This window comes from Virgibacillus natechei (genome assembly GCF_026013645.1).
Lineage (GTDB): Bacteria > Bacillota > Bacilli > Bacillales > Amphibacillaceae > Virgibacillus_L > Virgibacillus_L natechei.
In genome coordinates, this window is record NZ_CP110224.1 from 2,018,501 (window position 1) to 2,076,171 (window position 57,671).

Below are 57,671 nucleotides of genomic sequence, written 5' to 3' on the forward strand. Positions count from 1 at the left end.
ATCTTCGGGAACAATGTATTATGAGCTCCCGATAAAGAAGACAAACCAATTACGTCAACATCCTCCTGTACCGCTGCTTGTGCTATTTGGACAGGTGTCTGTCTTAAACCGGTATAAATAACTTCCATCCCATGATCACGAAGTGCCTGGGATATGATCAAAGCTCCTCGATCATGTCCGTCAAGCCCTGGCTTTGCAACCAATACTCGAATTTTATCCATAGAAACTCCCCCTTATATGCCTGTATATTCTCCGAATTCATCACGCATTACATTGCAAATTTCTCCGATTGTCGCATATGCTCTAACTGCATCTAAAATGTAAGGTATCAAGTTAGTATCTGACGTTTTAACGGCTTCTCTAAATGCCTCGAGTGCTAAAGTAACATCCGTTTTATTACGGTTACTTCTTATTTTTTGAATCGATGTTATTTGTGCCTGTTCCAGTGACGGATCAACTTTCAATAAATCAGGGTTTATTTCTTCATCAAGTTTAAATTCATTTAAACCAACAATAATCTCTTCGTTCTTTTCAATCCTTTTCTGGATTTCATATGCGTTTTGATGAATTTCTCGCTGCATAAAACCTTCTTCAACAGCTTGAACAGCTCCACCAATTTCGTTTATACGATCTAAATATTTATTAACCTCCACTTCAATTCGGTCCGTTAACTCTTCCACATAATAGGAGCCACCCAATGGATCAATGGTATCAGCAACTCCACTCTCATTGGCAATAATTTGTTGTGTTCGAAGCGCAATGCGTGCCGAATCCTCCGTAGGTAAGGACAGGGCTTCATCACGAGAATTTGTGTGGAGGCTCTGGGTGCCTCCCATAACGGAAGCAAGTGCTTGTAAGGTCACTCGAGTAATGTTATTATCCGGTTGTTGTGCAGTTAGTGTAGATCCACCTGTCTGAGTGTGGAAACGTAATTTCCAACTTTTCGGATCTTTTGCTTCGTACTTCTCCTTCATAATTTTTGCCCATATCCTCCTGGCAGCACGAAACTTCGCTACTTCTTCAAAAAAGTTATTGTGTGCGTTAAAAAAGAATGCTAGGCGAGGTGCAAATGAATCGATATCGAGTCCTGAATCTATTGCTGCATCTACATATGCCATACCGTTTGCTATGGTGAAAGCTGCTTCTTGAACAGCGTTGGATCCTGCTTCACGAATGTGATAACCTGATATGCTAATGGTATTAAATTTCGGTACGTTTTTTTGACAATACTCAAATATATCTGTAATTAATCGCATAGACGGTTTTGGCGGATATATGTATGTACCTCTTGAGATATATTCCTTTAATATATCATTTTGTATCGTTCCTGTGAGTTCATCCAGCGGAACCCCTTGCTTTTCCCCAACAGCAATATACATACAAAGTAAAACAGAAGCCGAGGCATTAATCGTCATTGATGTACTTACTTTATTGAGTGGTATTTGGTTTAGTAATATTTCCATATCCTTCAACGAATCAATCGCAACGCCTACTTTCCCGACTTCTCCTTCAGCCATTATATCATCGGAATCGTACCCAATCTGTGTTGGTAAATCAAATGCCACTGAAAGTCCAGTTTGACCTTGTTCTAATAAGTAGCGAAACCGTTCATTTGTACCTGTAGCAGACCCAAAGCCAGCGTATTGTCGCATCGTCCAAAACCGGCTACGATACATGGTCGGTTGTATACCTCTTGTATAAGGATATTGACCTGGGTATCCCAAGTCGGCTTCATTTTTAGAAGTGTATAAACGGTCAACTTCAATATCAGAAGAGGTTGTAAAAAGATCCTTTCTTTCAGGAAAGCGCTTTATTGTTGAGTCAACAGATTGTTTCCAATCATTCTCTTGTTTATTGACCTTATTATTTGTCATTAATAAACTCCTCCCCATTCCTCCGTAAATTAATCCTTTTCTCTAAATTCTGTTCTAAATCTTTTTTTACTTGTCCATTATTCCATTTCACGATAAAATACAAGTAGTATATGGGATTAAAGGAGGATTTAACATGGCTTCTCAAAATAACAAACAAGCAACCAGGAAACCATCAAAACGTGAACGCAGAACAAAAATCATTATATATATCATGATTCTTGCAATGGTTTTGTCTTCACTAACTGCTGGTTTAGCAATGTTCATATAAAAAAAGGAAGACTGGGATTTAATGAACGAGCGAATTCCAGTCTTATTAATTTTTTATATTTTTATTGCCTGTCCTGCCTTTAATATCACTTTTTTTGTATTTCTTTTTTATGAGTAAATAATCTTCAATTTCAGTTAACAACCGATACAAATTTGCTCTTGTTTCGAATTCTTCACGCGTGTCAGGAAGTTCTTCTTGATTAAAATCCTTCCGTAATTGTTCCAACTCATCCAAAAAAAGCTCAGCTGTATTTTCTGGTTGTACCGATTCTGATAAATCATCAAAAAAGACAGCTATTTTTTCAGATATGGAGTCCTTATTTGGTAATTTCGAAACCAGTGGGAGCATTCGTTGTAATAGTTCAAACTGTCTTGTACGCATTTTAAAATAGTCACGGTATGGATGCTTATTGCGCAATAGATGATTCTCCCTATCACGTTCTACTAAGTCTTCTGCTACCTCTAAAACTTCTTCTGTTTCCGTTATCTCTTTACCATCCCATGAAACATTCTTATTTCTTATATAAATCGCAATTTCATTTAGAATAATTTTAAAATTGATTTCAAGTTTATCTTGTTTCTCTTTTAAATCTTTATCTAGACTCGGCATATACAAATTTAATAACAATGCTGTTCCTATCCCTACAATAATTAATAAAAACTGATCCAGAATAAATCCTACAGACATAGAGGCAGCACTATATAAGTTTAACGTAATAACAGAACTGGTTGCTATTCCTGGAGTTATTTTAAAGAACACCGCTGTCGGTATAAATGCAAGTAACATTAAACCTACAGCAAGCGTGTTATATCCAAGTGTTTCAAAGAAAATAAAGGAAAATAATATAGCCAAGACACATGCAAAAAAACGATGCCATGCACTGAGAAAAGATTTTTTTCTTGAAGGTTGAATACATAGAATTGTTAATATACCTGCAGTAACAAAATTTGTCACACCAAATAATTGAGCAATCGAAATGGCAACAGGAGTTCCTATTGCAGTTTTAATTGTTCGATAGCCAATTTTCACGATAAAATCTCCCTTTTCGTACTATTCTTTTAATAAGGCCCTTTTCGTAAGTATTATTGCATTTAAATCTTCGCAGTTGATATAAAAGACGACGTAATGACAATTCTTTTGAAAAGTCTCTCGTTCTAATGATGGATGGGTGCTTCGATTCGCTACGGAAACACATTTCGCTTTCCGCGGGCGGCTGGTGAGCCTCCTTGCCCCGGCAAGGGGTATGCCGACGTTGCCCGCAAAGGGCGGTTTTAGTTGGCCTTCATCAATTAACGCACTGTGGGGTCTCACCGAGGCCTTTCCTCCCGCTGGAGTTTTCATGTGTTTCCTCCGCTAGTATTCCAGTTACCGACGCTAAATTGCATTAGTAATCAGTATTCAAAACATCGAACCACCTCACCAGTTCGGGTGGGCGAAGGGCGGTGACTCCTGCGGAAATAGCATGTGTCTGAAGACCCCGCAGAGTGGTTTTCTCGAGGAGACTGAAGCCGTGCCCGCGGAAAGCATCCGCCAGGAGCGATCCCGAACGGCGTTTATAGCAAATACTTTTAGCAAACAGTAGTTACGTCGTCTTTTATATATTTTGTGTCAAAAACACAATCTTTTAGAAAACAGCCTTTATGAAATATATATCATTATTAATAAAATGAGGCTGCCCCACTTATAATAGGACAGCCTCATTATCACTAGATATTATAGTGTAATACATAAGTCATCCATGTACTATCTAAAAACTACTTGTATCTTTAGACTTCTTCACAATGTTCATCAAAGATAGTTTGTAATTTACCTACAACATCAACAGGACTAAATCCCTCTATGTCATGACGCTCTACCATTGAGACAATTTTACCATCTTTTAAAAACGCAAATGAAGGTGAGGATGGTGGATAGCCTTCGAAATATTCCCTTGCTTTTTCAGTAGCTTCACGATCTTGCCCTGCAAATACAGTGAACAAATTATCTGGACGCTTGTCATAGTGAATGGAATTCGCAGCAGCTGGGCGTGCCACACCGCCAGCACAACCACACGTTGAATTAACCATTACTAAAGTTGTACCCTCTTGGGCTAAACCTTTATCCACATCTTCCGTACTTGTAAGCTCTTGGTATCCAGCTTCTGTTATATCTTTACGAGCAGCATCTACTACATCATTCATAAATAAATTAAAATCCATTGAACTTTCATCCCCTTTTACAGTTATAGTCACTCATAATGTAAGCTTATCAACTTTATCTGACGTTTTCAATTCTAAATGATTATAACCGCAATACTTTTTTTAAGAAGTGGAGAATCTTGTTTACAATATTCTAGTATACGTTTGTATTGTCTTCATTTATATTTTCTAAAATTTCTTTAACACGAGCTAAGAACTTCCCACAAACAAGTCCGTCCAAAATACGATGGTCCAGTGATAATGATAAGTTAACCATATCTCTGGCAGCAAACATATCATTTATAATAACAGGGCGCTTTACAATTGACTCAATTTGCAAAATAGCAGCTTGAGGATGGTTAATTACTCCCATTGAATGAATAGAACCGAATGACCCTGTATTGTTTACTGTAAATGTTCCTCCTTGCATGTCAGCCGATGTTAAGGACCCAGAACGAGCTTTCATTGCGAGATCATTAATATCTTTCGCAATTCCTTTAATGCTTTTCTCGTCAGCACCTTTAATCACTGGTACAAAAAGTTCCTGATCCTTTGCTACAGCTATGGATAGGTTAATATCTTTTCGCTGGATAATTTTGTCTTCTGCCCACATGCTATTAAGTTGTGGAAATTCTTTTAGCGCTTGTGCTACTGCTTTTACAAAGAAAGCAAAAAACGTTAAACTAAATCCTTCTTGCTCTTTAAATTTATTTTTTATTTTATTTCTATAATTTACAAGGTTTGTTACATCTGATTCAACAGTCATCCATGCATGCGGGATCTCCTGAGTAGAGCGCACCATGTTTTGTGCGATTGCTTTACGTACGCCTGTAACCGGAATTTCAATGTCACCAGATTGTGTCGTTGGCTGTGCTTTAGGTGTTTCCTTCCTTGTTGTTGATTGCTCCTCACCGGAAGCACCCTTACTTTCTTCAGGTTGAGCTTTAACTTGAGTTGTCTGGCCGGTTTCAATGACTTTTTCAACATCTTTTCTAGTTATTCGACCGCCACTACCTGTTCCATTTACTTGTGTTAAATCAAGATCGTTTTCCTGTGCCATTCTTAGCACCGCGGGAGAGTATCGCTTTTTCATCGATTGATCTTTAGGTGTTGATTCTTCTTCCACTGTATTTTCCTTTTCCGAGTCATCAGATGATGGCTTAGCTTCACTGGATTCGCCTTCTACATCTATATGACACATTAATTCTCCAACCGCAATGGTTTCCCCTTCTTGTGCTACCAACTCTTTAATAACACCAGTAAATGATGACGGAACCTCAGCATTTACTTTGTCTGTCATTACTTCTGCAATGGGATCATATTTAGTTACTTTATCACCAGCACTCACCAACCATGAGTTAATCGTCCCTTCCGTAACACTTTCGCCTAATTGGGGCATATTAATTTTTTCAGTAGCCATTACATATCCCTCCTTTGATTAAAATTCTGCTAATTCCCGCATCGCTTTTTCTACCTTTTCAGGATTAATCATAAAATACTTCTCCATTGTTGGAGCAAAAGGCATGGAAGGTACATCAGGACCAGCCAAACGTTGAACAGGTGCATCTAGATCAAATAGACAGTTCTCAGCGATAATGGCTGCTACTTCTCCAATAATACTACCTTCCTTATTATCTTCCGTTATTAATAAAACTTTACCTGTCTTTTTCGTTGCCGTAATTATTGCTTCTTTGTCCAATGGGTAAACCGTTCTCAAATCAAGAATATGTGCATCAATACCATCTTCAGCAAGTTTTTCGGCTGCCTGCAATGCAAAATGAACACAAAGGCCATACGTAATAATGGTGATATCTGATCCTTCACGTTTCACATCTGCTTCCCCTATCGGGATTACATAATCATCTTCTGGAACATCTCCTTTTAACAGCCGATAAGCACGCTTATGTTCAAAGAAAAGCACGGGATCATTATCACGAATCGAAGCTTTCAATAATCCCTTAGCATCGTAGGGTGTTGATGGCATAACAATCTTTAAGCCTGGCTGATTAGCAAAAACGGCTTCCACCGATTGCGAATGGTAAAGCGCTCCATGTACACCACCACCGTACGGGGCGCGAATTGTTATCGGCGCACTCCAATCATTATTTGACCGATAGCGTATCTTTGCAGCTTCCGATATAATTTGGTTAACAGCTGGCATAATGAAATCAGCAAATTGCATTTCTGCTACAGGACGCATTCCATACATGGCTGCTCCAATACCTACGCCTGCGATGGCAGATTCAGCAAGTGGTGTATCTAATACACGATCTTCACCAAATTCATCATATAAACCATCTGTAGCTCGGAAAACGCCACCTTTCTTTCCGACGTCCTCCCCTAAGATAAATACTTTTTCATCCCGTTGCATCTCTTCTTTTAAAGCAGTAGTAACTGCCTCAATATATGACATTACTGGCATAGTTGCTTTCCCTCCCTACTGTTCGTATACATAGTTTAGTGCGCTTTCTGGTTGTGCGTATGGCGCATTTTCGGCGTAATCGGTAGCCTCGTTAACAATAGATGCTATATCTTCGTTCATTTTTTTCTCAATATCATCCGTTAAAATATCATGTTCTTTTAAGTAAGCAGCAAATGTAATGATTGAATCCTTCTTCTTCGCTTCTTCTACTTCCCCGCTCTTTCGATATAAACTGTCATTATCATCGCTTGAATGAGCTGTAAAACGATCCGTAATTGCTTCGATTAGTGTAGGCCCCTCTCCATTCGCTGCTCGCTCTCTTGCTGCTTTTACGGCTTCATATACATCCAGCGGGTTGTTTCCATCCACTGTATATCCAGGCATTCCATAAGCAACACCGCGATCTGATACTTTTTCCGTTGCAAGTTGTTTCTCAATTGGTACAGAAATTGCGTATTTATTATTTTCAACCATTGTTATAACTGGTAATTTATGCACCCCTGCAAAATTTAATCCCTCATGAAAATCTCCTTGATTAGAGGATCCTTCACCTAGCGTTGTAAGTGCAACGATATCCTTCCTCTCCATTTTCGCAGCTAATGCTACACCGACAGCATGCGGAAGCTGGGTTGTTACTGGAGATGATCCGGTCAAAATTCTATTTTTCTTTTGTCCAAAGTGCCCTGGCATCTGCCTGCCACCCGAGTTAGGATCTTCCGCTTTAGCAAAGCCAGACAACATAAGATCTTTTGTAGTCATACCAAAAGCTAGTACGATCCCCAAGTCGCGATAATAAGGAGCCACATAATCAAGGTCTCGATTCATTGCAAAGGATGCCCCCACTTGTGCAGCTTCTTGTCCTTGGCAGGATATTACAAATGGTATTTTACCTGCACGATTTAATAACCACATTCTTTCATCAACTCTTCTTGCCAAAAGCATTGTCTTAAACATATCCAATGCTTGTTCGTCTGTTAATCCTAGTGCTTCATGACGATTCGTTGTCATTACAATTCCCTCCTTATCGGTTACCCATGAATTTGTATTCCCTCAACAGCCAACGCAGCTTCTGCCATGACCTCAGAAAGTGTTGGGTGCGGATGAATGCTATGCGATATTTCCCAAGGTGTTGCATCAAGCACTTTTGCTAACCCAGCTTCAGAGATCATATCCGTGACGTGTGGCCCGATCATATGGATACCTAATATATCTTCTGTGGATTTATCAGCTATTATTTTTACAAAGCCATCTGAATCTCCTTGTACTAACGCTTTGCCAATTGCTTTAAATGGAAATCTCCCTATCTTGGTTTCAAACCCTTTGTCATTTGCCTGCTTTTCAGTCAAGCCTACACTAGCAACCTCCGGATTTGAATAAATACATGATGGAACATTATCATAGTCAATAGATAATGGATTTTGATTATTCATATGTTCAACAGCAACTTTCCCCTCATGTGAAGCAACATGCGCTAACTGCTTTCCGCCAATCACATCACCTATTGCATAGATGTGAGATTCTTTTGTCTGGAAATTCTGGTTTGTTTGAATAAATCCATTGTCCACGATAATATCGGTATTCTCTATACCAATATTTGTCGTATTCGCTTCTCGCCCAACCGATACCAGTATTTTATCTGCTGTGAAAGTTTCTTGCTTTCCTTCTAACTCAGCATCAATCGATACACCATCTTCTTTAACTAATGTATCTGCTAAAACTTTGGCTCCTTTTACAAACGTAATTCCTTTCTTTTTCAAAAGTTTTTCGGCTTCTTTAGCAATTGCTTCATCTTCTGTTGGGAGTATCGTATCCAAATATTCGATTACAGTAACTTCTACACCGAAGTCTGCTAACATGGATGCCCATTCTATTCCAATCACTCCACCACCGACAATCATTATAGATTCAGGTAATTGCTCCATGTTTAATGCTTCATCTGAACTCATAACATACGTTTCGTCGATAACTAGTCCGGGAAGTGATTTAGGTTTTGAGCCAGTTGCAATTAATACATTTTTAGGAACAATCATTGTATTTTCGTCGCCGTTTGCATATTCGATTGATATAGTACCTGGCATAGGTGAAAATATACTGGGCCCTAAAATCCGACCAAATCCTTCGAAGACATCAATTTTTCCTTTTTTCATCAATCCTTGAACACCTTTATGGAGCGTTTCTACTATGTTATTTTTTCTTTCTTGGACTTTCGTAAAGTTTAACGTGGCATCCGTTGTTTCTACACCAAAATCACTTGCTTCCTTTGTCTGTTTATAAACTTCTGCACTACGTAATAATGCCTTAGATGGAATACATCCTCGATGCAAGCAAGTTCCACCGAGGTCACGATCTTCTACTATTGCTACTTGCATGCCAAGTTGGGAAGCTCGTATAGCTGCAACATATCCACCAGTTCCTCCACCAAGCACGACTAAATCATAATCTTTCGCCATATGCTTTAAACTCCTTTACGATTTTCATTAATAGGATAAACGCTAGGACTTTCTTCTTTATTCAGCACCCTTAAGACACCACTATTTAATGCTTCCAATTCATTTTCGCCCGGATAAATCATTGTATCAGCTATCCAATTGACACGTTCCGTTATTAAATCATTAAATTTATCTCCATAGGCGAGACCGCCAGTTAAAATGATTGCATCAACTTTCCCATACAAAACGGCACTCATAGATCCAATTTCTTTTGCAATTTGATAAGCCATTGCATCGTAGGTTTTTTGTGCAGTCTCGTCCCCATTTTTTATTCTTTTTTCTATTTCTATGGCATTATTTGTTTTAAGATAAGCCATCATGCCCCCCTGGCCAACAATTTTTTTCATGATTTCATCTCTGTAGTACTGCCCAGAGAAACATAAAGAAACTAAATCGCCGGCTGGAACAGTTCCTGCTCGTTCTGGAGAGAAAGGTCCATCGCCATGAAGCCCGTTATTAACATCAATCACTTTCCCCTTGTGGTGGGCACCTACCGTTATCCCTCCACCCATATGTGTCACGATTAGATTTATATTATCATAGCTTTTATTTAAGTCATTTGCAGCCCTTCTTGCAACTGCCTTTTGATTTAAAGCATGAAAAATACTCTTTCTTGGAATATCTGGCACCCCTGAATACCTAGCGATGTCTTCGAGTTCATCTACTACAACTGGATCAACGATATATGCAGGTATATTTAAACCTGAGGCTATTTCATGTGCCAGAATACCACCTAAATTAGAAGCATGCTCCCCATTTATGCTATGTCGTAAATCTTGTAACATAGCTTCATTTACTTCATAAGTGCCGCCTTCAATCGGCTTTAATAATCCACCTCTGCCACAAACTGCACTCAATTTTGATATGTTAATTCCCTCATAATCCAATGTTTGAAGGATTATTTTTTTTCGAAAGTCATATTGGTCAATAATTCGATTAAAGTACGTTATTTCTTCCTGACTATGTCGGATAGTTTGTTCAAATATACAATTTCCATCAGAAAAAACACCTATTTTCGTTGATGTTGATCCGGGATTTATAACTAGAATACGATATAGTGGTTGCAAAATGCTGACCTCCGTTATGAACTATGTTGGCTATTATCGTCTACTTAATATATGATGCTCTTTGATAAGGAATTGGTTTCGAGAATTTCTTACGGATTCAATTCTTTCTTCTGCCATTCGATCTGCTGCGATATTTGTAGGAATATTGTCACGTCTAGAAATTTCAAAAACTTTATTTAAGCTGTCATAGATTGTTTCAACTTTCTTCATTGCTCGTTCTGGATTGTATCCATTCAACTCATCCGCTACATTGATCACCCCACCAGAATTAATTACGTAATCCGGTACATAAAGTATTCCTTTTTCATGAATGATTTCACCATGTTCTGATGTTTTTAATTGATTATTTGCAGAACCCGCGATAATTCTTGCTTTTATTCGTGGTATGGTTTCATCGTTAATCGTTGCCCCCATTGCACAAGGTGCATATATATCACAATCAACATCATAAATTGCGTCCGGGTCTACAGCCGTTGCTCCAAAAGCTTCAACAGCTTGATCGATAGCTTCTTGATTAATGTCGGTTACGATTAAGTTTGCGCCTTCTTTATGGAGAAACTCACATAATGTATAAGCGACATTTCCTACACCTTGAACAGCGATGGTCTTCCCGTTCAATGAATCATCACCATATGCTTCGTTTGCAGCAGCTTTTATTCCTTTATACACACCGTAAGCAGTAACTGGCGAAGGGTTACCCTCCGTTCCGTCATACCTTGAGATTCCAGTTACATAATCCGTTTCTGTATGAATTAAATCCATATCTTCTTCCGTTGTCCCTACATCTACAGCCGTAATATAACGCCCACTTAGGGATTGAACATACCTTCCAAATGCCCGAAACAATTCAGGATTTTTATCCGTTTTAGGATCACCTATAATAACTGCTTTTCCGCCTCCGAGATTCAAACCAGCTGCAGCATTCTTATAGGTCATGCCTTTCGCTAAGCGGAGTGCATCTTCAATAGCCTCTTTTTCAGAATGATACGTCCACATTCTTGTGCCGCCTAATGCTGGGCCAAGCGTTGTATCATGTATGGCAATAACTGCTTTCAATCCAGAGTTTTTGTCCTGACAAAAAACTAATTGTTCGTAATCGTATTCTTCAAGGTAACTAAATATCTCCATGTTAATTCCTCCTAAAAAGTTTTAGATGATAATAATGCTAATGATAATGAATGTATTTTACTCTCTGCTGAATCTGAACGGGATGTTAAAATAATAGGAGCACTTGCACCACTTATGATGGACGCAACCTCAGCTTCAGCAAAGTGTATAAACGATTTGTATAATGCATTGCCTGCCTCTATCGTTGGTACCATTAGAATATCAGCTGATCCTGCGACTTCAGAGTTAATACCCTTGTGTTTTGCTGCATCTAAGGAAACCGCATTGTCAAATGCTAATGGACCGTCTATAAGACAACCTTTGATTTGCCCTCTATTATTCATTTGAGTTAAAACGGCTGCGTCCAAAGTAGATTGCATCGATTGATTAACAACTTCCACCGGAGCAAGCGCAGCAACTTTTGGTTGTTCTAGCCCGATTCCATGTGCTACACGGACTGCATTATTAGTGATCTCAACTTTCTCTTGTAAATCCGGAGCAATGTTCATTGCAGCATCTGTTAAAAACAAAAGTCTTTCTTGGTTCGGTATGTTAAAAAGCGCCACATGTGATAAGACTTTTCCTTTACGCAAACCATATTCTTTATGTAAAACAGCTTTTAGTATAACATTTGTAGACATATTTCCCTTCATTAAAATTTGAGCTTCGTTATGGTGGACAGCCAAGACAGCAACGCGAGCAATTTCTGCTTGGATAGTTTCATGTCGTATTACAAGCTCAGGTGCTGCTATATCCAATTCAATACTTTCTGCAATAGAGGCGATTTCAGTCTGATCACCCACTAAAATAAAGTCGCACAAATTCTCTTCTACAGCAATTTGAACCGCTAATAATACTTCTTTATCTGCCGCATTTGCTACCGAAACAATTTGTTTAGTTTCTTGCTTCACGTAATTTTTCAACGATTTTAATGTATTCATAATTAATTACCCTCGATCCCTCCTACTCTTAACAATGCAAAAATCGTGCCAAGTCACAATCATTGTAAGCGGTTTATTTATCGGTTTTAGGAGTGTGCAATTCTTTGCGCGCATGAAATTTATTGCATGCTTGTTTTTTCTATTTTATATTTGTCCATTTTATAATAAAGATTTCGAATGGATATATTTAATTCTTTGGCTGTTTTAGTTTTATTAAATTTGTTTCGTCTAAAAGCATCCGAAATAAAATCCTTTTCATACTGGCTCACAGCATCTTGTAGTGTTAAATCCCCACCAGAAGATGTATTGCTTTCCAGTTTTACCTTTGTAGAAGGATTTTTTAATTCAGGGATATGATGGCGTCTTATTACTTCTTCATTCATGTCCATATAAATAATAGCTCGTCCTACCACGTTTTCAAGTTCTCGAATATTTCCTGGCCAATGGTATTTCTGTAAGGTACGTAATGCTTGGTGATCTATTGTGCGTACATTTCTTCCGTAATCTATATTAATCATTTGAATAATATGTTCAGTTAAATCTGGCAATTCAGCTAACCTTTCATACAGGCTTGGAATAAAAACAGGTAGTCTGTTTATGCGATAATATAAGTCCTCTCGAAAACTTTTATTCATTATAGCTTTTTCCAAATTTACATTAGTGGCGGCAATTATTCGTACATTTAACGGTATAGGATCCGTCCCTCCTACACGAACAATTTCATTCTCTTGCAATACTCGAAGTAATTTCGCTTGCATTTTCAATGAGAGTTCCCCGATTTCATCGAGAAAAATGCTTCCTAAATTTGCTTCTTCAAACAGACCCTTCTTACCGCCATGTTTCGCTCCAGAAAAGGCCCCTTCTTCATACCCGAAAAGCTCACTTTCCAATATAGATTCTGCGATAGCGGCACAGTTTACCCTAATAAATTTATTGTGTTTTCGATCACTCTCGTTATGAATGGCATGTGCAAAAAGCTCTTTTCCGGTTCCGGATTCACCCCTGAGTAGAACCGTTGCAGGGGTTCTGGCGCCTACCTTAGCTTGTTCCAGTGCAAGTTTCATTTCAGGAGAAGTTCCGATAATATCATCAAAGGTGTATTTCGCCTCTAAATTCCGAATGATTTGCCGCGCCCGCTTTAATTCGGTGGTTAAAGATTGAATTTCAGAAACATCGTTTAGAACACCAACACTCCCTTTTATTTTTCCATCCACTATCACCGGCGCAACATTTACTAATACATCTTTTTTGTTTGGCCCAACCTTCATACGGACCCCACGAACTGGCCGTCTAGTTTTAAGCACCTTCATATGCATGCTCTCACCTTCAGAAATATCGGTAGCTGCTGGCTCCCCAACTATATCCGCTTCTTTCATGCCGGTAATTCGAGTGTATGCCGGGTTAACGATAAGCCCATGTCCCGTTTCATCTACAACACTTATGGCTTCATCAGATGATTGGATGATAGCTTCTAACATAATTTTTATTTCTTTTAGATCTGTGTTTTCTTCCGCTAAATTTACAACTTCTGTGATATCTTTAAATACAGCAAAAGCTCCTATTAGGTGATCATCAGCATTTATCATCGGAATTCGAGTTGTAATTACTTGTTTGTTATTTTCCAATGAGAGCTTTTGATTTACTTCTTTTCTCTGATTTATAAGAATCTCGGGCAATCTTGTATTTGGTATCACATCTCTAATATGTTTGCCTTCACATTCTTCTTTCTTGTACCCTACAATCCTTTCAGCGCTCTTATTTACAAACTGTACAGTTTCCTGTTTGTTGATTACAATCATCCCGTCACGAATGTTATTTAAAATTAACGCTTGATTATTCATTTGGAGCTTTATTCGATCTAATAATAACTCTTTTTCATCGAAAAGCTCGGATATTATGTATGCAACTGTTCCAGGAATAATAACGGTATTTTTTTTTCTAACTTCAATCATCTCGGCTAAAACATTCTCGTTCCCTGTAGCTTCAACAATGATATCAACATTTTGATCTACCCAGCGTTTCCAATCATAATCAATTGATATATTATATCGTTTGGCTAATGCCAATCCCTTTGCATCTTTATTATGATCAACGACAGCAATGATTTCCATGCGTTCTGCAGCATATAAGATTTTTAAAAGAGATGTCCCGCCCTTGCCAGCCCCAACTATAAGTACTCGTTTCATGCGCCACCCCACCCCTGCATTATATTGCATGCTTTCATCATACGATACTATGCACGTTTTAGCAATCCTTGATTATATCTATTCCCATAAAATTTTGATATACTATGGTGAGTTTATTTTATAGTAAGAGGGGAAGTTAAATGGTTAGAATTATAGCTGTATTATTGCTGTTCATTCCAGGAATTGTAGCCGCATATGGAATAAAACTTATGCGTGATACATTATTCAATGAATTCAACCCGATTTTTTTTCATACGGGAATTCAATTTTTTCTAGGATTTATTTTTTTCTTAGGAGGACTTGGATTCATAGGTGGATTTATTGTGTACCGTGATAAGAAAAGGCAACGCACTAAAAAACAGAATAAAAAGGCAGATTAAAAGATGGTTTATTCCATCTTTTTTTAACATATTTAAAAATCTATGTTATGATAACAAATATTACAAAAATGCAGGGGGCATATAAGAATGAAAGTAGCAAAATTTGGGGGGAGTTCCGTTGCAAATGCAACGCAGATACGAAAAGTTGGGGATATAATTAAAACAGATTCAACCCGGAAATGCATTATCGTATCAGCACCAGGAAAAAGGAACAGTGATGATTACAAGATTACAGATATTTTAATACGTTTGGGGAATGCTTTTAAAAATAATGTTTCCTATGAAGAAGAATTAAATATTGTTATCGACCGTTTTAGTGAAATCATCGAAGAATTAGAACTTCCTCCATCCATTTTAATGGACATTGAAGAATCCATTCAAGGTGTATTAACAAATAACAATTATTCCACTACAATGAAGTTAGATGCTTTAAAAGCAACTGGAGAGGACAGTTTAGCTAAAATACTCAGTGCTTATTTAAGTTCAATAGGCTTAGAGTCCAATTACGTAAATCCGAAAGAAGCAGGGATAATCGTAACAAATGATCCGGGTAATGCACAAATACTTGATGAAAGTTTTCAAAACATCTATAAACTACGTGAAAAAGACGGAATATTAGTTATTCCAGGGTTTTTCGGCTACACAACTAATGGTGGATTAATTACTTTTTCACGGGGGGGATCCGATATAACGGGGTCCATTGTTGCTGCAGGCGTAAAAGCAGACCTATATGAGAACTTTACGGATGTAAACTCTGTTTATACCGTTAACCCTAAATTTGTCGACAATCCTAAAGAAATAACGACTTTAACCTATAAAGAGATGCGTGAATTATCGTATGCTGGTTTTTCTGTATTTCATGATGAAGCATTGATACCAGCTATTAACGAACAAATTCCAGTATGTATCAAGAATACGAACAATCCTAACCTACCAGGAACACATATCATTGCAGAAAAAAAGAAAGACGAGAAGTGTGTTGTTGGAATAGCTAGTGACACTGGCTTTAGTAGTTTATATGTCAGTAAATACTTAATGAACCAGGAAGTTGGATTTGGGCGGAAACTGTTACAAATTATTGAAGATGAAGACGTATCCTTTGAACATGCTCCATCCGGAATTGATGACCTTTCCGTTATTATCCGAGAGAGCAAGCTCACATCCGAGAAAGAAAATAACATCGTACAACGTATTAAAAATGAACTTAATCCAGGTACAGTAACGATACAAAAAAACTTAGCAATGATTATGGTTGTAGGTGAAGGCTTAATGAATACGGTAGGTATTGCAGAAAAAGCAACTGCTGCATTTTCTCAAGCAGATGTAAATATCGTAATGATTAATCAAGGTTCTTCAGAAGTATCTCTAATGTTCGGAGTAGAAAAAGAAGACCTCGCTCGTGCACTTCAATCCTTATATTCAGCCTTTTTTGATTAGAAAAGGCTTGGCATTTGCCAAGCCTTTTCGGCAAATGCCAAAGCTAGCACTTATGCAGTAAGAAAATTTTTCTTATCTGATGAAAAAATAATAGGCTCTAAATTAAAAAATATTACTGGAAACAAGCAACCCTTGTGAACAGTAATATTTTTTAATTTATTTTAACTTGCTTTATGCTCCAGCCGTAAACGGTCAGCGACCATTGCAATAAACTCTGAATTTGTTGGTTTTGCTTTTGAGATACTTACCGTATATCCAAACAATGCTGAAATTGAATCAATGTTGCCCCTGCTCCACGCTACTTCTATAGCATGTCGTATCGCCCTTTCTACACGAGAGGCTGTTGTATTAAAGTTCTTGGCGATATCCGGATAAAGGACCTTCGTAATAGAGCCAAGAAGTTCTATATCGTTATATACCATCGTAATTGCTTCTCGTAAATACATATATCCTTTAATATGTGCTGGAACTCCAATTTCATGAATTATATTTGTTATGCTCGATTCCAAATCCAGTTTCTTGCGTGCTTTTTGCGTAACATTATTTGAATTAGATGTAAAAACATTATTCCCATTTACTTGACGTATCTGATCTGCTAAATTATCCAAATCAAACGGCTTTAAAATAAAATAAGAAGCGCCCAAGTCGACAGCTTTTTTCATTACTTCTTCCTGACCAAATGCTGTCAGCATAATAACATTCGGCTTATTTTTTCTCTCCATCTCTCGTATATTGTTTAATACCGCTAATCCATCTATATGGGGCATAATAATGTCTAATACTAATACGTCCGGTTCTGAGTCCTCCAACATAATTAAACAGTCTCTGCCATTGTACGCAGTACCAATTACTTCAATATCTGATTGTTCCTCGAAATACTCCTCCATTAACTGTAACAATTCTTTATTATCATCAACTAATCCTACCGTAATCTTATCCACTTTAAAACTTCCTCCCTTTATGTAATAACTTTTCTACATTACACATATTCAACAAAAGTTTTAAATATCCTTCTTTTAATTCAAATAATATTGAATTTTTACCTATTTTCTTTTATTTACTCTATTTTTCATTAAATTCCGATGAATTCTGATATGTAACGACACTATTTGTCGAAAAATATTTACTCAAAAAAATCATGACTTGCTATGGGAACAATCCACAACAAGTCATCTATTTAGCCAGTCTTTTCTTGTTCTTCCTTATATATATTAATTCCTGCCTCCTCCAGCATCCATTCAATATGAACACCGTAACCAGAAGTAGGATCATTTACAAAAACATGCGTAACAGCACCGATAATTTTATCATCTTGTATAATCGGACTTCCGCTCATTCCTTGAACAATGCCGCCTGTTTCTTTCAGTAATTCCTCATCTGTTATTTGAATAACCATTCCTTTTGTTGCAGGGAATTTTTGAGGAACACTACTTACCACTTCTACTTCAAATTCTTCCACTTTTTCATCTTCAACTACTGTTAAAATCTTTGCAGGCCCTTCCTTTACTTCATGTGATAATGCTACCGGCATCGGTTCGTCATGACTTTCATTTGTAATGGTATCATTTAACTCTCCAAAGATGCCAAATGGACTATTTTTGGTAATAGTTCCTATTTCATTTTCTTTTACGGAGAATCTGGCTTGCTTCTCACCAGGTGTTCCGTTATTTCCTTTTTCAATTGAGCTCACGGATGACCTTACAATCGTTCCATCATGAATTTCGATTGGCTTTTTAGTGTCCATGTCAGATATAACATGTCCAAGTGCACCATATTTATCTGATTCAGGTTCATGAAATGTCATTGTTCCAATACCAGCGGCAGAATCTCTAATATATAAACCAATTTTATATTCGTTTTGCTTATCCATTATTGGCTGCAGTGTCGTATCGATTTGCTCTTCGCCTCTTTTAATGGTTATATTTAACTTTTCTTCATTTTCTCCTGCTTCAGTTACTATTGGTTTGACGCTTTCCATGTCTTCAATTGATTCTCCATTGATTTTCAGTATAATGTCTCCAACTTCTATCTCTGCATCCTCGCCTGGCGACAATACATCATTCTCGTTGCCGCTATCCACTTGATGATGCCCGACTACAAGTACTCCTTGTGTATGAAGGTTAACTCCAATGGATTGACCTCCCGGGGTAACTTTAATATCATCTAAAACAGATAAATTGACCTTTTTAATTGGGAATCCGGCAATTTCATAAACCAATTGGCTCGTTCTACCAGCTCCGTCAATATCAAATCCTGGTGTGTCAGTGTCTAATGCTTGGATACTTTTATCAGTTGCATCTACTTGAACATTATCCCCTAAATCTGGAACCTCCAGTGAAGATTCGTTATTAAAGGTTACCATATCAGTTGGAATGGAAAGGTAATTTTGTAACGGGGTTAAAAACGGAACTGCTAAAAAGGCAATAAGGAGCACAATCCCTATAAAAATCCTACTATTATTTGACTGTTTTCTTTTCAATCCTTTCACTCTCCTCGTTCCTAACCCATACCATTTTATTTCTGTATCTCTAATTTGACCTAATAAGACCTGTTTTAAACTGGTGAAACATAATAAAAATGTGTAACATTTCCTTTTATCATAGGAACGAAAAGATGTATAATGAGGATAAGAGGCGTTTACATAAATATACCTGTTGTATATTTCTAATTAGGGATAATTTTAATCGTGTACATCCTGCAACAAATAAAAAACCAGATATACTAGTATCTGGATTTTTTATTATTTTTATCCTTATTTTTTTTAAAAATAGATGCTAAGTCGAGTAGTTCTCTTCCATGCTCTTTTGCTGTATCCGTTAATTCTGTTCCTGTAATCATTCTGCTTAATTCTTCAACTTGGTCTTCCATTGGTAATTCAGACACAATTGTTGCTGTACGATTCTTTCCTTCACGCTTTTCGATGAATTTGTGCGTATCAGCCATTGCAGCAACTTGCGGTAGATGCGTAATACATAACACTTGGGAGTCGCTTGATATTTGAAATATTTTTTCCGCCATTGCTTGTGCTACACGCCCACTTACACCCGTATCTACTTCATCAAAAATAACACTCGTAACACCTTGATGCTTAGCAAAAATATTTTTAAGTACAAGCATGATTCGTGAAAGTTCTCCGCCTGATGCTACTTTATTTAAAGGTTTTAATGGTTCACCTGTGTTTGTAGATATTAAAAATCGAATACGATCAAATCCATTTTTATGTAAATCTATGGACATATAATCATCGTCATGGATAGCTTGTTCATTTTGTTTATGATCAAATGAAATAGAAAATGATGCTTTCTCCAAATATAGTTCTTTTAACTCTTCATGTATAGCTTTCATTAATGATTCAGAGGCTTTTCGACGAATGTCATGCAGTTGCTTTGCTTCTAAATATACATCCTTAGCGGTTTCATTTATTTGCTGAGCCAAATGAGATAAGTGGGAATCTTTATTCGTTATTTCTTCAATCTCTTCCTCGATTTTTGCCATATATTCAAGGATATCGTTTACTGTTGCACCATATTTCTTTTTCAACCTGTTTATTTCATTCAATCGTGACTCTATTTCATTTAAACGATCAGGACTGTATTGAAGACTTTCAATATGATTACGTAAATCATACGTTAATTCTTCAAGAACAAAATAATTACTGGAGACCTCTTCAGCTTTTTGGGCAATAAACGGATCATAACTACTACTGTCTTGTAGGGCAAGTTGAGCCTGGTTCAACCATTCCAGTCCTTTTTGTTCACCGTATAAGGCATTGTATGCGTCTTGGAGTGCATGATGTATCTTTTCATAATTAGCTAAGGACGTTCTTTCTTCTTCTAGATCGTCATCTTCATTAGGCACCAGGTTGGCCTGTTCGAGCTCTTTCATTTGAAATTGCAGTAAATCGAGACGATGAGCCATCTCTTGCTCATTTTCACTAAATTTTTTATATCGTGCTTTTAAGGAGGAGAGTTTATTAAATAAATCTGTATATTCTTCTTTAGCTTTTGATATTGGTTCTGGATCATACATATCCAGTAATTCAATATGATTTTCTGGATCCATTAGTGATTGCGTTTCATGCTGACTATGTATATCAATAAGTTTCTTACCAAATTCTTTTAAAATCGCCAACGTTACCAATTTACTATTAACTCTGCATATACTTTTTCCGTTTGCAGTTATGGTTCGCTGTAAAACCAACTGTTCACCCGGTATTTCGATCCCATATTGACTACCTACATGATAAATTGGATGGTTTTTATTATCGATTGTGAATAGCCCTTCTATTTCAGCTTTTTTGGCTCCATGTCTTACATAATCTATAGATCCTCGTCCACCTGCTAATAATTGAACCGCATCAATAATTATTGACTTACCTGCACCAGTTTCTCCTGTCAATACAGTAAGCCCCTCATTAAACGTAATAGACACCTCATCAATAATAGCAAAATCACGAATAGACAATTCCGTTAGCATGATAATTCATCCCCATTCGTTAAAAAACTTACAGCATACCTAGAAAACGTTCCTTAATAATTTCAGTATCTTCTTCTGTTCTACAAATAATTAAACATGTATCGTCACCACATATTGTTCCCATAATTTCTTCCCAGTTCAAATTATCAATTAATACGCCTATAGCATGAGCATTACCTGGGAGTGTACTTAACACGATAAAATGACTGGCATGATCTATCTTCACAAATGCATCCATAATTAAACGTTTTAATTTTTCCAATGGATTAAACCGTTGGTCAGCTGGCAAGCTATACTTGTATTTGCCATTTGTTGAAGGTACTTTTACAAGATGGAGTTCTTTTATGTCGCGGGAAACTGTTGCTTGGGTTACATTGTATCCCAGGTTCTTTAAGAGTTCTACTAGTTCATCCTGTGTATCTATTTCATCTTCAGTGATTAATTCACGTATTTTTATATGACGCTGAATCTTACTCATTTTTATTATCCCACCTAAAACATAAGCTTATAATAGAAGCAATTACAACTGTTGTGCATTGATTATTTACGTGCAATTGAATTCAATTCACCATGTGCTTCATCTACTTTCTGTTCTAATTCTTGATCCGTTATTATACGGCCTCTATTTGGCTTTTTCCATCCTAAATAAACCAAAAATTCAATATTTCCATCCCCTCCTGTGATGGGAGAGTGTGTAAGATCATACAATTCATATTGTTCATCGGTTGCAAATTCAATAATTTTTTTTAAAACACGTTGGTGTACACGCTTATCACGTACAATACCTTTATTACCAACTTCATCTCTATGAGCTTCAAATTGTGGCTTTATAAGTGCTATAACATCACCATTAGGCGTCAATAGATTCTTAAGTACTGGTAATATTAATTTTAACGATATAAAAGAGACGTCAATTGATGCTAAATTAGGTGTTCCATGCCTGAGCATGTCTGGTGTCACGTAACGAAAGTTAGTTCGCTCCATCACGATAACCCTGTCGTCATTTCTTAATTTCCAATCTAATTGATTATACCCAACATCAACTGCGTAACTAAGCAGCGCACCATTTTGCAGTGCGCAATCAGTAAATCCTCCAGTCGAGGAACCTACATCCAACATTGTTTTACCAGTAGCTGTTATCGAAAAATGATTTAATGCTTTTTTAAGCTTTAAACCACCACGACCTACGTATGGGATTGACCTTCCTTTAATAGTTATAGGTATGGATTCATCAACCTTCATGCCCGGCTTATCCAAGCGGTTTTGTTCGGAAAAAACAAGCCCAGCCATAATAATTCGTTTCGCCTTATCATTTGTTTCTATTAAATTTTTATCAACTAATAATTCATCCAAACGTTTTTTAGTCATTTTATTATTCCTTCTATAGCGTTCTTACGATCGTATCTTCTTATTTTCATCTGGAAGAACACGTATTTTAAATTTATTTTGCAGAAATGCAATTACCTTTCCTGAGAAAAAAATGATACTGGTCGATGAGTTGATTGCTATTGTCTTACCAACAGCTTTTCCTCCAACTGTTATAGCTGCTACCAAACTGGTCAACACAACTGATAGAACAATTTGTATCGTTGATCCTTCTCCCCCACCAAGTAAATTAGCTATTTGTAGAACAACAATTGCAGTTGCAGTACCACTTATAATTCCTGATATATCCCCGATTACGTCATTACAAAAGCTAGCAAATCTATCTGCATTTCTTGTAATTGCTACAGCCTCTTTTGCCCCGTTTACCTTTTCTGCTGCCATGGCGTGAAATGGGGTTTCATTTGCTGCTGTGGCAGCAATTCCCACCATATCAAATACAATTCCGATTAATACGATAATAAGTACAACTGTTAAGCCGATACTCCATATGACACCATTTAGGATGGATGAAGATATTATTGAAAAAATAGCCGCTAACACAAATGTGATAACGGCAATTGTTAAACTGAATCTAAGTGTTTTTTTAATTTTTTTATCCATGATCAACCTCTGTTAATTATTAAATATGTAAAGGAATGGTCAATTAAAAGGTAAAAACTGTGGCTTAGGTTCAGTAGGTTTTCCCAAGCTGTTACCCCATGTTGCCATTAAGGCGGTTCCCCATTAAAACAACCTGAGCTCCGTCACCGTAAGCTCGACTGAATTACCACTTAGACCACACTATAATCCCTTTTAAAAGTCTACGAACAGTCTAGGAGTTTTCCTCAACAGCCTTTAACCGTCCCCTAGCCTCTTTTGCAGTGCTGATTTCATAGAGTTGAAAACATCTATCCGGTGGCCATCCAGTCTGACATTTGTTAATCTAATCCCCTCAGACCACCACTCAAGGCAGGCTACGCTGCAAACAAGGTGTCCCTTTCCCCATTTCACAGGTTCATACCCCACTCCATAATGATTCCTAGGCTTAGTCACCACTACAGAAATGGGCCTCCACGGTAATCGGGTCAACGCCCACATGCCTTTGTGGATCGCCCGAAAACCTTAACTCCCAGCACTGACCCAAGGCTGGGCGCCTCAAGCCAACACAAGGAACTTCATTGATATGCCCTTTGGCGGATTTTTAGGCCCGCCTTCAGAAACGGAAGACTGACTAGAATACTGCACCATTCCTTATTACTCTTATTATACCATATTATATGAAAAAATTCTAATACACGTTAATGATCCCTTTGACTAAAGTAATCCGTAAGTGTCATTAAAAAGGTGTTTTGTGCATCTGCTTTTATTAACTCCCTTTTCGCGATATCAACATATTCTTGTTTTTGTGTTTTAGCACCCTCTAGTCCCAGAAGTTTAGGGAATGTACTTTTTTCATTACCCTCATCACTTCCAATAGGTCTACCGACTTTATCTGGATCCCCCGTAACATCCAAAATATCATCCTGTACTTGAAAAATAAGACCTAAATAATAAGCAAACTTCTGTAAGTGGGTCAATTGATCTTTTGATGCATTTCCAAGATACGCTCCTGCATAGGTAGCAAACATCAATAATTCACCTGTTTTTAGAGCATGAACATTTTCAAGTTCTGTAAGTGTAATTGGCTTGTTTTCTGCTTTTATATCCAATATTTGACCACCTACCATTCCTGCAGGACCACTGGAATAAGACAATTTTTTCATAAGTTCCACTTTTTGATTATCTGCTAAAAGAGGGTCATTTGATATTATTTCGAAACTATATGTTAGTAACGCATCCCCAGCCAAGATTGATGTCGCCTCATCAAATACCTTATGATTCGTTGGTTCGCCACGTCGAAAGTCATCGTTATCTAGTGCTGGAAGATCATCATGAATAAGCGAGTATGTATGAATTAACTCTAAAGCCACAGCTGATGAAAGAGCTTTATTCACATTTTCACTGTATGCTTCATAGCTAGCCAATAATAATATTGGTCTCAGTCTTTTCCCGCCACCTTCTACGGAATAGAGCATGGATTCCTTAATGGGTTTGGGAATATCCAAATGATAAAGATAATTCTTTAATGCATCCTGAATTATTTTTTTATTATGGTTTATATATTCAGTAAGTTTTTCGGCCACCGTTATTCTTCCTCCTGGATTTCAAACTGCTCAAGTTCTCCTTGCTCATTCATAATTTGCGTCATTTTATCTTGAACATTTTTTAATTTGTCATTACATTGTTTTGTAAGGGTCATTCCCTCTTGGTAATAATTAATTGCTTTTTCTAAAGGGACGTCCCCTTCCTCCAATTTTTCAACAATTTCTTCAAGTTTCTTCATTGCCTCTTCAAAGGTGTTTTCTTCTTTAGTCATGATTATCCCCCTCTACATCTAACACTTTAGCATGAAGCTTACCATCACTTACATTTACAGTGATTAAATCGTTAACATGTACTTGTTCAGTGGATTTAATTATAGTACCCGCCGTCGTATACGGTAATGCAAACCCTCGTTTCATTGTTTCCAATGGATTTAATAAAGTCAGCTTCTCTATTATATTAGATAATTGCATTGATTTTCGTTCAATAATTTGCGACATGTATTGATTCTGTTGCCTTATCTGCTGGTTTAATTGTTTTTTGGATTGTTCCAGCTGTTTTCTTGGATGCTGTGCAGCTAAACGTGTATAGAGATTTTTATATGCACTGCCCTTTTTATCCATATGAGTTAAAATAGCACGTTGAAGACTTTCAACATGTTTGTCCAGTTCTTGTTCTTTTTGTATAACGAGTTGTCCTGGATAACGAAATGCATAAGATTGTTTCATCGCCTGTAAACGACTCTTTTGTGTTGTAAGATTTATGTTCATTTCTCTTGTTAAAGAACGTTCAATAGAAACGATTCTATCTTTTAATTCGATTTGTGAGGGTACCACTATCTCTGCGGCTCCTGTAGGTGTTGGTGCACGGAAATCAGCAATATAGTCACTAATGGTGACATCTGTTTCATGCCCTACAGCAGATATTATCGGAATGGTTGACTTGAATATAGCCTCCGCGACAATTTCCTCATTAAAACTCCATAACTCCTCAATTGATCCTCCACCACGACCAATAATCAATACATCAAACATATCTTTGGTATTTGCTGCATCAATTGCATGCTTAATAGATGCTGGTGCATTTGCCCCCTGGACAAGGACTGGTATAACTGTTGTCTTCACAATCGGATACCTTCTATTGATTGTTGTAATAATATCACGGACTGCTGCCCCAGTTGGTGAGGTTATGATCGCTATATGCTTTGGATAGGATGGGAGCTCCTTTTTATAACGGTCATCAAAATAACCCTGTTTATGCAATTTTTCTTTTAATTGCTCATAAGCTAAATAGAGCGCACCAATACCGTCCGGTTCCATGTGCTGAATGTATAATTGGTATTGCCCAAAAGGTTCAAAAACACTTATTTCCCCTTTAATTAATACCTTCATCCCATTTTCAGGTCTAAATTTTAGAGAACGATTATTACCAGCAAACATCACAGCTTGTACTCTTGTTTGATCATCTTTAATCGTGAGATACATATGTCCACGGCTATGATGTTTAAAATTGGAAATTTCCCCTTTGAGCCAAATGTTTTTCAAATGAGGATCCGACTCAAATTTACGTTTAATATATTTTGTTAGTGCTGTAACTGTCAAATAATTATCTTTCACTTTTCTGACAGTCCTTTTGCTGCTTTTATTGTGTTTTTCAATAGCATCGTTATGGTCATTGGACCAACACCCCTTGGTACTGGTGTAAGATATGATGCTTTCTCTTTCACACTATCAAAATCAACATCCCCCGTTAAGGAACCATCTTCTAAACGATTAATTCCAACATCAACGATTATAGAATTGTTTTTAATGTCACCTTCTTTAATCACATTTGGTTTTCCTATTGCTACTATAAGTATATCAGCTTTAGCTGTATACTCTTTTATATCTTTAGTTTTTGAATGACAGTATGTAACAGTAGCATTTTCATTGAGTAATAATTGACCAATAGGCTTTCCTACGATGTTACTTCGGCCAATTACAACGGCATGCTTCCCTTCTATCTGAATATCCTTTGATTTAAGCATCGTTATAATGCCATAGGGTGTACAAGGAAAAAAGGTATCTTCACCTGTCATCATTCGACCAATATTAACAGGGTGAAAACCGTCTACATCCTTCGTTGGATCAATCGCAACGGTTATTTGCTTTTCGCTAATATGATCTGGTAGAGGAAGTTGAACCAATATTCCATGAACTGTAGGATTATCGTTTAATTCTTTAATTAAATGTAGAAGGTCATTTTCTGTTGTAGAAGTAGGCAATTCTATAACATCAGAAGAAATACCTGTCTCACTACAAGCTTTTTGTTTACCTCTAACATAAGATTTTGAAGCGGGATTGTCGCCTACAATGATTACGGTTAAATGTGGTGTCAACCCTTCGTTTTTTAATTCTGTAACTTCCTCTTTCATGCTAAGTTTTAGTTCTTGTGCTAGTTCTTTGCCATTAATAATGGTAGCTGACATGGCAACCATCCCCTTTTACGCTATAATTTTAGATAATACGCCATTAATAAATTTACCAGATTTATCATCGCCGTACATATTCCCTAATTCAACTGCTTCATTTATAGATACATTTATCGGGACTTCCTCTAGAAACCGTATTTCATATGTGGAAATTCTTAATATTGATTTCTCAACAGAAGCAATCCGCTGTAACGTCCAGTTTTCCAGATTATCTGCGATGATTTTATCAACTTCTGGTATAGATTTTGTAACGCCTTTAACCAGTGTTATTAAAAACTCATCACGCTCTTCTTTTTCTAAGAATTCCTCAATAGCCTGTTCTGGCTCATTATCATTGATATCTAATTGAAAAAGGATTTGAAATGCCTTTTCTCTTGCTTCATGTCTATTCATCTTTTTATTACTCCTTTTAGCATATCTATTACAAATAATACCACGATTATATAGCTTAAGCCAGAAACAATAATGAAAATAAATCAAGGTCAAAAGATAGAATCTTTTGACCTTAACCATTATCATTATTCATACATATTTTCAGCATTGTCTTTACTATCCATTTGAATACCAACGACATGGACATTTATTTCATCGATTTCTAAAGCTGTCATGCTTTTTAATGTCTGTCTAATACTTGATTGCAGGTTTTGTGCAACTTGTGGTATAGAAACGCCAAAATTTAATATAACATAAAGGTCAATTAAAATCCCGTTATCGGTTAATTCGACTTTAACACCTTTACTGTGGGCTGTTTTTCCAAATCTTTCGGCTACACCTGAAGCAAAATTACCTCTCATAGCAAAAAGACCTTCCACTTCTGTAGAAGCAATACCTGTAATTACTTCAATTACTTCTGGCGCTATTTCTACTGTTCCTAAACCAGAATCATCACTAACATTAAGTAATGGCTGTTCACTCATTTTCTCACTCCTCACATTGTACGTAATGAAAATAGAGATCCTTAACAGTTATCCAAGAGAATGTTCTCCCTAAATTCTAATCATTCTTTTCTAAAATAGGATAGTCATCCAGAAAATTTGTATTATAATCTCCTTTTATAAACACTTCATGCTCCATTATTAACCGGTGAAATGGAATAGTTGTATGGACCCCCTCAACGACGAATTCATCCAGTGATCGCTTCATTCGTTTTATTGCTTCTTCACGAGTGCCCCCGTATGTAATCAATTTGGCAATCATGGAGTCATAATATGGTGGTATTTTGTAACCAGAATATGCAGCTGAATCGATTCGTACACCTAGACCACCAGGTGGAAGATACATTTCTATTTCACCAGCTGAAGGCATGAAATTTTTAAACGGGTTTTCAGCATTAACCCTGCATTCAATTGCCCAACCTCGAAATTCAATTTCCTCTTGTTTAAAAGATAAGCTTTCCATATTAGCGATGTTTATTTGTTCTGTGATTAAATCAACACCTGTAACCATTTCTGTAACCGGGTGCTCTACCTGAATTCGTGTATTCATCTCCATAAAATAAAATTCTTTGCTTTTTCTGTCGAATATAAATTCAATCGTACCCGCACCGTGATAGTCCACAGCTGATGCTGCTTGAACAGCTGCTGCACCCATCTTCTCTCGTATTGCAGGAGTTATTGCCGGAGACGGCGTTTCTTCTATCAGCTTTTGCAACCTTCTTTGGATCGTACAATCTCTTTCCCCCAAGTGTACTACATTGCCATGTTTATCTGCCAAAATTTGAATTTCAATATGGCGAAAGTCCTCAATGTATTTTTCAATATACACACCAGGGTTTCCAAATGCTGTTTCAGCTTCTTTCTGCGTCATTTGAATACCTTTAATTAGCTCTTCTTCCGTTCTAACTACACGAATACCTTTACCACCACCACCAGCAGTAGCTTTTATAATTACCGGGTAACCAATTTCATTTGCTGTTTCGATTGCGTGTTGCTCATCGTTAATTATTCCATCGGAACCTGGAACAATTGGTACATTTGCTTCTTTCATAGTTTCTCTCGCAACATCTTTTATTCCCATTTTTTGAATTGCTTCAGGACTAGGTCCGATAAATATAATATTACAAGCCTTACATATTTCAGCGAAGTCAGCATTCTCAGCTAAAAAACCATACCCAGGATGGATTGCATCGACTTGTGTTAATGTAGCCACACTCATGATATTAGTAAAGTTAAGATAGCTATCTTTACTTAATTTTGGACCAATACAATAAGCCTCATCTGCTAATTGTACATGCAATGCTTCCTTATCTGCCTCTGAGTATACAGCGACTGTTTCTATTTCTAATTCTTTACAGGCCCGTATAATCCGTACCGCTATCTCACCTCTGTTAGCAATTAACAGTTTTTTGATCAACTTACTCCACCCCTTAATGCTTCTTTACTCTAAATAACGATTGGCCGTATTCTACTAACTCGCCATCTTCTGCCATAATTTCAACAATCTCACCAGATACCTCAGCCTCAATCTCATTAAATAGTTTCATGGCTTCAACAATACAAACGACAGTATCATTTTCAACCTTACTGCCTTTGCTTACATAGGCATCGCTTTCTGGTGTTGGCGCTATATAAAGTGTTCCCACCATTGGTGATACAATTTCATAATCATAGTCAACATTGCTTTCCTGTTGTGGATCTGCTACTTTATCTGGCTGCTTTTCTTCTGTTACCTTTACAGTCTCTTCCTTACTGATTTCTGGTTGTTGCTCGATGCGATCGATTGTTTTATTGGTAACTTGTTCACCACTATCCCCATTTGCCTTTTTTAGCGAGACGCTGGTTCCGTTCGATTCATAGTTGAATTCGTTGATAGATGATTGATCAACTAGTTTAATTATTTCCCGTATTTCTTGTACTTTTAACATTTCGGCACCCCTTCATTTTTATCTGAAAAATTATTATTAGGTACTAACATTTCCTCTTAACATTTTACGATAAACAATCACCAAACATCAAGATAAACCTTATTGACAGTTATCGATATATTAACTACTGTATAAATCGCTTTCAATAGTAAAATTATAACAATGTTGGATGGGTAATGCGAATAGTTTGTTAAACATTAAAAATCTGGACGGCTATCAGCGCCGTCCAGTTACTACATACTTTATTCTTCTTCGCTTTCAGTTGGTTGAAAATTAACATTTGTATTCACTTCACCAAATTCATCTCTCACCATTTGCATAATATTGACAACCTCTGTTTCAGACAAACTATCTACTTTTACGTGAACATGCACTTTTTCATCATCGGAATCAGAACGTACTAACACATCTTGATAATCCGTAGTCCCCATTATTGTCTCTTCTAGAATCGTTTCATTTGTGGAAGCTTGCTCCAGCACATCAATATCTTTTAAAGCTTGATCTTTTTCTTCTGAGGAAGCAGTACTCGATGCCACAACATCATTTAAGCGATCTTTTTTCATACTTCTGTCATCCTGAATTTCCATCCTTAACGTGGTAAATAACTCATCTTGTCCCAAATTAGTAATATCTTCTACCTCAGCTTCAGCCTCATCTTCAATTCCAGGTGCGTCCGTTGTCATCGTTTCTTCCGTTTCATTCTGCCCATCATCAATATAAGCTAGTTCCTCACTATCCGAAGTCATATAATAGACACTCAACACAATCATTAAACTTAGCATTGTTAATAACCAAACCGTTTGTTTTTTTAACATATATTTTTCCTCCCTTAATTTCTTGGCATTACAGAAACTCTATGTGTTGGAACATCAAGCACACGTGAAATTGACTCAACCATCCAATTTTTTACATTAGAATTATCAGCACCTTTTGCTACCACAAATACGCCTCTCACATCTGGTTTCTCTGTTTGTGTTAATAAAGGTACCTCCTGATCGCCTTGCCTAACTAAAACGACCTGTGTTTCTTCCGTGTTGTCCTCTACTTGTCTGGTACCACCATTACTATCATCTTCATCCGTAGTTTGTCCGCTTATTACAAGGTCTTTCTCATAAACTTTTACATTCGTAGAGTCGAGGTTCACCATCACTTCAGCTTCTGACACTCCTTGAATTTTGTTTAGCATATTTTCCAAATCTTTTTTGAAGCTTTCTTCTAGTTCATCTACATCAGCTGTAGCAGATACTTCTTCTGAACTAGTTTCTTGTGAATCTTGTTCCACTTGATTTTCAAAATCAGTGTCCATGTTGGACTCCTCTGGTGATGAAAATACATTTCCTAAAATAAGCAGCAGTAGTCCAACTAAAGCAAGAACAATTATATATCCTGTTTTTTTGGATGGAGTTTTCGAATTGTTATCACTATCTTTTGATTGAAAAAATTTTCCGAATTTTTTTATCAAGATGTCCCTCCCTCCCATATAATCGTGATTTCTTTATTATGCAGTTCCCATACTTGCGTTAATAAGCCCGTTATTTGTTCATTATCCTGTCCCTCTTCCGTAATAATTGGATCATCTGTATTAATTTCCACATCCTCTACTAATTCCACTGTTCCCTCCTCATCATCTGATTCGCGTAGATAAACAATGACTTCTTCCAAATTCTCATAGGTGTAATCCTCTTCTGATGAAAATAGAAAGTTTACATCTGTGATTTCTGCTTGGTGCTCTTCCAATAAAGGGTCACTCGCTAAATCTTTTAATTGGACAGCCATTTGTTCTAAAATATATGCATCTTGTGACACTTCTATTTCACTTTTTTGTAATTCCATTAAATTTTCTACTGAGTCATCATTCAAATTATCCTCAAAAACCTGTGAGAATGAGGTTTCCAGTTCATCTTGAATATTTATATTAAACAGATAAAATATTGGCTGCAATAAAATTAAAATCAAAATTAAACCAACGACCAGTTTAATGTATTTTTTCATGTGTGTGGACGGTATTATTAAATCGATCACCGCTGCCAATATAAGAAATATTACGATTTGTGTAACCCATTGTATAAACACATCCATTTGAACCATCCTATCGTAAGAGCAACGTAATATTACTAGCTACAACAATAATTACAATAGCAAGTAAAAACATAAAAGATACAGCTAATAAACAGGCAAAAACATAAATAATATAGTTGCTGATTGTGTTCAGACTAGTAATAACAGGACCATCCCCAATCGGTTGTAAGACTGCAGCAGCTATCTTATAAATAATTGCAATGGCAAAAATCTTGATTGCTGGAAACAGAGTAAAAAAAACAATTATAATCAAACCCACTACTCCAACAGCGTTCTTTAATAGCAACGTAGCACTTAAAATGGTATCTGCTGCATCCGTAAATGTCCGACCCACAACAGGAATAAAATTTCCTGTTATAAATTTTGCTGTTTTCATAGCGACCCCATCTTGAATAGCACTAACGGCTCCCTGTACAGACATAACTCCTAGGAATATCGTAAAAAAAACTCCAAGTGTCCCCATTCCTACGGTCTTAAATAAATTTGCTAAATGCGTCACTTTATAATCATCACTTAGACTACTTACGATTAATAGCAACGCTGACATAAATAAAAGTGGTATTATAAAGTTAGATATAAGAATACCGCTAAAATTAACCAAGAAAATGATAATCGGATGAAAGAATGATACCGCTACTACATTTCCAAATGTGGCCATCAATCCCAGAACTAGTGGTAAGAGCGCAATCATAAAACTGCTCATCGTATCTATTGCTTCTGTAGCATACGAAACTGCTGAATAAAAACTGTTCAACGCTATAAATATAAGTACGATATAAACCACGAAGTAAGCCACTTTACTAATCGCACTACGCTCAAAAGCATTATGCATGGTTTGCAGAATACTGGAAAACAATGTGAGCATTAATAATAAACCAAGTAATCTACCATTTTGAATAATTTCATGAAAAAAATAGTCGACAAAACCTGTTACTATATTTTTTAAAGAAAATGATCCACCATTCTTAATTGCGTCATAAAGACTTGTCTTTTCAAGCTCAGGTAAATATCCTCCATAATCATTTATTAATAGATTCCAATATTCTTGAACGCCTTCTAATGAGACTTCATCAAGAAGAGCATCCTCTACTTCATCTGTTTCTTGCTCGGCAGATGCCACAGAACTAGCTAGAAAGGGGGAGATCAATGTTATTAAAATAATAATTAGTAGTTTGTTAAGAGTAGGTCTCATTCATTTACTTTCTCCCCCCTTAAAATCAATTTTCATGATTATGTTGTAGGTAAGAAACTTATGATAGCTTCTATTAGAGCTGTAATTATTGGCACTGCATGTAATAAAATGAATATTTTCCCAGCTAACTCAATATTTGACGCAACGGAACTTAGACCAGCATCCCTCGTTATACTAGCACCGATTTCTGCAATATAAGCAATACCTATAATTTTCAATATCGTTTCGAGGTACATCCCGTCAATATTTGCTCTCTTGCCTAACGAATCAACAAGTTGAATAATGGTTCCAATTTGTTGAATGACAACGAAAATAATAATAATACCTGTGATTAAAATTAAGAAAAAAGCAAATGAGGCATTTAAATCTTTTAAAATGATATATAAAATAGTTGCTATAATCCCTAGTGTTACGATTTGTAAAATATCCATGTATTCTACCCCTGGAAAAGAAATACAGATCTAATCTGTTGAAATAAATCAGAAAGGCTGCTTACAACGACAACAAGAACAATAATAAATCCTAAAAGTGTAGCAAATTGCGCAATCTCTTCTTTCCCCATCTGTTTTAGGATCGTATGAATAATCGCAACAATAATTCCTATTCCAGCAATTTGAAATAAAATGGATGCGTCGGTTAGCATAGATGTCCCCCTATTCCGCTAATTTCATAAGAGTAGCAATACGATGAATACCCCGCATAAAAACCCTAAGCTTTTCGCCATTTTGCTATATTTAAATTGATTGTCCCTCGCTTCTTCTAGTTCACGATTAAGATGAGTAACTGTTAATTGAATATGTTTTTGTTGCTGATGAAAATCATGTTGACCTAGCGTCCTGCCGAATTGTTTCAAGATTTCACCTTCATTGTTTCCTAACGCTGATTCCTTCAATAGTACATTTATATGTTTATCCCAAAGGGCAACCAAATCATTGCTATCTTCCACCATGTCAATGCTTAAGTTCTTGAAAAAAGGCTTCATTGGATGCGGAATTTGGGTAGCAATTGTTGTAAATGCATCTTTTAGTGGCAATTGACTATAAAGAATTTCAGCTTCCAATATTTGCAATGCATTCTTCACTTGTCTAATATGCTTTGGTCTTTTGCTCAAATTTTGACTCCATTCAAACCCTATCCAAGTTGTTGTGCCTATGAAAAGAAGTGCTCCAATCCACTTCATCCGGTAAGCACCCCGTTTTCTTTAAAATATTTTCTTCATTTTGATTATAAATTCGCTGAATATGACCTGGATGATTCTGCTTTTCTAAAAGAATGGTACGTTTGAATACGTTTTGTTGAAATAAAGGATATAACGATGGACGTTTCTTTAGATCCTCTAATGTTTCTCCATGTATGGTACAAATTACATTTACACCTGCATTGATTGCTTCCATTAATGCCTCTACATCTTTCGTGTTGCCTATTTCATCTACTACAAGAACGTCTGGTGACATGGATCGAATCATCATCATCATTCCTTCGGCTTTCGGGCATGCATCCATTACATCTGTTCTAAGACCTAAATCATGTTGTGGAACCCCTTTTATACAAGCTCCGATTTCTGAACGCTCATCAATTACGCCTACTTTTTGCGCATCAACATTACGCCAACCTGTTGAAATCAATCTCGTAGCATCTCGTATTAACGTTGTTTTTCCAGTTTGAGGTGGTCCGACAATTAGTGTATTTAGATAGTTTTTATGATACATATAAGGAATGATTGATGATGCAGCCCCAATTTTTTCTTTAGCAATTCGAATATTTAAAAATGTAATATTTTGAATCGCTTTGACGGATCCACTCACCGTATTTACTTTGCCGGCTAGCCCTACACGATGACCACCTTCAATCGTAATATAACCTTCTCGAAGCTCGTCCTCCATTCGATATAATGAAAACTCACTTAATTGATTCACTATAAATATACTGTCATCCTTATTTGGCTTGGTACTGGATACCCATTCCGTTTTCGTATCAAAAATAAGTTCAATAGGATGATGCAACCGAAAACGAATTTCCTGTAATAGATTCCATCTATCAGCAATCTTCACTTGCAGAGCCTGTTTTATCTCGGATGGGAATAATTTTAAAATCTCATTCATAGAGCATGTCCTCACTTTTTAGTAGTAGCTTTATAGTATATGTATGTACGATTAAGCAAAATATGATTAGTTAAATTAGTCTTTAGAAAAACTCGACTGCCGCCTTGTCTTTTTCAGTTGTTAGAAGTCAGGGCTCGGAAATCGGCGAAATAGTCGATTTCACTATCTAAACCTTCTATCCAAATTGGAATGTTTTATATTTTCCCTATTTATTAACCAAAAAAAACAGCCTTCCATAGAGGAAGACTGTTTGCCTGAATTTATTATATTGTTGTTACGCCCTTGAAACATACTTCCCCTCTGTTGTACTAATAAGCAACACATCTGCTTGATTGATAAAAAGTGGTACTTGTACAACAAGACCGGTTTCCATCGTTGCAGGTTTTGAACCACCACTAGCTGTGTCCCCTTTAACACCTGGTTCCGTTTCCGTTACTTCTAATTTGACGTTCTTAGCTAGATCCACACCGAGAACTTCTCCTTCATAGGTACTAACTTGAACTTCTGTATTTTCTTTCATAAATTTCAATTCATATTCGATGTCACTGGTCTGTATTTCTATCTGTTCGTATGTGTCCGTATCCATAAATGCATGCATGTTACCAGAAGCATATAAATATTGCATTTTTTTACTCTCAATGTGTGCTTTATTGACTTTTTCTCCACCACGGAATGTCTTATCTTGAATGTTTCCGCTTCTTAAATTACGAAGTTTAGAGCGAACAAATGCGGCACCTTTTCCTGGTTTAACATGTTGAAATTCCAACACTTGCCATATATCATTTTCTACCTCAATTGTTAAACCTGTCTTAAATTCATTTACTGAAATCATGTTTAATTACCTCCCCTAACATAAGAACAAGCATTATAGTTGTATTAATTCTTTTGGAGCAAATGTTAATCGTTCATTTCCTGTCTCTGTAAGAACGATATCATCTTCTATTCTGCATCCACCCACACCAGGGATATAAATACCCGGTTCAACCGTGACAACCATGCCTGCCTCAAGTTTTTTATCCGTTTTAAAAGACAGCCCTGGGCCTTCATGCACTTCAAGACCTAACCCATGACCTGTGGAGTGTCCAAAATAGTCCCCGTATCCTTGCCCTTTAATATAATCGCGTGTTAAGGCATCTGCTTCTTTTCCAGTAATGCCTGGTTTAATTCCATCAACACCTCGTACATTTGCTTCTAGTACAGTGTTATATATTGCTTTAAGTTCACTACTAATTTCCCCGACAGCAACAGTTCTGGTTATATCTGAACAATATCCATGATATAACGCTCCAAAATCAAGTGTTACCAGCTCTCCAGATTGGATTTCTTTATCTGATGCAACCCCATGCGGAAGTGCTGAACGATTACCAGAGGCAACAATTATATCGAAGCTTGATGACGTGGCCCCTTGCTTTCTCATAAAAAATTCAAGCTCATTTGAAATATCAATTTCCTTAGCACCCGGTTTTATGTATGCCTGAATATGTTCAAAAGCATCATCAGCAATTTTTGCAGCCTTTTTCATAATAGATAGCTCGTCAGTAGATTTTACTAAGCGAAGCTCTTCTACCAATCCACTAACAGGGATTAGTTCTGTATCAATAACTTGTTTATATTGCTCATATTTGCTGTATGTTACATGATCCTTTTCAAAACCAAGTTGTTTGACATTCATCTCATTTAATTGATTACTTATCTCCATGTCCAATGATTGCTTATGTTCTACTATATTGAACGCATCTATTTCCTCATTAGCCTGCTCCGTGTATCTAAAGTCTGTTATAAACCGTGCGTCTTCTCTGCTCACAATTGCTACTCCTGCTGTTCCAGTGAAACCAGTAATGTACCGTCTGTTTATTGCACTTGTAATCAGAATCGCATCCAGGTTACTAGCTTCAAGTTTCTTTCTTAACTTTGTTAGTTTCCCCATGTCCTCATCCCCTTCTGTTTCTTCATGCTTCTTAAAGAGTACTCATTTACTACGTTAATCTTAAGTTTATCATAAAAGAAATCATTTGAATAACGTTACTCTGTTATATTAAGCAACTAATTACCATTTGCCTGTTGTTGCTCTTGCTTTTTCTCTTTTAATTTCATATCATGATAGTCATAGGATATGGAATAACCAATAAATGTTCCATATATAATAAATAAACAAAGCGTTGATACAATCGTGTTTATATCTAGATCCATAACTGGTGGGACATTTGTGAAGATTGGTTGCAACACAATAAAAAGTATACCCCACAAGATACCACCATACGCAACTCCCATCCACATGGAGTTTATCTTTTTTAGTATACCGTAATAAATAAAAGCCACAGCTATAGAGATTATCCCTACTAAGAAAATAGATACAAGATCTCCCAGCCACCCTTCTGTCCACTCTAACGTTGTCCACGCTCGTAATACATAGCTTTTAGGGGATACTTCAGAGAAATTGAAATAGTACATAATGATCCCGAATAAACTCCCTATCAGTCCCCCAACGAAACCAGTTATAAAAGTTCTTGATAGTATCGACATGGACTCCTCATTGTTATCTTGTTCTAATTGTATGTTTTTCTCACTCATAATAGCCACCTCCATCATGTATTATGACCAAAGATGAACATTTTATAATTTATAGAAGTGAAAATTAATAAAGTCGAATACTAGTTATCATGCATCTTTTCTAATAAAATAGAAATAATAAGTTAAGAAATGAAGAAAATAACAAGGGGATGCATATTTTAATCAGAATTGGGAAACAGTATAGTAGTGTATTTTTTAGCAGATAGGAAACTAACATGATGTCACGTTTTCTAATCTAATAATGAATGGAGAGAAAGGAGGACTTTTTTGATGGCACGTAGTAAACTTTCCGTATTAATTTATATACTGATTGGCCTAGCAGTCGTGGGAGTTGTATCGCAGCTTTTTACAAATACAATAAACTTTCTAACCAATATTATTATAATGATAGCGATTGGTGTGGCAATCTTTGCTGCATTCTATTTTATTTTTTTCAGAAAAAGAAATCCTTCTAATTCAAATGAAATGAAAAAATACAAGAAAGCCGTTAAGCACTCTAAAGCTAAATACAAAGACAATAAAACAGCCATTACGAATAAAAAGCCACAATCAATACAATCAAAGAAAAAACTAAACAAACGTGCAACACATCTACGAGTAATAGATGGAAATAAACATAAGAAAAAAGATCGTGCTACCTTTTAATAGGGAGCACGGTCTTTTCTATGAATAAACATTATCTTGGCCAATGCTGTAAGAAATGGTCTGCACTATCCAGACCAGATTGTATTAATAATTCTTTCGTTTCATCCCCAACATGAAAATCGGTTGTTCCAACATCTGTCACAGGAATAAAAATAATGTTATTTTTATGCGATTTAGATATATATCTAGCGTCATGCGCCTGCTTCATTGTTGAAAAAAGTGCGTGAAACATATCAAAGGCATTTTTAATTTCCCTCGGTGTGTTCTGGTTTTCTATGGATTCGCTTAACTTCACACCTAAAACTGGACGGTCACTACTACTATTGTTATTTTCAAACACCCATAACGGAAAATTGCTTAATAAGCCTCCATCGACGATAATACTTTTTCCATTTGAATTACCTGGTATTTTTTTTGGCATAAAAAAATAGGGAAACCCTGCGCTCATCCGTACTGCTTTTGCAATGGGAAAATAATTTGGTTCGATATTATAAATTCTCTTTAAATCGTCCGGGAGAACAACTAACTTTCCTAATGACAGGTCACTTACAACAACTTTAAGATATCCTGGTTTAAGATCGTTAAATGTATATACATTCTTTTTTGCTAATTGATTGTATAACCATTCTTCCAATTTATCACCTTTGTATATACCAAGTTGAAAATATAAAAAGAACCATTTACTGAAGGGTACTAACTTACTTAACCCAGGTGGATCCAAGAATTCTTCTAAGTCTAATTCAGCCAGTAGCTCATTAATCTCCTCATACGTATAACCTGAAGCAACAAACGCTGCAACGATAGCTCCAGCTGATGTGCCTGCAGTACGTTCCAGCTGCAGATTTTTCTTTTCCATGCTTTGCAATGCTCCTACAAACGCATAAGCCTTTATACCACCACCGGAAAACACACCATCAATTTTCATGAGTTCTCTCCTTATCGTCCTTTTTATATTTTTAAGCACATATATGGAAAAATAGAACCATTATCTCCATAAAAAATCCACACAACGTTAAAACATTGTGTGGATTTTTTAATTATTTTTCATTATCTATATGTATTTGCCTTAATTTATCAACACGCTTTTTATCTGATTTAAAATAATTGACCAAATCCCCGATTCGATCAATTGAATTCCAGCTTAGATGATGTTCTATCCCTTCAACATCTTCATAAATTTTTTCTTTATCCACTCCGATTATTTCAAGAAACTCTTCTAATAATTCATGCCGAAAAACCAGTCTTTCCCCAATTTTTTTTCCTCTGGACGTTAGCACCAACCCTCTGTATTTTTCATAGTTCAAATATTCATCTTTGTCTAATTTCTGGACCATTTTAGTAACAGAAGAAGGGTGTACCATTAATGCTTCTGCAATATCAGATACACGCGCATAGCCTTTCGTTTCAATTAAATTATATATTTGCTCAATATAATCTTCCATACTCGGGGTAGGCATAAAATCTCCTCATTTCAGCGAATGTTTTTTTAGTTAATGCAACAATGTTTCCATACTATGAGGATACAATAAAACAGTATATAAAACAAGCTAAAGAAGAGCTAACTGGTATCGTTAGCTCTTCTAATTGGTAAATATTTTATATTCCGCACTTCAGCTGGGCGTTACAGCTTGTACACGTATTACAGCCACCTATCTCTTCAACACTGCCTGTCCGGCAAACAGGACATGTGTCCCCAATTTCAGAACCGATCGATACACTCGTTTTTTCCAGTTCTTGTACAGTGTCCATTAATACAACTTTCGGTTTTGCAGTTTCATGAAATAATTCTGTTTGCTCGCCGACAGTATTCTCTTCCGCTTTTAGTGTCAGTACTTGAGAATCGCGGCTACCATCTACATAGACAGTTCCACCTTTTGCTCCGCCGTTATATAACCTACGATAAACACTCTCAACCTGATCCACTTTGTAGCCTCGCGGTGCGTTAACCGTTTTGGAAATAGAACTATCTACCCAGCGCTGGATTACACATTGTGTATCAGCATGTGCTTCAGGAGTTAAGTCCATTGAAGCAACAAACCATTTTGGTAAATTATTAGGATCTGCTTCTGGATTTCTGTCTAGATATTCCTGTACAATACTTGCTTTTACCTCAATAAATTTACCAAGTCTTCCACTTCTATAATAAGAAAAGGAAAAATATGGCTCTAATCCTGTACTAACACCGACCATTGTCCCTGTGCTGCCTGTAGGTGCAACAGTCAATAAATGAGAGTTACGAATACCATTTTCCAGTATTGCTTCTCTTATATCTTCCGGCATTTTTTTCATATAACCGGTATTGATAAATGCTTCTCGTAGTTCTTTTGTTTCCTCATCTGTTTTCCCGATTAAAAATGGAAAACTTCCTTTTTCTTTGGCAAGCTCAATGGATTCCCGGTAAGCAGTTGTTGCTATAGCTTCAAATAGCTTGTCTATCAATTCATTGCCTGCTTTTGATCCATACTCTGTTTCACAATAGATTAAGAGATCATGCATGCCCATGACGCCTAATCCAACTCGACGTTCACCGAGTGCCTGTTTTTTATTCTCTTCTAGAAAATATGGTGTTGCATCGATTACATTATCCTGCATGCGAACGCCGGTTTTTACCGTTTGCTCTAATTTTTTAAAATCAACCGTTTTTGTATCTTTATTTGCCATTTCAGCTAAATTCACTGCGGCTAGATTACAAACGGAATAAGGTGCGAGTGGTTGTTCCAATTTTGTTATCCTATCGGCTTTTTATCCGATAGTTCTTACAGTTTGAATTCCTGTAAGTTCAGCATATCTTTTCATTACACACTTTTCATACGTTTATTTCATATGTAATGTTGCGGCCTCGTGGACGGATTATATTCTGCTATACAGGTTCGCCGTCTATGCGTTGCCCCTGACTAAACTTTTACATTCAGCCTTCGGTTCGGATTCCCGTTTCAGGGTTCCCGCTTTATTCCGCAATGTTTAACGTGAGGCAAACTAAGCTACTCTACCACACGGATTTGTCGCAACTACCTGATCGCCATAAGCTTGAGCATTGGTCATGTCATTCGCATTGTCAATAAAGAAAATACCTGGTTCCGCTGCGTATGTTGCACAAATATTGATTAAGTTCCATAGTTCCTTAGCTTTCACTCGGCGGTATGTGCGTATACCGTATCCTTTTTCTTCCCATTTACGAACATCACCGACATCATGCCAATTTTCATTGTATGCAGCCATTTGCTCTTTCGTATAATTTTCAACATCCGGGAAACGAAGATCATAATAATCATCATTTTCGACTGCTTCCATAAATTCTTTCGTTAAACAAACAGAGATATTTGCCCCGGTTAAAAATTCCGGATTATGAACAGAATAGGTGCCGCCAGTTTGCAGTTTTTCTTCCGCTTTGCTTATTGCTTCCTGTGTAAATCCACCTAATCCTGGCATTGTTCTGTAGTTAACGATTCCCTGGTATAGGTCCAGTTCTGTTTCTGTAAATGGTGTGAAGTTCAATTTCTCCTGTGCCAGCTGTTTAATTTGCTCATCCTCTGTATTTTCAATCAAATAACGCAAAATTCGTGGATTTTGCATTTTAGAAATAATGAATTCTATGATATCAGGATGAGAATCTACTAACATAATCATTTGAGCCAAATTGTTACGTTGATTCGTTACATCAACTCTCTAAGTCACCTTAGAGTTCAGACCATATCTTACACATTTAATATGTGCCCCCGCACTTCGAAATCACTTGATTTCTACTTTACTCGCTTTCGTCTTCAGACGTGCTTTCAATGGTCGTTGAACCTTCTCCCAATAGGAAGCTTGGCTGCTGATTGTCTTTATCCCCTTGTTGTTTTACAGCATTCACGCTTACCGTTTCCAGTTACGTTGTAGCCAACAAGTCATCTATGATGCTTCACCAATTTTACATTCTTGTACACCATAGGATTTCACGCTTTTCTATGAAATCTAAAGAGTTTCCAGCAATTCACGGGGTTTATTTAGAGACGAGGCACTTCTATTTACCACGTCTTGAACCGCCTTGCTCAACTAAATGTGTGAGTTTCGCGATATCATCAAGCCATGACACCGACCCGGATGACTTTCCGTTAACACCTCTTGCCAATGTATTGCGAGGTCTGAGTGTGGATCCATTTGTTCCAACTCCCCCTCCTCTACTCATAATTTCCATGACTTGTTTACGGTGATCGGATATGCCTTCACGTGAATCTTTAATATATGGCATGACGTAACAGTTAAAATACGTGACATCCGTATCTGCACCAGCTCCGTATAACACTCTTCCTGCTGGTATAAAATTCATATCTGCCAATTCACTATTGAATCTATTAAACCATTTTTGTCGTGCTTCTTCTGTTTGCTCCACATTTGAAAGTCCTGTAGCATTTCTTCTCGCAATTTGCTCATAGTATAATTCTAGTGGCTTATCGATAACATCTAAACCCCGCTGCACAATTCCTGAAGCTGCTTCCTCTTCGTTATCTAAAACAGATACAAATTCAGAATCCACCTGGATATTCGCTTCTTTTTTCATCCAATCTATTGATTTTACGATTCCTAATCCGCGAGCAGGAAACTTAGGTTCTGACTTGACTGTTAAGACAACAAAATCGCCTTCTTTTAATGTTTTCTTTTCAGTATCTTTAAAAGCATATCGATCCAGCATTACTAACCGGGATACACCCTTATGGGTAATGTTCATATCTTCAGTAATCGGATGAACTTGTGAAAACAATTTGATGTCTTCATTAAGCGCTTCTAGATCAATTTTGCTCTTTTTTTCGATAGCAACCGACATTTAATCGCTCCTTTATTAATTTAGTACATGATTATTCTATACTAATACAATACCACATATCAAGAATTTAAAACAAGATATTGTGATCAAATTAATAATTAACACTATATATTGTGATTTGAACGAATAAAACACGTTTTGTCAACAGTAGAAATTCGATGATTGATGTAGTAAATGTAAGCTGGAAAGAGCAGATGAGGTTTTTTAATCTAAAAACTAACGATTTCAGTCCTTGCATGATAATTCAATTTAGACTTGTTATTACATTATTCAACAAACCCCTATATAATCCACTCCTAATAAAATTATACTGTAATTATAAGAAAAAACTTTGAAAAAATAGCAAAAGAAACATATAATAGAAAGAGTACAAATGTGAAAGACGGGGGAAAAATAATGGAGTTCTTAATAATAGCAATCGTTATTCTAGTGGCAGTCGGTATGTTCCGCTATTTTAGACAGCGTAACTTTTTAAAGGTGTTAACACAAGATCAGTTTAGGGAAGGATACCGAAAAGCGCAATTAATCGATGTAAGAGAGCCACAGGAATTTGAGAAAGGTCATATACTAGGTGCCAGGAATATTCCAGTCACACAAATGAAGCAACGATTAGTAGAAATTCGAAAAGACAAACCAGTCTATCTTTATTGCCAAAGTGGTTCACGCTCAGCAAGGGCAGGGCAACTCCTGAACAAAAAAGGATATCAGGATATCAACCAATTAAAAGGTGGATTCAAGAAATGGTCTGGAAAAATCAAGACTAAATAAAACTTCAAATAAGGCTCGAGATATATTTATATCTCGAGCCTTATTTTTGTTCCTTATAACTTAAAATAGGCTTTCGTGCTGCTGTTGTCTATACGTTTAACAATCGTGGTATGTGGAGCCTCCTGAACTAATTTAGGGTCACTTTTTGTTTCTGCAATAGCAACCATGGAATCGATAAATCCATCTAATGTCTCTTTCGATTCCGTTTCTGTTGATTCTACCATCTTTTGTTGATTGCGGCATATTCATATAATTAGATGTTCATGTGAATCAGGTTTTATTAGTGACCTCCATTATATTAAAGTAACACGATGAATCGTTAAGGTATTCCGAATTTAAAATCGGCCGTCGAGGGTTTCTCGACAGCCTGAGTAGTATCTCTTCCATTCTTTAATTTTTATTATTCGTTCGAGTTACCCTTCTCTTTGAAAACGTAAAACCGGCTTACGAGATGCGGTTGTTTCGTCTAAACGTTTTACAGCAGTGTGATGTGGAGCTTCTTGAACAATTTCTGGATTGTTCTTCGCTTCATCAGCAATTTGAAGCATTGCATCGATGAAATGATCCAATGTTTCTTTCGATTCTGTTTCCGTAGGTTCGACCATCATTGCCTCCTCCACAATTAATGGGAAATAAACAGTCGGCGGATGAATTTCTAAATCCAGTAGACGTTTAGCAATATTCAATGTCTTCACGCCAAGTTTCTTCTGGTTATTACCAGATAGGACAAACTCGTGTTTACAATGTTGTGTAAATGGAAGTTCATATGCTTTTTCAAGACTGCGCATCATGTAGTTTGCATTAAGTACAGCATATTCACTAACTTTCTTCAATCCTTCTGCACCCATTGTACGGATGTACGTATAAGCACGCACGTTAATTCCGAAGTTTCCGTAGTAACCTTTCACCATACCAATCGATTGTGGAAGATCATAGTCAAATTCATACAATCCTTCGTTTTTACGTACTACCGGTTTTGGCAGGAAAGGTGCGAGTTCTTCTGAAACTCCGATTGGACCAGAGCCTGGACCACCGCCTCCGTGTGGACCAGTAAATGTCTTATGAAGGTTCAGGTGTACTGCATCAAAGCCCATATCTCCTGGACGACTGTAGCCCATAATAGCATTTAAGTTTGCGCCATCATAGAACAATTTTCCGCCCACGCCATGAACGATTTCTGCCATTTCGACGATTTCTGTTTCAAACAAACCTAAAGTGTTCGGGTTTGTTAACATGAGTGCTGCAGTATTTTCATTTACTACACGTTTTAAATGCTCAACGTCAACTAATCCTTTCTCATTTGATTTTACTTCAACAACCTTAAATCCTGCGACTGCTGCAGAAGCCGGGTTGGTACCATGTGCTGAGTCAGGTACAATGACTTCATTTCGGGTGTGGTCGCCATTCGCTTCGTGGAATGCTTTTATCATCATGAGTGACGTCCACTCACCTTGTGAACCAGCAGCTGGCTGTAATGTGATTTCATGCATTCCTGTGATTTCTTCAAGATGTACTTGCAAATCATACATTAATTCAAGCGCACCTTGAACTGTTTTCGGATCTTGATATGGATGGATATGACTAAATCCAGGAAGTTTGGCAATATCTTCGTTAATCACCGGATTATATTTCATCGTACAAGACCCCAGTGGATAAAATCCGGAAAGTATACCGAAGTTACGGTTGGATAACCCTGTATAGTGCCGCATTAATTCCAATTCATCGACTTCAGGAAGTGCTGCATCGACCTTACGTACATATACATCTTCAAATTCTTCTTCAAGGCTGACTTCCGGAACATCAAGTGCAGGCAGGTTATAGCTCGATCTGCCTTCTTTACTGCGTTCAAAAATTAATGGAAAGTTTTCAGTAGCCATTGATATCCCCCATTTCTTTTACGAAAGCATCGATTTCTTCTTTTAACCGGATTTCAGTTGTAGCTATCAACATATGGTTTTCTAATTCCGGATATACTTTACCAAGATCAAACCCACCAATAAATCCTTTTTCGAATAACGCATCGTTTACAACATCTACCGGTTTGGAAAGTTTAATTACAAATTCATTGAAAAATGCCCCATTAAATACAGCTGGTAAGTTAACTTCTTCTAACTTTTGCTTTGTATATCTTGCCTTTTGCATATTTAATTTTGTCATTTCTTTCACACCGTTCTTCCCAAGAGCACTCATTGCAGCTGAACTTGCAACAGCGTTCAATGCCTGGTTTGATGTGATGTTTGATGTTGCTTTCTCACGCCTGATATGCTGTTCTCTCGTTTGTAATGTTAAAACGAAGCCGCGCTGCCCATCTTTATCTACTGTTTCACCAACAAATCGACCTGGTACTTTACGCATTAATTTTTGAGTCGTTGCAAAGTAACCACAGTGCGGTCCGCCAAATTGTGCCGGAATACCAAATACTTGTGTATCACCAACAACAATATCTGCCCCAAATTCACCTGGAGGCGTTAAATACCCAAGTGAAAGCGGGTTACTGGATGCAATAAACATTGTTTTCTCTTGCTGTTTGATTAGTTTATTAATTTTTTCCAGCGGCTCGATCTGACCGAAGAAGTTAGGGTATTGAACTAAAACGGCAGCTGTATCTTCATCAACCTCTTTTTCCAGTTGTTCTAAATCAGTAACACCGTCTTTGTAATCGATCTCGACGATTTCAAGTTTCTTCCCGTTTGCAGCTGTTTCAACAAGCTGGCGATGTTCAGGGTGCAAAGCAGCTGAAACAAGAACTTTTTTGCGTTTTGTCTGGGCTATACTCAAGTATACAGCTTCAACTACAGCTGTTCCCCCATCGTATAAGGAAGAGTTAACAATAGGCATTGCAGTTAATTCAGAAACCATTGTCTGAAATTCAAACATAGCCTGCAGTTCACCTTGTGTAATTTCCGGCTGGTAAGGTGTGTAAGCAGTATAGAATTCTTGTCTGGAAATAACATGATCAACGACGGATGGAATGAAATGATCATATACACCAGCGCCTAAAAATGAACGATATTCTGTTAAATTCGCATTTTTGCTTGCCATTTCTGTTAGTTCTTTTTTCAACTCATATTCACTAACTGGTTTTTTAAGGTTTAATTCCCTGTCCAGTCTAACTTCTTTCGGAATATCAGAAAACAGTACTTCTGTGGATGATACACCGATTTTATCTAGCATTTCTTTTTTATCGGTTTCGGTCATTGGTAAATAACGAAATTCCATTCCTATTCCCTCCCTATTTCTCTCGTTTGTAAAATGGTGTATTCACAACTACAGCCTTTAACTTACGCTTTCGAACCTGAACATGAAGTTCTGTACCTTCTATGGCAGCTTCAGCCTTCACTAAAGCTAAACCAATATTCTTATTGAGAGTTGGAGATTGTGTTCCAGAAGTAACAAAACCTATCTCTTCTTCTCCACTGTACACCCCATATCCATGACGTGGTATTCCTTTGTCAATCATTTCAATTCCAATTAGCTTTCTTGTAAGTCCGTGTTCAACTTGTTTCTGCAAGCTTTCTTTGCCAATAAAGTCTGACTCCTTATCAAGCTTTACAGCGAACTTCAACCCCGCTTCAATTGGCGAGATTGTTTCGGAAAGCTCCTGTCCATAAAGTGGCAAGTTCGCTTCAAAGCGTAATGTATCTCTGGCTCCAAGTCCAATCGGTTCCAAGCCTTTAGGTTCTCCTGCTTCCAAAATCAGGTTCCATAAATCAGGTCCATACGATTTATCGATATAGATTTCAAAACCATCTTCCCCTGTATAGCCCGTCCTTGAAACGATAGCAGGTGCACCAATTGACGAAAAATAAAGATCACGGTCAAAACGAAAGAACTTGATCTCACTCAAATCTGATTTCGTTAATGTTTGTAAAATTTGTTCTGCTTCTGGCCCTTGTAAGGCAATTTGAACATAATGACTAGATTCATTTGTAATGATTACATCAGCATTACTATAATTGTTATGAGCCGTAAGCCATTCATAATCTTTTTCTGTATTTGCCGCATTAACAACTAATAAGTAATCTTCGTCTTCCAACATGTAAATGATAAAGTCATCAATTGTCCCACCATCTTCATTGCACATAAATGTATACTGCGCACGATTTGGTGTTAATTTTGCTACATTATTTGTTGTCATCTTTTGCAGGAAATCCAAACTCTTAGGACCTCTTACACTAATTTCCCCCATATGGGACACATCAAATAAACCAGCTTTGGTTCTAGTGATTTCATGTTCATGTTTAATTCCAGCGAATTGTACTGGAAGGTCCCAACCACCGAAATCAACTGTCTTTGCCCCTGACTTTTTGTATTCTGGAAATAGCGGCGTTCTCTTTAACTCACTCATTCCATCCACTCCTTTAAAATTCTGACTAATAAAATTATTTAAGCTATAAAAAGACAGAGATCCCCCAGAATGCTTCGTTCAAGGGAACCTCTGTCTTCAAACCAGAAAGTTGCATATTTATGTAGAAAACCTTTTCCATTTTCCATATAAATATTTGCTTCGTGGGTGGTCTACTAAGTAAATAGTAAACGCTCTCCAGAGTTGCGTCCTACAAGAGTCTTTTTGCCTGAGAGATTCACATATGTTTGCTCCTTCGGCGTTACATTAAAGTAAGCTCTCCCCTTGTATTCATCCGCTTTTATGAAAATGACTTATTTGGTTATACTAATACAAGTATCTTTAGAAAAATCTATCTTGATTGTAACATAGAACAATTCAGGAATATAGCTTTAAGTAGATAAGAAAGCTTAAAAGCTTTTTCACTTCAAAGTGCAGGCTTTAGTTTCCTTCAAAAATTTTGGTGCGAAGCCACGTTTTCTAATATCCTGATTAATCCACAAATACAAAGGAAGTATCGTATGAAATCCATTCACTTACAAAAAGACTCAACCTTCATCGACAACCTGCAAGCGAATTTTGAACAAGATGGAAAGTTTTCCCCATGGGATCTCTTTTCAATGGCCTACCAAGCTGAATTAACAACAATAACTCCTGAGTTCTCTGGATTGCGTTCATTAGAGCACCTGCCACATGTTGATTTTTTAGATCATCAAATTTCAACCGCCGAACAAGCAATCGAAGACATGAATGGTCGTGCTATATTAGCTGACGAAGTGGGACTCGGGAAAACAATTGAAGCAGGATTAATTTTAAAAGAGTACATGATTAGAGGCTTGGTTAAAAAAGCACTTATTCTCGTTCCTGCATCTCTAGTAAATCAATGGGTAACCGAGTTAAATGAGAAATTTTATATACCAGCTGTTGCTCATCGGAAAAACTATACCTGGGAACAATCCGATGTCATTATTACATCATTGGATACGGCAAAGCGCTCACCACACCAGGAGGCGATATTGGATATAAACTATGACTTTATATTAATTGATGAAGCTCATAAACTTAAAAATCATAAAACCAAGAACTATTCCTTTGTTCGTCAATTAAAGAAAAAATATTGTTTATTATTAACTGCAACTCCAGTCCAAAATCGTCTTCTTGAAATATTTAATCTGGTTTCCTTACTAAAGCCGGGACATTTAGGTAATTACGATTCCTTTCTTGACCAATATGGAAAGGATCGCAAAAAAATTAAACAAGATATATATTTGAAGCAATTAATCCAAAAAGTAATGATCCGCAATACACGAAAAGATACCATACTAAATAATACGAAGCGTCATATTGAAACCATTTGGATTGATTTTAAACCAGAACACCAACAAGTATATGATGAGCTTAATGATATAACCATGCCCTTTTCCTCGTTTTCCAAAATAACATTTTTAAGGGAAATGTGCTCATCACGTGAGGCCTGTTACCTATCCCTTAAAAAATTAACAAAGGAAGAGAAAAAGGAAGAAACGCTTCAACCCGTGTTAGAAAAGATTGAACAATTGCCTCATCATGTAAAAGCAGAAAAATTAGTAGAACTACTTAAAAAAATCGGTGATGAAAAAGTAATTGTTTTTACAGAGTACAGGGCTACCCAATATTATCTGCAATGGTATCTACAACAAGAAGGCATATCTTCCGTACCATTTAGAGGTGGTTTTAAAAAAGGGAAAAAGGATTGGATGCGGCAGCTTTTCAGGGACCATGCCCAGGTTTTAATCGCTACAGAGGCTGGCGGAGAAGGTATTAACCTTCAATTTTGTAATCAGATGGTTAATTATGATTTGCCCTGGAATCCGATGCGCCTTGAACAACGGATTGGGCGAATTCATCGTTATGGACAGGAAAACGATGTCCATGTATATAATTTTGCTATCAGGGATACGATTGAAGAACATATTATGAATCTGTTATATGAAAAGATCAATTTGTTCGAACGAGTGATCGGGCAATTGGACGATATTTTAGCTGAACTTAATATAGCCGATATCGAGAAAGAAATCGAAAGCATCTATACGGAAGCATCATCCACAGGTGAAGCTAAAATAAAACTGGATAATCTTTCATCTATTATTAAACAAAACCATGAACATGCAGATAGTCAGGAGCGTCAATATGGCAATTACTAATTTAAACAAATTCTTAGGGGAATATTTCACCGCAAATAATTGTGAATTACTCCATAATCAGGATGGAATATTAACCATCCAATTAACAGAACAAATGGATAGGGAATTAATGAACCGCCCATTCTATTGGCATTACGTTAAAAGTACAGGTTATAGCGGGGAACCAATGAAACTAACCCTCATTACAAATCCGGAAAAACGAGAAAATCAGGGGGAATGGATTCATTTCGGAAGCCCACGTTTACAACAAATAATAAATCAGCTTAAAACAAATGAAAGAAACACAAAATTATTCCAAGTAGTAGAGACGAATAAAAACACCCCTTTATATCCTTGGTTAGTGATTAATATAAAGATTAGTTATATTGGAAAACAAAAAAAGGATGAAGTATTTTCAATTGGATTGCATCTAGTCAATGGCGTTATGAAATTAGAAATGATGGATAAGTTACAGCAGATTCCACTTAAGTTGACAATATCTGATTATTGTTATCCTATTTCTCCAATGATCAAACTAAAAAGCGGATATCTCAGAATACAGTCCATTATTGATGATTACATCGAGAATCAACTACATGAATGGGCAGAGCAATCACTCCTTACATTAGATGAAGAAATTCAAATGCTAAACTATTTCTATTCTGGTGAAACCGATACTGTACAGGAACAAAAAGAAAAAGAATTAGCCGAAATGAAGAAGCGCTACGAACCATCCATAACCTATCACGTAATTAACGGTGGTGTTTTCTACCTTACCGAGGATACATTGAAGGAATAGCGAAACGAAAAATCGGTTCGTTATGACAGAAAAATAGCAGGAGACAATATGAATTGTCTCCTGCTATTTTGACTTTTTCCGAATTGTTCTCAGTGCAAACGGTAATACGCCAAGCCAACGATTTGAATAAATAGGTGGATCATTTTTTTGTGCAGCTCTTCTATTTTTTCTTTCTTCAGAAGGGGAATCGATATAGGTCACCACTTGCTCCGTCATAAATCTAAGGTAATCATTTACGGAAATGGGTCTCACCTCTTCACTCTTAATACTTCTAGCTTTACACAATACGTTTTTACTTATTCGTTATTTCGGAAAAAGCGGGAAATTTTTTTAAAAAATATTTAAAAATAAAGAAGGAGTTTATCATATTGTGTCGAATATAGTAGTTGTTGCGAATTAAAAAGGAGGTGATATTTAATTTGAGCCCTGCTACAACACTTTCGAATAAACTTCTCATTTCTGCTTTTGAAGCTCAAGCATCGGATGTTCACTTTTACCCATTCCCCAATCACACAGACGTTTATTTTCGTATTCACGGTAAACGAATATTCTATAAATCATTAGTAAATTCACAATACCAATCACTGTTAACCTATTATAAATTCACGTCTGGAATGGATATCGGTGAAATAAGAAAACCACAAAACGGCACCATAACACATCAGAAACTTGACCAAATTTATTCATTGCGTTTATCAACACTTCCCGTTAACCAAATGGAAAGCTTAGCAATTCGAATCCTTCCCCAGGAAGAAAATCTCACCCTTGATCAACTTTTTCTTTTTCCAAATCAACTGAATAAATTAAAAGAATGGATCACGAATCATGCTGGTATTATTTTATTCACCGGCCCGACAGGAAGTGGAAAAACCACTACTTTATATGGTCTATTACAAGCCATTTTAAAAGAAAAATCATATCAGACCATTACATTAGAAGACCCTATTGAAAAAGAGATGGACGATATTTTACAAGTGCAAGTTAACGAAAAAGCTGGTATAACCTATCAAACCGGTTTAAAAGCTGCACTTAGACACGATCCAGATATTATCATGATCGGGGAGATCCGTGATAAAGCAACAGCACAATTTGCTTTTGATGCTTCGCTAACAGGTCATCTCGTATTAAGTACTTTGCATGCCAAAAATGCTGCAGGTACAATCCATCGCTTGTTAGAAATGGGGTTAAAACAAACCGATTTGCAACAATCACTTATCGCAGTAGCGGCTTTAGAATTGTTGCCGCTTCAAATAAACAATAAAACAACTAGACGTGCTGCTATATTGGAACTTTTAGATAGTGAAAAATTGGAAAACACAATAATGAGACATGATACCAAAAATTCAAGTACGTTTCATACGTTCGATCACTTAAGAAAGAAGGCTTTTGCATATGGATTTATATCTGAAGAGATTTATAAAAATTCGTAAAGAAAGACTTTCAAATGAAATTCAATTGCGTTTTTTACAACGGCTGAGTCGATTATTATCCAACGGTTACCCATTAATCGAAGCGTTAGATGTAATTAAATGGGATAAGCAGTTAACTACTTCAGCCACTCTCATTACAAATGCTTTAAAAAATGGCTCCTCTATTGACCAAGCATTTGATAAAGCAGCATTTCATCCAACAATTACCGCCTATTTATATTTTGTTAGAGCGAACGGAGATATACAGGGAAGTATCGATAAATGCTTGGACATGTATGAACAGCGGATGAAATACACGAAGAAATTCCAACAAATCATACGATATCCATTAATTCTGATTTTCATATTTTCGTTATTGCTTTATTTCATCAAGCAATATGTACTTCCATCCTTCGAAGAACTTTTTCAAACAAGTACCGAATCTTCTTCCATGATTGCAATCTCTATAGTGTTAATTGACTTGTTAAGTAGCACGGTAATTGTTTTGAGTATACTCCTTATTGTCGGAATCGTTATTTGGCGCTTTGCCAGACACAAGCTCACCATATCAAAACAGATTAATCTATATCGCGCCCTACCAATTTATCGAAAGTTTTTAAAGCTTCAAACATCCTTTCTATTTGCAACTCATTTCAGTACTCTTTTAAAAACAGGAATGTCCTTCAAAGAAATTCTAATCCACATGTCTGAACAAAATAAATTACCCATCATAGCCCATTACTCAACCTTAATAACAGAAGAATTAATGAGGGGATTACCAATCATACCTTTGCTTTCAGAGATGAGTTTTCTGGAAAATCAACTATCATCCATTTTCCAAAAGAATGCGGATGTAAACGCGTTAGAGAAGGACCTAAATGTATATGCTGAGTTCGTGACAGAAGAAATACAACGAAAAATAATGAAGATCATTACGTTTATTCAACCATTATTTTTTATTGTACTTGCAAGTTTTATCATTTTTATCTATGTAACGTTGATGTGGCCAATGTTTCAACTAATTCAATCTATTTAAAGGAGAATAATAATATGCTTAAAAATAATAAGGGATTTACACTGATCGAAATGTTAATTGTATTGATGGTAATATCTGTTCTGATCATCCTATTTGTACCTAATTTAAGTGATAGAAGTGGAGATGTTCATGATAAAGGCTGTGAAGCGCTTGTAAAAGTTGTTCAAGCTCAAGTTGAATTATATGAATTGGAGGAAGGATCTACTCCTGATATAGCAGAATTATTAGATAAAGGTTACATTACGGAAGATCAGGATGAATGTTCTAATGGTGGTACGTTATCTATTTCGAACGGAACCGTTACGGCTAGTTAAATGAAGAAGCAAAATGGATTCACCTTAATCGAATTACTATTGGTTCTCGGATTATTGTCTGCTCTCTTGCTGCTTAGTCCACCATTTAATATTGCTGCGTTGGAAAAGCATCAAAACAATCAATTTTTGGAACAATTTCAATTTGATCTTTTGTACATTCAAAACTTAGCCTCTGTGTCTGCTGATGATAAACGTATCACCATCGATTTCGGTGAAAATAGCTATTCTATTTTAGCTCTACAAGGTGGTGGAACAGAAACAATTGCTGTCAGAGACTACCCTGAAGGTTGGGAGGTTGACATCCGAGTCATGTCAACTATATCCTTCAAATCTAATGGAACAATAAGACAACCAGGTAATATAAAAATGACATCAAAGAACATGACCTACAATATTGTCTTTCCGTTCGGGAAAGGAAGAGCTTATATTGTTGAAGAATAATGGATTTACGTTGGTTGAGGTCCTTGTTGCATCAAGTATACTTATGGTTGTTATAACTACTTTGGTTCCTATAATTTCACTGATTAACGAACATCAAGCTCTTTTAAGTGAGCGTCGTACATTCAGTTATCTATTACATGATGAATTACAACCATTTGTCCATCAGCACGAGACTACAATACCAACAAGTTACAGCAAACAAGTTCATCATAAAACGCTAGCGTTTCAATTTAGTAAAGAAAATGAACTAGTGAAGGGATGCGTGCAGTGGCAAAATGTCAAAAATACCAATGAAGTCATCTGCTTATATGGCTATCAGGAATAACGAAAAGGGTTTTACACTCGTTTCAATTCTAATCAGTATTACTATTATTGCTATGACCCTTCCTTTTACAGCTTATTTAATCAATTCCGTACAAAACACAACAAATTATGAAGAAATATCGATTCAACAATTCTTTCATTATTTGAGAGATGATGTTATTAAAGCAACAAGTATTACAACTTCTTCATCCTCCCTGTTCCTTACATTGGATGATGAAACAACTGCAACAATTGAAATGTATGGAGGTCATATCCGGCGACAAGTTAATAACGGCAACGAGATATATTTACGTGATATAAAAGAAGTAACGTTTAAGGAAAAACCATATGGCATTCAAACCATAATTACATCGGTACAAGGAGAGCGTTATGAAAAAACGATTGCCTTTTATGAATAATAATGCTGGTTTCTTTCTACCCTATGTTCTCTTTGTAACCACGATTGTCTTTATTTTTATCACCGCAACTATTAGCATGTACACCACAAATATCAAGGTCACAGAAACCCATTTGGAGCAAGTGAAAATTGAAACACTTTTTCAAATGGCATATTCCAAGTTTAGTGAAGAATATAAAGATAGTGAACTGAATTATGGCAAAAAGAATTATACATTTCCTTATGGCAGTGTTGAAATAACTGCTGAACCATTAGATGAAAATATCCTTCACTTATATTTTGAAGTTACCACGGATAAAGGCTACGTATATTCCATAACGCATACATCCCATGTGGACCTTAATAATGATCATTCCGAGGAACACGCAGCTACTTAGATAAAGTAACATTTTACTCTGGGGGGTTACGACGTATAAATGTTTTCGATAGGGCGAGTAAGCGCAGTCCTAATAGGGGTTCGGTGGGACGAGCATTTACGCGCAGTCCCAAAGGGGTTCCGTGGGACGAGCATTTACGCGCAGTCCCAAAGGGGTTCGGTGGGACGAGCATTTACGCGCAGTCCCAAAGGGGTTCGGTGGGACGAGCATTTACGCGCAGTCCCAAAGGGGTTCGGTGGGACGAGCATTTACGCGCAGTCCCAAAGGGGTTCGGTGGGACGAGCATTTACGCGCAGTCCCAAAGGGGTTCGGTGGGACGAGCATTTACGCGCAGTCCCAGGACATGCCATGTTTAGTCGACCTGTCCATTAAGCTGCAACAAAATATGTACAATTTCCAACAAACCTTCTAAATACCCCATTTACACTTGAATATTTATTACAATAAAGGTAATAAATATTGTGAGGTGAATTTTGATGGAAAATACACTGAAGGTTACAAATGTACTAAGTGATCCAACTAGGTACAGTATTTATCAGTACATTATTCAACATCATAAAGAGGTAAATGTACTGGAAATATCAGAAAAATTCGACATTCATCCGAACGTTGCAAGACTACACCTATCAAAATTAGAAGATATTAACATGATTGTTTCCTATTCCCAAAAAACTGGAAAAGGAGGACGACCAAGCAGGCTATATCGCTTGTCCAATGAAGTAGTTGAATTAAACTTTCCACACAGAGACTACAAGCTTCTATCCAGCATCGCAATCGAATCATTTGTAGAACTAGGTGAACCTGGAAGACAGGCACTATATAAGACAGGCAATAAATATGGTAAGAAAGTAATCGAACATTACAATAAAACATCAACAACCAAAGAACTTACGATGGATCGAAAAATAAACATATTAGAAGATGCAGGAAAAATGCTTGGAATGTATCCCCTTTTTGAGCATAGTCCAGAAAGTAACAGCATCGCATTTGAAATTAACAATTGCCCATTTAAGGAAATAGCATCAGACAATAATAAAATGGTCTGTAACATGCATCATTCTTTCTTAAAAGGGATGTTTGAATCATTATTTAGTGACGTAGACCTGATTGAAGGAGATAATATCCTACAAGGCTGTGAAAGCTGCACGTATGTAGCAAAACTTTCAATTGTTTAATTAGATTCGTTTACAAGTACGTATTCCTGGTTTATAATAATTATGATAAGGTTATCTAAAAGGAGGGGGAAAGCATGGATCGTATGTTTCGTGTGCTTGCCTTTTGGACGGGTATTTTCACAGTAATGTTTTATGTTGGAGATATGCAACAAACTGCGTTATTATTCCTAGTTCAAACGGCGTTTTTCCTTACATTAAGCTATTTAAGATTATCCGAACGCATGTATATGTATTTATTTGGTGCTTATCTAACCGTGTTCATGGTTGGATTTACATGGTACTCTGAATTTATTCTTGTACCTGGCTTCGGACACTAAGAATAAAAAGAACCCTGCTTACATAAACATGCAGGGTTCTTTTTATAATCCAATGAAAATGATTTAATTCGATACAAAAGGGTTATCTGTTTTTTCTTTCCCTATTGATGTTCTTGGCCCATGTCCAGGATATACAATAAATGATTCATCTAATTGATAAAGATAATTTCGTATACTACTCTCCAGTTCATTCATATCTCCACCTGGTAGGTCAGTTCGACCAATCCCTGATTGAAACAATACATCTCCACTAATAACAAAACCATCATCTCTAAAAATAAAACTAACACTCCCCGGTGAATGACCTGGTGTATGAACTACTTCAAAAATAAAAGAAGCTATTTTTAATTCTCCAGGCCGCAACATATACTCTGCACGTTTGGTTTTTATTTCTTCTCCAGTGAAACGTGCAGATCCATTTAATCGGGGTTCTTCCAACCACGCAGCCTCATTTTCATGTAGGTACACATCAAGTTCATAATGAGACCTTAGCTCTTCTACCCCACCTATATGATCAAAGTGTGCATGCGTTAATAAAATACCGCGGGGGGATAACCCCTTTTTATGTAAAAAGTTGATTATTTCACTTGGATCTCCTCCAGGGTCTACAATTAAAGCATTATGAGCATCATACACAATATAACAATTCGTTCCCAACGGGCCCAGCGACATACTATTTATTTCCATAAAACTGCCTCCCACTATAATTTTGTTTAAAATTGTACGTTAAATCACTATGATATATCTCGA

The 57,671-nt window shown here is 36.7% G+C and carries 60 protein-coding genes, 4 pseudogenes and 1 riboswitch (1 of these 65 cut by a window edge); of the genes and pseudogenes, 16 read left to right on the forward strand and 48 right to left on the reverse strand.

Features of this window, described 5'->3' with window-relative positions; genetic code table 11:
• Together mce and OLD84_RS10555 are read right to left on the reverse strand one after the other, a co-directional pair.
• On the reverse strand, nucleotides 1-221 hold the beginning of the coding sequence (mce, locus tag OLD84_RS10550) for a methylmalonyl-CoA epimerase (protein ID WP_209462869.1). The gene continues 604 nt to the left of window position 1, outside the view; the window shows 221 of its 825 coding nt (coding positions 1-221); its start codon is at nucleotides 219-221; its stop codon lies off the left edge, out of view.
• A gap of 12 nt (nucleotides 222-233) precedes the next feature.
• Nucleotides 234-1,874, reverse strand: coding sequence for an acyl-CoA mutase large subunit family protein (locus OLD84_RS10555; protein ID WP_209462870.1), 1,641 nt, complete (start codon nucleotides 1,872-1,874; stop codon nucleotides 234-236).
• A 133-nt stretch (nucleotides 1,875-2,007) separates the two neighbouring features.
• Here OLD84_RS10555 and prli42 point away from each other — a divergent pair, with 133 nt between their 5' ends.
• Nucleotides 2,008-2,142, forward strand: coding sequence for a stressosome-associated protein Prli42 (prli42, locus tag OLD84_RS10560; RefSeq protein ID WP_209462871.1), 135 nt, complete (start codon nucleotides 2,008-2,010; stop codon nucleotides 2,140-2,142).
• 45 nt (nucleotides 2,143-2,187) lie between these two features.
• Here the strand turns inward: prli42 and OLD84_RS10565 are convergent, their stop codons facing one another.
• From OLD84_RS10565 to OLD84_RS10610, 10 genes are all read right to left on the reverse strand, one after another.
• On the reverse strand, nucleotides 2,188-3,171 hold the full coding sequence (locus OLD84_RS10565; protein ID WP_209462872.1) for an aromatic acid exporter family protein: 984 nt from the start codon (nucleotides 3,169-3,171) through the stop codon (nucleotides 2,188-2,190).
• 737 nt (nucleotides 3,172-3,908) lie between these two features.
• Nucleotides 3,909-4,340: a BrxA/BrxB family bacilliredoxin gene (locus tag OLD84_RS10570; protein WP_209462873.1), complete on the reverse strand. Its 432-nt coding sequence runs from the start codon at nucleotides 4,338-4,340 to the stop codon at nucleotides 3,909-3,911.
• Nucleotides 4,341-4,473: 133 nt separating this feature from the next.
• Nucleotides 4,474-5,739: a dihydrolipoamide acetyltransferase family protein gene (locus OLD84_RS10575; protein WP_209462874.1), complete on the reverse strand. Its 1,266-nt coding sequence runs from the start codon at nucleotides 5,737-5,739 to the stop codon at nucleotides 4,474-4,476.
• Nucleotides 5,740-5,757: 18 nt separating this feature from the next.
• Complete coding sequence (locus OLD84_RS10580) at nucleotides 5,758-6,741, reverse strand: alpha-ketoacid dehydrogenase subunit beta (RefSeq protein ID WP_209462875.1); 984 nt, start codon at nucleotides 6,739-6,741, stop codon at nucleotides 5,758-5,760.
• Nucleotides 6,742-6,756: 15 nt separating this feature from the next.
• On the reverse strand, nucleotides 6,757-7,749 hold the full coding sequence (locus tag OLD84_RS10585; RefSeq protein WP_209462876.1) for a thiamine pyrophosphate-dependent dehydrogenase E1 component subunit alpha: 993 nt from the start codon (nucleotides 7,747-7,749) through the stop codon (nucleotides 6,757-6,759).
• Between the two features lie 20 nt (nucleotides 7,750-7,769).
• Nucleotides 7,770-9,191, reverse strand: coding sequence for a dihydrolipoyl dehydrogenase (gene lpdA, locus OLD84_RS10590; RefSeq protein ID WP_209462877.1), 1,422 nt, complete (start codon nucleotides 9,189-9,191; stop codon nucleotides 7,770-7,772).
• A 5-nt stretch (nucleotides 9,192-9,196) separates the two neighbouring features.
• Nucleotides 9,197-10,300, reverse strand: a complete 1,104-nt coding sequence (buk, locus tag OLD84_RS10595) for a butyrate kinase (protein ID WP_209462928.1) — start codon at nucleotides 10,298-10,300, stop codon at nucleotides 9,197-9,199.
• A 30-nt stretch (nucleotides 10,301-10,330) separates the two neighbouring features.
• A complete protein-coding gene (locus OLD84_RS10600) occupies nucleotides 10,331-11,425 on the reverse strand; it encodes a Leu/Phe/Val dehydrogenase (RefSeq protein ID WP_209462878.1) in 1,095 nt (364 codons plus the stop codon).
• Nucleotides 11,426-11,436: 11 nt separating this feature from the next.
• The gene (gene yqiS, locus OLD84_RS10605; protein ID WP_209462879.1) at nucleotides 11,437-12,345 is read right to left on the reverse strand and encodes a phosphate butyryltransferase; all 909 of its coding nucleotides are present in this window, start codon (nucleotides 12,343-12,345) and stop codon (nucleotides 11,437-11,439) included.
• 119 nt (nucleotides 12,346-12,464) lie between these two features.
• A complete protein-coding gene (locus OLD84_RS10610) occupies nucleotides 12,465-14,531 on the reverse strand; it encodes a sigma 54-interacting transcriptional regulator (protein ID WP_209462880.1) in 2,067 nt (688 codons plus the stop codon).
• Nucleotides 14,532-14,671: 140 nt separating this feature from the next.
• Between OLD84_RS10610 and OLD84_RS10615 the strand changes: the two genes are divergently transcribed.
• Both OLD84_RS10615 and OLD84_RS10620 read left to right on the forward strand, forming a co-directional pair.
• Nucleotides 14,672-14,911, forward strand: coding sequence for a DUF2627 family protein (locus OLD84_RS10615; protein ID WP_209462881.1), 240 nt, complete (start codon nucleotides 14,672-14,674; stop codon nucleotides 14,909-14,911).
• Between the two features lie 87 nt (nucleotides 14,912-14,998).
• Nucleotides 14,999-16,348 carry an aspartate kinase gene (locus OLD84_RS10620; protein WP_209462882.1) on the forward strand — a complete coding sequence of 450 codons (1,350 nt, stop codon included), beginning with the start codon at nucleotides 14,999-15,001 and terminating at the stop codon, nucleotides 16,346-16,348.
• 161 nt (nucleotides 16,349-16,509) lie between these two features.
• Here OLD84_RS10620 and spo0A read toward each other — a convergent pair whose 3' ends face one another.
• The 25 genes from spo0A to OLD84_RS10745 form a co-directional block, all read right to left on the reverse strand.
• Nucleotides 16,510-17,289, reverse strand: coding sequence for a sporulation transcription factor Spo0A (gene spo0A, locus OLD84_RS10625; RefSeq protein WP_209462883.1), 780 nt, complete (start codon nucleotides 17,287-17,289; stop codon nucleotides 16,510-16,512).
• A 236-nt stretch (nucleotides 17,290-17,525) separates the two neighbouring features.
• Nucleotides 17,526-18,827, reverse strand: coding sequence for a SpoIVB peptidase (spoIVB, locus tag OLD84_RS10630; protein ID WP_209462884.1), 1,302 nt, complete (start codon nucleotides 18,825-18,827; stop codon nucleotides 17,526-17,528).
• A 242-nt stretch (nucleotides 18,828-19,069) separates the two neighbouring features.
• Nucleotides 19,070-20,824 (reverse strand): DNA repair protein RecN, encoded by a 1,755-nt coding sequence (gene recN, locus OLD84_RS10635; RefSeq protein ID WP_209462885.1) that lies wholly within the window; start codon nucleotides 20,822-20,824, stop codon nucleotides 19,070-19,072.
• Nucleotides 20,825-20,852: 28 nt separating this feature from the next.
• Nucleotides 20,853-21,302 (reverse strand): transcriptional regulator AhrC/ArgR, encoded by a 450-nt coding sequence (gene ahrC / locus OLD84_RS10640; protein WP_209462886.1) that lies wholly within the window; start codon nucleotides 21,300-21,302, stop codon nucleotides 20,853-20,855.
• 62 nt (nucleotides 21,303-21,364) lie between these two features.
• Nucleotides 21,365-22,192 carry a TlyA family RNA methyltransferase gene (locus OLD84_RS10645; RefSeq protein WP_209462887.1) on the reverse strand — a complete coding sequence of 276 codons (828 nt, stop codon included), beginning with the start codon at nucleotides 22,190-22,192 and terminating at the stop codon, nucleotides 21,365-21,367.
• Nucleotides 22,193-22,216: 24 nt separating this feature from the next.
• Nucleotides 22,217-22,810 (reverse strand): hypothetical protein, encoded by a 594-nt coding sequence (locus OLD84_RS10650; RefSeq protein ID WP_209462888.1) that lies wholly within the window; start codon nucleotides 22,808-22,810, stop codon nucleotides 22,217-22,219.
• 677 nt (nucleotides 22,811-23,487) lie between these two features.
• Nucleotides 23,488-24,372, reverse strand: coding sequence for a polyprenyl synthetase family protein (locus tag OLD84_RS10655; protein WP_264917115.1), 885 nt, complete (start codon nucleotides 24,370-24,372; stop codon nucleotides 23,488-23,490).
• Between the two features lie 2 nt (nucleotides 24,373-24,374).
• Nucleotides 24,375-24,605, reverse strand: coding sequence for an exodeoxyribonuclease VII small subunit (gene xseB / locus OLD84_RS10660; RefSeq protein ID WP_209462889.1), 231 nt, complete (start codon nucleotides 24,603-24,605; stop codon nucleotides 24,375-24,377).
• Nucleotides 24,598-25,947 (reverse strand): exodeoxyribonuclease VII large subunit, encoded by a 1,350-nt coding sequence (gene xseA, locus OLD84_RS10665; RefSeq protein WP_209462890.1) that lies wholly within the window; start codon nucleotides 25,945-25,947, stop codon nucleotides 24,598-24,600. Before xseA ends, xseB begins: the two co-directional genes overlap by 8 nt.
• On the reverse strand, nucleotides 25,944-26,798 hold the full coding sequence (folD, locus tag OLD84_RS10670) for a bifunctional methylenetetrahydrofolate dehydrogenase/methenyltetrahydrofolate cyclohydrolase FolD (protein ID WP_209462891.1): 855 nt from the start codon (nucleotides 26,796-26,798) through the stop codon (nucleotides 25,944-25,946). The genes xseA and folD overlap by 4 nt, the downstream gene beginning before the upstream one ends.
• Nucleotides 26,799-26,813: 15 nt before the next feature.
• Nucleotides 26,814-27,194, reverse strand: coding sequence for a transcription antitermination factor NusB (gene nusB, locus OLD84_RS10675; protein WP_209462892.1), 381 nt, complete (start codon nucleotides 27,192-27,194; stop codon nucleotides 26,814-26,816).
• Between the two features lie 125 nt (nucleotides 27,195-27,319).
• The gene (locus OLD84_RS10680; RefSeq protein ID WP_209462893.1) at nucleotides 27,320-27,718 is read right to left on the reverse strand and encodes an Asp23/Gls24 family envelope stress response protein; all 399 of its coding nucleotides are present in this window, start codon (nucleotides 27,716-27,718) and stop codon (nucleotides 27,320-27,322) included.
• Nucleotides 27,719-27,794: 76 nt separating this feature from the next.
• Nucleotides 27,795-29,153, reverse strand: a complete 1,359-nt coding sequence (gene accC, locus OLD84_RS10685) for an acetyl-CoA carboxylase biotin carboxylase subunit (protein ID WP_209462894.1) — start codon at nucleotides 29,151-29,153, stop codon at nucleotides 27,795-27,797.
• 13 nt (nucleotides 29,154-29,166) lie between these two features.
• Entirely contained in the window at nucleotides 29,167-29,664 is a 498-nt protein-coding gene (accB, locus tag OLD84_RS10690) for an acetyl-CoA carboxylase biotin carboxyl carrier protein (RefSeq protein WP_209462895.1), read from the reverse strand.
• A gap of 242 nt (nucleotides 29,665-29,906) precedes the next feature.
• Nucleotides 29,907-30,479 carry a SpoIIIAH-like family protein gene (locus OLD84_RS10695; protein WP_209462896.1) on the reverse strand — a complete coding sequence of 191 codons (573 nt, stop codon included), beginning with the start codon at nucleotides 30,477-30,479 and terminating at the stop codon, nucleotides 29,907-29,909.
• 14 nt (nucleotides 30,480-30,493) lie between these two features.
• Nucleotides 30,494-31,126 carry a stage III sporulation protein AG gene (gene spoIIIAG, locus OLD84_RS10700; protein ID WP_245301533.1) on the reverse strand — a complete coding sequence of 211 codons (633 nt, stop codon included), beginning with the start codon at nucleotides 31,124-31,126 and terminating at the stop codon, nucleotides 30,494-30,496.
• The gene (gene spoIIIAF, locus OLD84_RS10705; protein ID WP_209462898.1) at nucleotides 31,123-31,743 is read right to left on the reverse strand and encodes a stage III sporulation protein AF; all 621 of its coding nucleotides are present in this window, start codon (nucleotides 31,741-31,743) and stop codon (nucleotides 31,123-31,125) included. Before spoIIIAF ends, spoIIIAG begins: the two co-directional genes overlap by 4 nt.
• 10 nt (nucleotides 31,744-31,753) lie before the next feature.
• Nucleotides 31,754-32,935 carry a stage III sporulation protein AE gene (spoIIIAE, locus tag OLD84_RS10710; RefSeq protein ID WP_209462899.1) on the reverse strand — a complete coding sequence of 394 codons (1,182 nt, stop codon included), beginning with the start codon at nucleotides 32,933-32,935 and terminating at the stop codon, nucleotides 31,754-31,756.
• 38 nt (nucleotides 32,936-32,973) lie between these two features.
• The gene (gene spoIIIAD / locus OLD84_RS10715) at nucleotides 32,974-33,366 is read right to left on the reverse strand and encodes a stage III sporulation protein AD (protein ID WP_209462900.1); all 393 of its coding nucleotides are present in this window, start codon (nucleotides 33,364-33,366) and stop codon (nucleotides 32,974-32,976) included.
• Nucleotides 33,367-33,371: 5 nt separating this feature from the next.
• Entirely contained in the window at nucleotides 33,372-33,578 is a 207-nt protein-coding gene (spoIIIAC, locus tag OLD84_RS10720) for a stage III sporulation protein AC (RefSeq protein WP_209462901.1), read from the reverse strand.
• Nucleotides 33,579-33,602: 24 nt separating this feature from the next.
• On the reverse strand, nucleotides 33,603-34,115 hold the full coding sequence (gene spoIIIAB / locus OLD84_RS10725; RefSeq protein WP_209462902.1) for a stage III sporulation protein SpoIIIAB: 513 nt from the start codon (nucleotides 34,113-34,115) through the stop codon (nucleotides 33,603-33,605).
• Nucleotides 34,060-35,037 (reverse strand): stage III sporulation protein AA, encoded by a 978-nt coding sequence (gene spoIIIAA / locus OLD84_RS10730; protein ID WP_209462903.1) that lies wholly within the window; start codon nucleotides 35,035-35,037, stop codon nucleotides 34,060-34,062. Before spoIIIAA ends, spoIIIAB begins: the two co-directional genes overlap by 56 nt.
• Nucleotides 35,038-35,311: 274 nt before the next feature.
• Nucleotides 35,312-35,869: an elongation factor P gene (gene efp, locus OLD84_RS10735; RefSeq protein ID WP_209462904.1), complete on the reverse strand. Its 558-nt coding sequence runs from the start codon at nucleotides 35,867-35,869 to the stop codon at nucleotides 35,312-35,314.
• A 33-nt stretch (nucleotides 35,870-35,902) separates the two neighbouring features.
• The gene (locus OLD84_RS10740; RefSeq protein ID WP_209462905.1) at nucleotides 35,903-36,964 is read right to left on the reverse strand and encodes a M24 family metallopeptidase; all 1,062 of its coding nucleotides are present in this window, start codon (nucleotides 36,962-36,964) and stop codon (nucleotides 35,903-35,905) included.
• Nucleotides 36,965-37,080: 116 nt separating this feature from the next.
• A complete protein-coding gene (locus OLD84_RS10745; protein WP_209462906.1) occupies nucleotides 37,081-37,608 on the reverse strand; it encodes a YqhR family membrane protein in 528 nt (175 codons plus the stop codon).
• Between the two features lie 270 nt (nucleotides 37,609-37,878).
• Between OLD84_RS10745 and OLD84_RS10750 the strand changes: the two genes are divergently transcribed.
• Entirely contained in the window at nucleotides 37,879-38,253 is a 375-nt protein-coding gene (locus tag OLD84_RS10750; RefSeq protein ID WP_209462907.1) for an SA1362 family protein, read from the forward strand.
• A gap of 31 nt (nucleotides 38,254-38,284) precedes the next feature.
• Here the strand turns inward: OLD84_RS10750 and OLD84_RS10755 are convergent, their stop codons facing one another.
• The 5 genes and pseudogenes from OLD84_RS10755 to OLD84_RS10775 form a co-directional block, all read right to left on the reverse strand.
• Nucleotides 38,285-39,178 carry a patatin-like phospholipase family protein gene (locus OLD84_RS10755; protein WP_209462908.1) on the reverse strand — a complete coding sequence of 298 codons (894 nt, stop codon included), beginning with the start codon at nucleotides 39,176-39,178 and terminating at the stop codon, nucleotides 38,285-38,287.
• A gap of 112 nt (nucleotides 39,179-39,290) precedes the next feature.
• Nucleotides 39,291-39,710 carry a transcriptional regulator MntR gene (gene mntR, locus OLD84_RS10760; RefSeq protein WP_209462909.1) on the reverse strand — a complete coding sequence of 140 codons (420 nt, stop codon included), beginning with the start codon at nucleotides 39,708-39,710 and terminating at the stop codon, nucleotides 39,291-39,293.
• Between the two features lie 139 nt (nucleotides 39,711-39,849).
• A pseudogene (locus tag OLD84_RS10765) lies at nucleotides 39,850-40,971 on the reverse strand (vitamin B12-dependent ribonucleotide reductase); the annotation flags it as partial.
• Between the two features lie 270 nt (nucleotides 40,972-41,241).
• Nucleotides 41,242-41,886 (reverse strand): annotated as a pseudogene (locus tag OLD84_RS10770) (vitamin B12-dependent ribonucleotide reductase); the annotation flags it as partial.
• Nucleotides 41,887-42,262: 376 nt separating this feature from the next.
• A pseudogene (locus OLD84_RS10775) lies at nucleotides 42,263-43,057 on the reverse strand (vitamin B12-dependent ribonucleotide reductase); the annotation flags it as partial.
• A gap of 396 nt (nucleotides 43,058-43,453) precedes the next feature.
• Here OLD84_RS10775 and OLD84_RS10780 point away from each other — a divergent pair.
• On the forward strand, nucleotides 43,454-43,825 hold the full coding sequence (locus OLD84_RS10780) for a rhodanese-like domain-containing protein (protein ID WP_209462913.1): 372 nt from the start codon (nucleotides 43,454-43,456) through the stop codon (nucleotides 43,823-43,825).
• Between the two features lie 40 nt (nucleotides 43,826-43,865).
• Here the strand turns inward: OLD84_RS10780 and OLD84_RS10785 are convergent.
• From OLD84_RS10785 to gcvT, 4 genes and pseudogenes are all read right to left on the reverse strand, one after another.
• Nucleotides 43,866-44,049 (reverse strand): annotated as a pseudogene (locus tag OLD84_RS10785) (aminomethyl-transferring glycine dehydrogenase subunit GcvPB); the annotation flags it as partial.
• 189 nt (nucleotides 44,050-44,238) lie between these two features.
• Nucleotides 44,239-45,702, reverse strand: coding sequence for an aminomethyl-transferring glycine dehydrogenase subunit GcvPB (gene gcvPB / locus OLD84_RS10790; RefSeq protein WP_209462914.1), 1,464 nt, complete (start codon nucleotides 45,700-45,702; stop codon nucleotides 44,239-44,241).
• Entirely contained in the window at nucleotides 45,692-47,044 is a 1,353-nt protein-coding gene (gene gcvPA / locus OLD84_RS10795) for an aminomethyl-transferring glycine dehydrogenase subunit GcvPA (RefSeq protein ID WP_209462915.1), read from the reverse strand. The genes gcvPB and gcvPA overlap by 11 nt, the downstream gene beginning before the upstream one ends.
• A 13-nt stretch (nucleotides 47,045-47,057) precedes the next feature.
• Nucleotides 47,058-48,173, reverse strand: a complete 1,116-nt coding sequence (gene gcvT, locus OLD84_RS10800; RefSeq protein ID WP_209462916.1) for a glycine cleavage system aminomethyltransferase GcvT — start codon at nucleotides 48,171-48,173, stop codon at nucleotides 47,058-47,060.
• A 204-nt stretch (nucleotides 48,174-48,377) separates the two neighbouring features.
• Nucleotides 48,378-48,465: riboswitch (glycine riboswitch) on the reverse strand.
• Between the two features lie 226 nt (nucleotides 48,466-48,691).
• Here gcvT and OLD84_RS10805 point away from each other — a divergent pair.
• Both OLD84_RS10805 and OLD84_RS10810 read left to right on the forward strand, forming a co-directional pair.
• Entirely contained in the window at nucleotides 48,692-50,353 is a 1,662-nt protein-coding gene (locus OLD84_RS10805) for a DEAD/DEAH box helicase (protein ID WP_209462917.1), read from the forward strand.
• Nucleotides 50,340-51,131, forward strand: coding sequence for a YqhG family protein (locus tag OLD84_RS10810; protein ID WP_209462918.1), 792 nt, complete (start codon nucleotides 50,340-50,342; stop codon nucleotides 51,129-51,131). Before OLD84_RS10805 ends, OLD84_RS10810 begins: the two co-directional genes overlap by 14 nt.
• Nucleotides 51,132-51,194: 63 nt before the next feature.
• On the opposite strand, the gene OLD84_RS10815 is transcribed toward OLD84_RS10810, so the two are convergent.
• Nucleotides 51,195-51,383 (reverse strand): YqzE family protein, encoded by a 189-nt coding sequence (locus OLD84_RS10815; RefSeq protein WP_264917121.1) that lies wholly within the window; start codon nucleotides 51,381-51,383, stop codon nucleotides 51,195-51,197.
• Between the two features lie 167 nt (nucleotides 51,384-51,550).
• On the opposite strand from OLD84_RS10815, the gene comGA reads away from it, so the two are divergent.
• The 9 genes from comGA (at nucleotide 51,551) to OLD84_RS10860 (ending at nucleotide 56,921) form a co-directional block, all read left to right on the forward strand.
• The gene (gene comGA / locus OLD84_RS10820; RefSeq protein ID WP_209462919.1) at nucleotides 51,551-52,561 is read left to right on the forward strand and encodes a competence type IV pilus ATPase ComGA; all 1,011 of its coding nucleotides are present in this window, start codon (nucleotides 51,551-51,553) and stop codon (nucleotides 52,559-52,561) included.
• The gene (gene comGB, locus OLD84_RS10825) at nucleotides 52,524-53,576 is read left to right on the forward strand and encodes a competence type IV pilus assembly protein ComGB (protein ID WP_209462920.1); all 1,053 of its coding nucleotides are present in this window, start codon (nucleotides 52,524-52,526) and stop codon (nucleotides 53,574-53,576) included. Before comGA ends, comGB begins: the two co-directional genes overlap by 38 nt.
• Before the next feature lie 14 nt (nucleotides 53,577-53,590).
• Nucleotides 53,591-53,890: a competence type IV pilus major pilin ComGC gene (comGC, locus tag OLD84_RS10830; RefSeq protein WP_209462921.1), complete on the forward strand. Its 300-nt coding sequence runs from the start codon at nucleotides 53,591-53,593 to the stop codon at nucleotides 53,888-53,890.
• Nucleotides 53,891-54,331, forward strand: coding sequence for a competence type IV pilus minor pilin ComGD (gene comGD, locus OLD84_RS10835; protein WP_209462922.1), 441 nt, complete (start codon nucleotides 53,891-53,893; stop codon nucleotides 54,329-54,331).
• Nucleotides 54,318-54,656 (forward strand): type II secretion system protein, encoded by a 339-nt coding sequence (locus tag OLD84_RS10840; RefSeq protein ID WP_209462923.1) that lies wholly within the window; start codon nucleotides 54,318-54,320, stop codon nucleotides 54,654-54,656. The genes comGD and OLD84_RS10840 overlap by 14 nt, the downstream gene beginning before the upstream one ends.
• The gene (locus OLD84_RS10845) at nucleotides 54,607-55,053 is read left to right on the forward strand and encodes a competence type IV pilus minor pilin ComGF (RefSeq protein ID WP_209462924.1); all 447 of its coding nucleotides are present in this window, start codon (nucleotides 54,607-54,609) and stop codon (nucleotides 55,051-55,053) included. The genes OLD84_RS10840 and OLD84_RS10845 overlap by 50 nt, the downstream gene beginning before the upstream one ends.
• Nucleotides 55,025-55,429 carry a hypothetical protein gene (locus OLD84_RS10850; RefSeq protein WP_209462925.1) on the forward strand — a complete coding sequence of 135 codons (405 nt, stop codon included), beginning with the start codon at nucleotides 55,025-55,027 and terminating at the stop codon, nucleotides 55,427-55,429. The genes OLD84_RS10845 and OLD84_RS10850 overlap by 29 nt, the downstream gene beginning before the upstream one ends.
• A gap of 476 nt (nucleotides 55,430-55,905) precedes the next feature.
• On the forward strand, nucleotides 55,906-56,604 hold the full coding sequence (locus OLD84_RS10855) for a helix-turn-helix transcriptional regulator (protein ID WP_209464764.1): 699 nt from the start codon (nucleotides 55,906-55,908) through the stop codon (nucleotides 56,602-56,604).
• A gap of 74 nt (nucleotides 56,605-56,678) precedes the next feature.
• Nucleotides 56,679-56,921, forward strand: a complete 243-nt coding sequence (locus OLD84_RS10860) for a DUF2626 domain-containing protein (protein WP_209464765.1) — start codon at nucleotides 56,679-56,681, stop codon at nucleotides 56,919-56,921.
• Nucleotides 56,922-56,984: 63 nt separating this feature from the next.
• On the opposite strand, the gene OLD84_RS10865 is transcribed toward OLD84_RS10860, so the two are convergent.
• On the reverse strand, nucleotides 56,985-57,608 hold the full coding sequence (locus tag OLD84_RS10865; RefSeq protein WP_209464766.1) for an MBL fold metallo-hydrolase: 624 nt from the start codon (nucleotides 57,606-57,608) through the stop codon (nucleotides 56,985-56,987).
• Nucleotides 57,609-57,671 lie beyond the last annotated feature (63 nt).

Excerpts from the sequence above, each read along its gene's own strand:
- nusB (WP_209462892.1), bottom strand. The coding sequence starts at position 27,194 with ATGAATAGACATGAAGCAAGAGAAAAGGCATTTCAAATCCTTTTTCAA.
- accB (WP_209462895.1), bottom strand. The coding sequence starts at position 29,664 with ATGTTAAAAGTACAAGAAATACGGGAAATAATTAAACTAGTTGATCAA.
- ahrC (WP_209462886.1), bottom strand. The coding sequence starts at position 21,302 with ATGAGTAAGATTCAGCGTCATATAAAAATACGTGAATTAATCACTGAA.
- OLD84_RS10610 (WP_209462880.1), bottom strand. The coding sequence starts at position 14,531 with ATGAAACGAGTACTTATAGTTGGGGCTGGCAAGGGCGGGACATCTCTT.
- OLD84_RS10745 (WP_209462906.1), bottom strand. The coding sequence starts at position 37,608 with ATGAGTGAGAAAAACATACAATTAGAACAAGATAACAATGAGGAGTCC.
- OLD84_RS10850 (WP_209462925.1), top strand. The coding sequence starts at position 55,025 with ATGAAAAAACGATTGCCTTTTATGAATAATAATGCTGGTTTCTTTCTA.
- OLD84_RS10865 (WP_209464766.1), bottom strand. The coding sequence starts at position 57,608 with ATGGAAATAAATAGTATGTCGCTGGGCCCGTTGGGAACGAATTGTTAT.
- spoIIIAC (WP_209462901.1), bottom strand. The coding sequence starts at position 33,578 with ATGCTAACCGACGCATCCATTTTATTTCAAATTGCTGGAATAGGAATT.
- OLD84_RS10855 (WP_209464764.1), top strand. The coding sequence starts at position 55,906 with ATGGAAAATACACTGAAGGTTACAAATGTACTAAGTGATCCAACTAGG.
- OLD84_RS10860 (WP_209464765.1), top strand. The coding sequence starts at position 56,679 with ATGGATCGTATGTTTCGTGTGCTTGCCTTTTGGACGGGTATTTTCACA.
- OLD84_RS10780 (WP_209462913.1), top strand. The coding sequence starts at position 43,454 with ATGGAGTTCTTAATAATAGCAATCGTTATTCTAGTGGCAGTCGGTATG.
- spoIIIAA (WP_209462903.1), bottom strand. The coding sequence starts at position 35,037 with ATGAATGAGATTTTAAAATTATTCCCATCCGAGATAAAACAGGCTCTG.
- gcvPB (WP_209462914.1), bottom strand. The coding sequence starts at position 45,702 with ATGGCTACTGAAAACTTTCCATTAATTTTTGAACGCAGTAAAGAAGGC.
- gcvPA (WP_209462915.1), bottom strand. The coding sequence starts at position 47,044 with ATGGAATTTCGTTATTTACCAATGACCGAAACCGATAAAAAAGAAATG.
- OLD84_RS10740 (WP_209462905.1), bottom strand. The coding sequence starts at position 36,964 with ATGGGGAAACTAACAAAGTTAAGAAAGAAACTTGAAGCTAGTAACCTG.
- efp (WP_209462904.1), bottom strand. The coding sequence starts at position 35,869 with ATGATTTCAGTAAATGAATTTAAGACAGGTTTAACAATTGAGGTAGAA.
- spoIIIAD (WP_209462900.1), bottom strand. The coding sequence starts at position 33,366 with ATGGATATTTTACAAATCGTAACACTAGGGATTATAGCAACTATTTTA.
- OLD84_RS10575 (WP_209462874.1), bottom strand. The coding sequence starts at position 5,739 with ATGGCTACTGAAAAAATTAATATGCCCCAATTAGGCGAAAGTGTTACG.
- mntR (WP_209462909.1), bottom strand. The coding sequence starts at position 39,710 with ATGCCTACCCCGAGTATGGAAGATTATATTGAGCAAATATATAATTTA.
- OLD84_RS10615 (WP_209462881.1), top strand. The coding sequence starts at position 14,672 with ATGGTTAGAATTATAGCTGTATTATTGCTGTTCATTCCAGGAATTGTA.
- OLD84_RS10810 (WP_209462918.1), top strand. The coding sequence starts at position 50,340 with ATGGCAATTACTAATTTAAACAAATTCTTAGGGGAATATTTCACCGCA.
- prli42 (WP_209462871.1), top strand. The coding sequence starts at position 2,008 with ATGGCTTCTCAAAATAACAAACAAGCAACCAGGAAACCATCAAAACGT.
- gcvT (WP_209462916.1), bottom strand. The coding sequence starts at position 48,173 with ATGAGTGAGTTAAAGAGAACGCCGCTATTTCCAGAATACAAAAAGTCA.
- comGC (WP_209462921.1), top strand. The coding sequence starts at position 53,591 with ATGCTTAAAAATAATAAGGGATTTACACTGATCGAAATGTTAATTGTA.
- OLD84_RS10805 (WP_209462917.1), top strand. The coding sequence starts at position 48,692 with ATGAAATCCATTCACTTACAAAAAGACTCAACCTTCATCGACAACCTG.
- comGB (WP_209462920.1), top strand. The coding sequence starts at position 52,524 with ATGGATTTATATCTGAAGAGATTTATAAAAATTCGTAAAGAAAGACTT.
- comGD (WP_209462922.1), top strand. The coding sequence starts at position 53,891 with ATGAAGAAGCAAAATGGATTCACCTTAATCGAATTACTATTGGTTCTC.
- OLD84_RS10845 (WP_209462924.1), top strand. The coding sequence starts at position 54,607 with ATGTCAAAAATACCAATGAAGTCATCTGCTTATATGGCTATCAGGAAT.
- OLD84_RS10580 (WP_209462875.1), bottom strand. The coding sequence starts at position 6,741 with ATGCCAGTAATGTCATATATTGAGGCAGTTACTACTGCTTTAAAAGAA.
- spoIIIAE (WP_209462899.1), bottom strand. The coding sequence starts at position 32,935 with ATGAGACCTACTCTTAACAAACTACTAATTATTATTTTAATAACATTG.
- OLD84_RS10570 (WP_209462873.1), bottom strand. The coding sequence starts at position 4,340 with ATGGATTTTAATTTATTTATGAATGATGTAGTAGATGCTGCTCGTAAA.
- yqiS (WP_209462879.1), bottom strand. The coding sequence starts at position 12,345 with ATGAATACATTAAAATCGTTGAAAAATTACGTGAAGCAAGAAACTAAA.
- lpdA (WP_209462877.1), bottom strand. The coding sequence starts at position 9,191 with ATGGCGAAAGATTATGATTTAGTCGTGCTTGGTGGAGGAACTGGTGGA.
- OLD84_RS10695 (WP_209462896.1), bottom strand. The coding sequence starts at position 30,479 with ATGTTAAAAAAACAAACGGTTTGGTTATTAACAATGCTAAGTTTAATG.
- folD (WP_209462891.1), bottom strand. The coding sequence starts at position 26,798 with ATGTCAGCTACCATTATTAATGGCAAAGAACTAGCACAAGAACTAAAA.
- OLD84_RS10680 (WP_209462893.1), bottom strand. The coding sequence starts at position 27,718 with ATGAGTGAACAGCCATTACTTAATGTTAGTGATGATTCTGGTTTAGGA.
- OLD84_RS10750 (WP_209462907.1), top strand. The coding sequence starts at position 37,879 with ATGGCACGTAGTAAACTTTCCGTATTAATTTATATACTGATTGGCCTA.
- OLD84_RS10600 (WP_209462878.1), bottom strand. The coding sequence starts at position 11,425 with ATGGAGATATTTAGTTACCTTGAAGAATACGATTACGAACAATTAGTT.
- OLD84_RS10585 (WP_209462876.1), bottom strand. The coding sequence starts at position 7,749 with ATGACAACGAATCGTCATGAAGCACTAGGATTAACAGACGAACAAGCA.
- OLD84_RS10645 (WP_209462887.1), bottom strand. The coding sequence starts at position 22,192 with ATGACTAAAAAACGTTTGGATGAATTATTAGTTGATAAAAATTTAATA.
- OLD84_RS10755 (WP_209462908.1), bottom strand. The coding sequence starts at position 39,178 with ATGAAAATTGATGGTGTGTTTTCCGGTGGTGGTATAAAGGCTTATGCG.
- OLD84_RS10555 (WP_209462870.1), bottom strand. The coding sequence starts at position 1,874 with ATGACAAATAATAAGGTCAATAAACAAGAGAATGATTGGAAACAATCT.
- spoIIIAB (WP_209462902.1), bottom strand. The coding sequence starts at position 34,115 with ATGAAGTGGATTGGAGCACTTCTTTTCATAGGCACAACAACTTGGATA.
- spoIIIAF (WP_209462898.1), bottom strand. The coding sequence starts at position 31,743 with ATGGATGTGTTTATACAATGGGTTACACAAATCGTAATATTTCTTATA.
- recN (WP_209462885.1), bottom strand. The coding sequence starts at position 20,824 with ATGCTAACGGAATTGTCTATTCGTGATTTTGCTATTATTGATGAGGTG.
- xseB (WP_209462889.1), bottom strand. The coding sequence starts at position 24,605 with ATGACTAAAGAAGAAAACACCTTTGAAGAGGCAATGAAGAAACTTGAA.
- OLD84_RS10650 (WP_209462888.1), bottom strand. The coding sequence starts at position 22,810 with ATGGATAAAAAAATTAAAAAAACACTTAGATTCAGTTTAACAATTGCC.
- OLD84_RS10620 (WP_209462882.1), top strand. The coding sequence starts at position 14,999 with ATGAAAGTAGCAAAATTTGGGGGGAGTTCCGTTGCAAATGCAACGCAG.